The sequence below is a fragment of the Streptomyces sp. NPDC026092 genome (assembly GCF_040638605.1).
GTDB lineage: Bacteria > Actinomycetota > Actinomycetes > Streptomycetales > Streptomycetaceae > Streptomyces.
In genome coordinates, this window is the sequence record NZ_JBEZYN010000001.1 from 170462 (window position 1) to 225312 (window position 54851).

A 54851-nucleotide genomic window follows, 5' to 3' on the forward strand; every position below is an offset into this window, starting at 1 on the left:
ACAGCAGGTCGTCGAGGCCTGCCAGCATGCGGCGCGACACCTGGGGGTTGCCCGGGGCGCAGCCGCGGATCTCGGTGAAGCCGAGGTCGACCAGGTCCGTCCACCCCGGTACGTCCTGGACCAGCCGGAGCGCGTCCTTGCCGTCGCGGTGGTGGACCGCCCCCAGCGGGCGGTTCACCACGGCGGCCAGGAACTGGGTGATCCGGTCCAGTGCCTGTACGGCGGTCGTCGGGTCGTTCACGGCGGGGGAGAGGGCGCGCAGCCCGATGTCCGCCAGTTGGCGCAGCCCGAAGGCGAGGTCCTGGTGGAAGGTCCGCTCCACCCCCACCGAGACCGCCGCCCCGATCCGGCGCGGCACCCGGCCGCCGTGCACGGCGAGGAGCGGGGTCCCGGGCACCACGAAGTCCCCCATCCGGGGCAGCAGCCGCAGCACCACGCCGTGGCGCCGCGCGAGCCGCACGAGCAGGGCGACGTTCACGTCCCGCACGACCCCGGCGCGCCCCCGGTGCAGGACGTGCTCGGTCGCCTCGCCCAGGTCGCCGAGCTCGCCCTCGTACAGCGGCTGCTTCGCCAGGACGCCGAACGCCTCCCACGTGATGTGGTCCACCACGTGCCCCACCCGCATCAGCCGCAGGGTCGCGTTCACGTACGCCACGAAGAGCAGCAGGCTCAGCCCGACCATGAGCAGCGTCAGTACCGACTGCACCAGGGGCACCGTCGTGACGTACCGGGGATCGGCCTCGCTGTCGTACGAGGTGAGGACGAGCAGGGACAGCAGGAACGTGGCGAGGAAGACGGAGAACGTCGCCTTCGTGATCCGGCTCCGGATGAAGATCCGCACGACGCGGGGGCTGAACTGGCCGCTGGCCATCTGCACGGCGACGAGCGAGATGGAGAAGACCACACCGATGAAGGTCATCATCGCCGAGCTGATCGTGGTCACGATCGTCTTGGCGTCCTCGACGATCCCGATGAGCTCGGTGACCGCGCCGTAGTCCTGCTTGTCCTGCAGGAACCGGATGATCGCCTCGTCCAGCGCGGAGGAGACCAGCCACAGCACGAACACGGCCGCCATGCTCACGATCGGGGCGAACCAGAAGGTGTCCCGCAGATGCTCCCGCAGGGGCGACAGCATCCTGGGCCTGCGGTGCGTGGACCCACGGGGCTCGAAGAGATTGCTCACCCAGCGCAGGCTAGGCGCCGCGACCCACTACGCCACGCAGGCGTACGGCGACACTCTGTGCACCACCCGGGGCGACCCGGCGACGATCAAGGACTCGACTCCCGCCGCACCCCACTGACCACGGGAAACGTGGGTGAAAGGCACCTCAAACCCCTGGTAGAGTTATCCATGTCGCCGCGGGGAACACCCCAAAATGACAAACACCTAGTCCGGGTGGCGGAATGGCAGACGCGCTAGCTTGAGGTGCTAGTGCCCTTTATCGGGCGTGGGGGTTCAAGTCCCCCCTCGGACACACACCGGAACGGCCCCAGCCCAGCTGGGGCCGTTCTGCGTTTCCGCCCGTGGACGCGGTCCCCGATGCGGCCCCGAGGACCCCCACCTACCCTGAAGGCCCTGTCGCATCGTGCCGACCAACGGCGGAGGCGCCATGTCCGACGCGAACCCCTCCGAACAGCCGGACCGCCCGACCGGGCCTCCGTCGGGTCCCCTCGCGAGCGGGGCGCCGCGCCCGCCTCGCGGATCCCGGCGCTCACTCCTCGTGGCGCTGATCTGCGGCACCCTGATCGTCGTGGCCGTCGCGGTGATCGTCGCCCTCGTCGTCACCGACGGCGAGCGCGAAGCCGCGGGGACCCCCACAACGCCCACGGTGCCGGAATCGCCCTCGTCCCGGCCGACCCGCACCCAGGCCTCCGAGGCAGCAGACGCCGACGACGTGCACGCCTTCGGCGAGACCGAGCGTTACGCGGACGGTGTCGACGTCACCGTCTCGGCGCCGCAGCGGTTCACGCCCTCCGACGGCGCCGCCGGGCACACGGCCGGGAACCGGGCCGTGAAGCTCGAGGTCACCGTGCGCAACGGCTCCGAGGCGCGCGTGCCGCTGGTCGTGATCGTCCAGGGCAGGGACGCGCAGGGGCGAGAGGTGGAGCGGGTCTTCGACGACGCCAATGACCTGGGCGCCGGGCTCATGGGCACGCTCCTTCCAGGGCGGACGGCCGTCGGCACCTATGCGTTCGACGTGCCGGGCGGCTCCGACGGGACCCTGGACCTCGAAGTCACCGTCGGGGTCGACCGAGGCCCCGCCTTCTGGAGCGGGAAAGTGCCCTGATCAGCCCCCCACCGCGCCCCCGCCCCCTCACGCCTTCCGCGCCAGCACCAGCCGGCACCGTGGGCTCCCGTCGTCCCGACGCCCCAGCGAGTCGATCGCCCGGGTCTCCACCGTGAAGCCCGCCTGCATCAGGCGGTCGCGTACGTCCGCCAGGCGGAACGTGCGGTAGTACATGACGAAGGGCGGCCGCCAGACCGCGTTCCGGACGCGCATCGCCGTGTCGAAGCCCAGCAGGGTCCAGTACGCGCGGGAGCCGACGTGGGGTGGGGCCGGGAGGGGGAAGGCCAGGAGGCCGCCCGGGCGGAGGGAGGCGTGGGTCTGGCGGAAGAGGGTGATCTGGTCGCGGGGCAGGAAGTGGCCGAAGGCGCCGAAGCTGACCGCCAGGTCGAACGTCGGGGCGAAGGGGAGGGCCAGGACGTTCGCGCGGATCAAGGTGGCCTTGGGGTGGGCCCTGCGGGCCTCCTCCAGCATCCCCGCGCTGAAGTCGACGCCCGTGACCCGGCCCGCGCACAGCGAGCGGAGGACCGAGAGGCCCGCTCCCGTGCCGCAGCACACGTCGAGGCCCGTGTCGAAGGGGCCGACGGGACGCAGTGCGTCCGTCACCGCCGTGAGGACCAGGTCCGGCGTGCGGAACGGGGTCGCGTCGAACTTCCTCGCCAGCAGGTCGTACCCGTGCTCCACCGAGGAGAACGCCTGGACGGTCAGTTCACGTGCGGTCGGGCCCTGAGGGGTGAACATGCTCCGACATTACGCCGTCGCCCTGCGTGGGGATCAAGCTCCAGGACGGAGCCGTACCCGTCAGTTGGCAGGCCAGGAGGTAGAGGGGGATCGGGGGGGTGTACGGAGACGTGCCGTCCGGGTGGTGGATCAGTCGCGGGCGGCGGTCCGGGATCTCGGCGCCCGAGGCGTAGCAGGACGGCAGCGGCCAGCGCAGGTCCAGGTCGGAGCCGGCCGGGACCAGCCACCACCACCAGTCCGTGTCCGCGTAGACACAGCCCTTCGACGGCAGCCGGGAGAGGATGCGGAAGCCGTAGCGCGCCGGGACGCCGACCGCGTCGCAGCCCAGGGTGGTGCGGAAGCCCGGCGGGATGATCAGTGAGGTCGAGGCCCCGGTCGGCGCGCCGGCGGCCGTCCCCGAGCCCGCTCCCGCCCCGTCCGGCGTCCTGCGGGACCTCGGCGACAGAAGGGTCGCCATCGACCTCAGCACGTGTGCCCCATGCCGTGGGCCAGTTCGGCCCAGACGACCCGCGCCGTGCCGTGCCCCGTGCTGTCCGATCCCCACGCGCTGCTCAGCGCGTCCACGAGGAGCAGCCCCCGGCCGCGTTCCTCCTCGCCGCAGTCCCGGATCCGCGGGTCCGCCGCGCCGCCCTCGTCCCGTACCGCTATCCGCAACTGGTCCTCCCCCTCGCGCAGTTCGCAGACGACATGGCCGCTCGCGGTGTGCACCACCGCGTTGGTGACCAGCTCGGAGACGATCAGCGTGACCGTGTCGCGTATGTCGGGGGCGCAGCCCCAGAGGATCAGCCGCTCCTCCGCCAGTCTGCGGGCGCGCGAGACCGACGAGGTGCGGGCGGGGAGCTCGAAGGTGAACCGGCGGACGTCGTGGCGGAGAGTTTCGGTGCGTGGGCGCTGCTGCATGACGCGGGGGCTCATGAGACCTGAGGGAAGCGCGTTACCAGAAGCCACGACCGGTTCCTCACAACAGTGGGTAAGCAGTGCCGTACGCAACCTCCCGAGGCGTCGCGCGGCAGCAGCGCGTACTGGTTCACCGGAATACTTTGCTCCCGACGCGGACACTTGGCAAGTGGCACTCTGAAAAATGCAGAGTGCTGTGTTCTCTCTGGCCGTGTTCGTGGCACACTCAAGCGAAACAGTGCGTCGGGGAGGTCTGAGAGTGAGCGAGCCGCGGTCCGCCCCCACGGTGGGACAGGTCGTTCTCGGTAGACGTCTGCAGGATCTGCGCGAGCGGGCCGGCCTGAAGCGGGAGGAGGCCGCCAAGGTCCTCCGCGTCGCCCCGGCCACCATCCGCCGCATGGAGACCGCCGAAGTCGCGCTGAAGATCCCGTACGTACAGCTCCTGCTCCAGGCGTACGGCATCAACGACTCCGAGGCCGAGGCCTTCGTCGCCCTCGCCGAAGAGGCCAACCTGCCCGGCTGGTGGCAGCGGTTCCACGACGTGCTGCCCGGCTGGTTCTCCATGTACGTCAGCCTGGAGGGGGCCGCGAGCCTCATCCGGGCGTACGAACCCCAGTTCGTCCCCGGTCTGCTCCAGACCGAGGGGTACGCCCGCGCCATTCTGCGCAGCGGAGCGGTCGGCGCCAGCAGCGCCGAGGAGATCGAGCGTCATGTGGCCCTGCGGATGGAGCGCCAGTCCCTGCTGACCAGGGAGGACGCCCCGAAGTTCTGGGTGATCATGGACGAGACGGTCTTCCGCCGACCGGTCGGTGACGGGCCCGAGGTGATGCGCGACCAGCTCGACCGGCTGCTCGAAGCGTCCGAGCTGCCGAACGTCACCCTGCAAGTCGCGGAGTTCGCGTCCGGCCACCACCCCGGCACCTACGGACCGTTCGTCCTCTTCCGCTTCGCCGTGCCCGAACTCCCGGACATGGTCTACAGCGAGTACCTGACCGGCGCCGTCTATCTCGACGCGCGCCCCGAGGTGGCCTCCCACCTCGAGGTCATGGACCGCATGGCGGCTCAGGCCGCGACTGCACAACGCACGAAGGAGATCCTCCGGGGTCTCCGCAAGGAGCTGTGAATGGATCGCATATACAACGGCATGCCCGCCGCGGATCTCGGTGCCGAAGGCTGGCACAAGCCGTGGAGCGGCGGGAACGGGGGCAACTGCGTGGAGGCCATGAAGCTGGCCGACGGCAGAGTCGCCGTGCGACAGTCCGCAGACCCCGAGGGACCCGCGCTCATCTACACCCACGGCGAGATCGCCGCGTTCATCCAGGGAGCGAAATCCGGTCAGGCAGACTTTCTGCTCACCTGACCTCTTCCGTCGCACCCCTACCGTCGCGTAACTCTTGCTGCAGTGCCAGTAGTTCCACTCCCGGACCAGGAGCCCCCATGACCCAGGACCCCGCAGCCGTACGGATCGACACCAGCAAGCCGCACCCCGCGCGGATGTACGACTGGTTCCTGGGCGGCAAGGACAACTACCCGGTCGACGAGGAGATGGCCAAGCAGCTCCTCACCCTCGACGCCCGCGGCCGTGACATGGCGCGGGTCAACCGGGCCTTCATGCACCGCGCCATCCGCTGGCTCAGCGCCCACGGCGTACGCCAGTACCTGGACATCGGCACCGGCATCCCGACCGAGCCCAACCTGCACCAGATAGCCCAGCAGGCGGCGCCGGAGTCGCGGATCGTCTACTGCGACAACGACCCGATCGTCCTCGCGCACGCGGCCGCCCTGCTGCGCTCGACCCCGCAGGGGGCCACCGAGTACATCCAGGCGGACGCCCGCGACCCCGAGATCATTCTCGAAAGGGCCGGAAAGGTCCTTGACTTCGACCAGCCCATCGCCCTCTCGATGCTCGCGCTGCTGCACTTCGTCGGCGACGAGGACGGGGCGTACGACCTGGTCCGCAAGCTCGTCGACAAGCTGGCCCCGGGCAGCTACCTCGTCCTCTCGCACGTCACCGGGGACTTCGACCCGGAGGGCGCGGCCAAGGCCGTCGAGATGTACAAGGCCCGCGGGCTGACCCTGCGGCCGCGCTCGCGCGACGAGCTCGCCGCGTTCTTCGAGGGTCTGGAGCTCGTCGAGCCCGGGGTCTCGCTCACCGCCGAGTGGCACCCGGAGCTCGGCGAGGTCGTCCCGGTCCAGGGCGACGACCCGATCCCGGGCTGGGCGGCCGTCGGCCGCATCGCCTGACCGCGCCGGTCGAAGGCGTTCACGGAGTACGCGTCGAGGCCCGCGGACCCTTCCGGTCCGCGGGCCTCGCGCGTTCCGTCAGCTACCCGGCTTCACCAGCGTCACCAGGAACGACTTCGCCGGGCCCACGTTGCCGGCCGCGTCGATCGTGCGGTACTCGATCGTGTGCGTGCCGTAGTCCGGGGTGGCGTCGTCCCACGGCACCGCGCGGCTCCGGCCGAGCTTCCCGTAGACGAGGTCGTCGATAACGGTGCCGCTCGGCGAGAAGCGGAACGGCGCATCGGCATCGGTGGGCCAGCCGTAGTACGTGTACCAGCCGTCACCGTTCACCCGGAACTGGCGCACCACGGAACCCGGTTGGTCGTCCCGCGCCGCGAGGCCCATCGTGAACGGACCGTCGTAGACGTACTCGACGGGCCGGCCCGGTCGGTTCACCGTGCGCAGCGGAGTGGACAGTTCGTACGAGGCCGTGGCCGGCCGGGCGTCCACCGTCCACCTCAACTCGGCGTCCGTGCCCGCGATCCGGGCGGTCAGGGTGTGCGCCCCCGGGGTGAGCCGCAGTGTCCGCAGGTCCAGGTCCCGGTCGTTGCCCGGGTTCGCGGCCGGCCGGCCGTCGAGCCACCACCGGACGGCCGGGGCGGAGCGCGTCGGGTGGGTGGTGTCCGCGTGGACCACCGAGCGCGCGCCCACCGGGGCCGTCGTCGGGGTGTGGCCCGTGAACGCCGGCCCAGTGCCGTCGCCGGGCGTGGTCAGCGCGCGGTCCACGGTCCAGCTCACCGTGCGGGTCAGCGCCGCCGAGCCGCGTACCGCCGGGTCCCGCACGAACGGCGTCGGGTCGGTCACCGTCGCCGTCAGGGTGTGGGTGCCGGGGGAGAGGGGGAGGGCGCGCAGGTCGACCGTGCGGGCGTTGCCGGTCCTGAGCGTGCGGCCGTCGAGGCGCCAGACGACGTCGAGTTCACCGCCCAGCGGGTGCAGGGTGTCCACCCACACCGTCCGGTCCGCCCCGATCGGTGCCGAGTCGGGGGTGTGGTCCTGGACGAGGTTCACCTTCGCGGAGATCGCCCGGACCATCACCTCGCGCTCGACCTGGTCGAAGGCGTAGCCGAGGGTCTTCATGATCGAGTGCCGGCTGGGCCGCCAGACACCCGTGGTGCTGTACAGGCCGCCTTCGTGTCGCCCGATGACACCGCCCGCCTCGCTCGGTTCGCCCAGCCAGCGCCACCACTTGGCGCGCTGCTCGCGCATCTGAGCCTTGGTCAGCAGGGTGTGGTGGGCCGAGGCCGGCTCCGTACCCTCGTACGCGCCGCCCGCGACCCCGCGCGCGTAGTAGTCGTACTCGTCCTGGAGGCCGCCGAGCGAGTGGCCTATCTCGTGCGGGGTGATCAGCGAGGAGAGCGCGTTGCCGCCGGACGCCGTCGCGTAACTGCCGCCCGCGCCACCGTAGGTGTCGCTGTTCGCGAGGGCCACGATCTGCCGGTTGGCGGGGCTCGTGCCCGGGACGAGAGCGGCGAGCGCGGCGGCCTTCGTGCTGTCCACGGTCAGCAGCCGCTGGACACTCGCCGGGTTGCAGCCGCCCCAGAAGCCCATGTCCAGCGGGGTGTCGCGGCGGGGCGCGTCGAGGCCCGGGTCGCAGTCCACGCCCGACTCCGGCGAAGGGAGCTCCACCGCCCACACGTTGATGTACGAGCGGTACGAGGCGAACGGCTCGATGCTCCACAGCACACCCAGGTGCCTGTCGACGTCGGCCCGGAAGGCGGCCGTCTCCTCGGCGGTGTAGCCGTCGCCCATGACCACCAGGTTGAAGCGCTTCTCCGCGGGCCCGGTGAGTTGGACGGGGACGACGCGCGCGGCGGCGAGGGCCGGGTCGGCGGACTCGGCGACCGCCGGTCCCGCCGCCACCAGCCCGGCGGTCAGCAGACAGCCCGTGGTGAGACGGACGATCGCCCGTCGAAAACGTGTGCCAGGTGAGGTCATGGGGCGCGAGCGTAGGCCGCGCCCCTCGCTGCCGTAAAGATGTTCGCCGGACAGTCGTCCGGACGTTGATTCAGCGGCGCAGATACGCCAGTTCGGGATGCTCCGCCGTGTAGCCGTCGACCAGGCGTCGTGCCACCGAGACCGAGTCGACCAGCGGATGCAGCGCGAACGCCTTGACCGCCGTCGCCCGCTCGCCGCTCTCCGCCGCCGAGAGCACCTCGCGCTCGACCGCCTTCACCGCCGTCACCAGACCCACTGCGTGGTACGGCAGCGGTGCCACGGAGACCGGATGGGCGCCGGCCGCGTCCACGAAGCACGGCACCTCGATCACCGCGTCCGCGTCGAGCACCGAAAGGGTCGTGCCGTTACGGACGTTGAGGATGAGCGTGGCCCGCTCGTTGCGCGCGATCGCCCGCATCAGCGCCAGGGCCACCTTCTCGTACCCGCCCGACTCCAGGTCCTCCTCGTCCCGCTCCCCGACCCCGGCGGCCTCCCGGTTGGCGGCCATGTAGGTCGCCTCGCGGTCGGCGAGCGTACGGTGCCAGGCCGCCAGCGGAGGCGTGTCCGGCTTGCTCATCTGCGCGTAGAAACCGGCCTGTTGGTCGCGGAGGTACGCGCCCCGCGTCCGCTCGGCCTGCTGGTAGGCGCGGACGGCCTCGCGGTTGAAGTAGTAGTAGTGCAGGTACTCGTTGGGGATCGCGCCGAGCGAGCGCAGCCATTCGGGGCCGAAGAGCCGGCCCTCCTCGAAGGAGCCGAGCGTCTCCTCGTCCGCGAGCAGCCGCGGCAGCTCGTCCCGCCCGCCGACCCGCAGCCCCCGCAGCCAGCCGAGGTGGTTGAGGCCCACGTAGTCGATCCACGCCTCGGCCGGGTTCGCGCCCAGGATCCGGGCGACCCGGCGGCCGAGCCCGACGGGGGAGTCGCAGATGCCGACGACCCGGTCGCCGAGCACCCGGGACATCGCCTCCGTCACCAGGCCCGCCGGGTTGGTGAAGTTGATGACCCAGGCGTCCGGGGCGAGCGCGGCGACCCGCCGGGCGATGTGCGTCGCGACCGGCACCGTCCGCAGCCCGTACGCGATCCCGCCCGCGCCGACCGTCTCCTGACCGAGGACCCCTTCGGCGAGCGCGATCCGCTCGTCGGCGGCCCGGCCCTCCAGACCGCCGACCCGGATCGCCGAGAAGACGAAGTCCGCTCCGCGCAGCGCCTCGTCCAGATCCGTCGTCGCCGTCACCTCGGGGGCGTCCGGCACCCCCGCGCCCTGCTCCGCGAGGACCCGGGCGATCGCCGAGAGCCGGCCGCCGTCGAGGTCGTGGAGGGTCACCCGGGTGACCCGGCCCTCGGCGTGGTCGCCGAGCAGCGCGCCGTACACCAGCGGGACCCGGAATCCGCCGCCTCCGAGAATCGTCAGTTTCATGCTCGTACGCTACTCACCCGGCGGGCCCGGGCGGCCCACCGGGACGACGCGCCCGTCACCGCCCGAACGCGACCGCCACGGTGAGGAACACGGCGCCCACGCCGAACGCGAGGGCGAGGACCGTGACCTTGTACGCGACCGTGTCGAGCCGCGCCGTCTCCGGGCGCCCCGGCAGGTGCACCACCCGCACCCGGACTCCCTCCCGCGGGCTGCGGGGCGAGCCGCTCAGGTCGCTGGTGAACTCCCGGTGCGTGCCGTGTTCGTCGCGGAAGCCGACCACGGGGGAGTACACGCGACTGTTGCCCTCCCGGGAGGTGACCTCGTGACGCAGCGCCGCACCCTCGGAGCGGACTCCGGACCGCCGCATCCGCGTCTGCGTCCGCACCTCCCGCAGTCCGCCGGCCACACAGACCAGGCCCGCGAGGAGCAGGAGGATCTGCCAGGAGCTGTCCATGGAGCCACTCGCCTCTCGTCGCGCGTCGGTCCTCAGTCCGCAACGCGAAAGGGCGGGGTGGGGCGGTTCCGCCGAGCCGAGTCGCTCGTCACCCCACGTCGAGCGCGTTGCGCAGACCGAGCCGGAAACGCATCCGGTCGTGGCGCTTGAGCCCCTCCAGCTCCGGGGCGCGGAAGAGCGGCTCGACCGTGCAGCGCGCGGCCGTCGAGCCCGTACGGTCGAGCAGCGCGTTGACGGCCTGCCGGGCGGAGGCGTTGGCGCCCTCCATGGTGGCCAGGTCGATGTCGACGGCCACGTAGTCGCCGGCCAGATAGAAGTTCGGCACCCGCGTGGCGGCCTGCGGGCGGTTGTGGAAGGTGCCGACCGGGTGGACGAGGAGCTGGTCGTCGTTGGTCGGGTTCGGGGTGCCGAGGCCGTCCACGCCCGGGTCCAGGAACCAGGAGTGCAGGGAGCCGTCCTTCAGGACCGTACGGCCCGTGTCGTTGAAGCCGGCCTTCAGCTGCGCCCACACCTCGCGCGCCACTTCCGTACGGGTGCACTGCTTGGCCGTCTTGCCGTAGAGGATCCCGGGCCGGTCCCACTCCGAGATGTCCACCGACAGGCAGTCCACGACCGATCCGTCGCCGTAGTCGGCCGGGAAGTTCCGGGTCGGCCAGTGCTGCGCCTGCTGGATGCAGGTCAGGGACCAGGGGGAGTCGATCAGGTTGGCGTGCCCGGCGAGCAGCGGAGCCTTGTCGGTCAGATAGAACTGGATGCCCGTCATCCAGTCCGTCTCCAGACGGTCGCACCGGGTCAGCTGGGGATCGGCCGCCCGCAGCGCGGCGCCCCAGGTCCGGCGGGCGTGCTCCACCGGCAGGGCGGAGATGTAGTGATCGGCCGTGACCGACCTCCGTACGCCGTCCGGGTCCTCGATCACGGCGGCCGAGATCCGCCCGGCCGCCGCGTCGTACGCCATCTCGCGGACCGTCCAGCCGACCCGGAACTCCACGCCCAGACCGGTCAGATGGGTGACCCAGGGGTCGATCCACGCCTCGTTGGTCGGCAGGTCGAGGATCCGGTCGAGCGGTCCGTCGGCGCCGCGCCCGAGCGCGTTGAAGGCGAAGGCCTCGAGGAGGGTCGCGACCGTACGGGTGCTGGCCTCCTCGGCCTTGGTGGCCACGATGTTGCGGGTGAGCCCGACGGCGAGGATGCGCTGGTAGTCGTAGCTCATGCGGTCCGCGCGCAGGAACTCCCACCAGGGCGTGGCCTCCCAGGTGCCGTTCCGCCGCTCGTCGCAGCTGGTCAGGAAGACGAGGAAGCGGTTGACGAAGTACGCGGCCTCGTGGAGCGGGATGGACCGGGCGGTCTCCAGGAGCGCGGTCAGCGCGCGGCGGATCTCGTCGAGGGTGAGCTCGGCGGGCCGGTGACCGGGCCAGGGGAGCGGGATGCGCAGGTCCTCGCGGCCGGTGCGGGCGAAGGCCATCTCGGCCGGGGCGACGAGGTTGTCCCAGACGCCGTTGGCGTTCCCCGGGAAGGGGATGCGCCGCATCGTGTCGGGGAGGTTGTGGTAGATCCCGGGGATGAAGCGGAAGCCGTGCTCGGCGGGGAGCGCCCGCCGCCCGCCCCGAGCACTGTCCGGCACGTCCATCGAGCGGGCCTTGCCGCCGAGCGCCCGGCGCTCGTAGACGGTGACCCGGAAGCCGCGCTCGGCCAGTTCGTGGGCGGCGGTCAGACCCGCCACGCCACCGCCGAGCACGGCGACGGCAGGGGCCGCTGCCTGCTCGGCGCGGCCGGGCGTGGCGGCCGCGTGGGTCGGTACGGCTCCGACGCCGGCGGTGGCGGTGGCCGCGGTGACGGCGGCGGCCGTGCCGACGAAGGTGCGTCGCGAGGTGCCCGTACGGTTCATGCCCCAGCCCCTTTTGCTTACCGGCGGTAACAGTCACGTCCGGCGCAGGAGCATAAGGGCGTCCACCGGCCCCCGGAAGCGTCGTGCGGCCACCGCCCCGCACATGGCGCGATCCCGACCCCGCGCCCCGCACGACACAATGGGGGCCATGTCCCGCCGTAACGCCCGTAAGAGCCCCGCCCGTAAGACCGGGTCTGCCGCCACCGCCGTCTCCGCCGACTCGCCCTGCCCCTGCGGACTGCCCGCGTCGTACGGCGCGTGCTGCGGGCGCTTCCACGCGGGGCCCGCCACCGCGGCGCCCACCTGCGAGCTGCTCATGCGCTCCCGCTACAGCGCCTTCGTCGTCCGCGACTCCGCGTACCTGCTGCGCACCTGGGCACCGGAGACCCGCCCCGGCGAGGTCGACTTCGACCCGTCCATGCGCTGGGCGGGCCTGGAGATCCGGGAGACGACCGACGGCACGGCCTTCCACCAGTCCGGAACGGTCACCTTCGTCGCCCGCTACACCCACGGCGGCGAGGCCGGCTCGCTCCACGAGCGCAGCCGCTTCCGCCGCCACGAGGGCGCCTGGGTCTACGTCGACGGGGACTTCATCGACGAGGCGTGAGCCGCCCGCTGCTCACGAGGAGATCCCGACCTGCTCCCGCTTGCGCGGCAGCCCCTGCGCCAGGTCCTCCGCGATCAGCTTTTTCGCGATGGCGTCCGCCGCCGCCCGCAGCTCGGGGCCGCTCGGCCGGCCCCGCTCCTCCTCGACCCGGTCCTTCAGCCAGTCGCCCCACGCGCGTGTGATGACCTCGGCCTCGCGCTCGCCCGCCCGCGTGTGCGAGAGCAGGTTGCCGTCCCGGGTCAGGAACCCCTCGTCGACCATGCGCTGGAAGACCGGCAGCAGGACCTCCGGGGGGACCCGCCGTCCGGCGGAGATCAAGCCGAGACTGGCGTGCCCGACCGTGCGGGTGAAGAGTTCGACCTGCATCACCGCCCACGCGCCCGCCGTGTCGAGCCGGGTGTCGGAGTCGGCGACGATCCGGCGCGCGGTGTCCAGGTCGGTCTTCCGCAGGATCCTGCCGACGGAGAGTTCGAGGAGCTTGGCGGAGTCGCCCGATGAGGTGGGCGAGGCGAAGCCCTCGCCCATGTCGGGGGCCGAGGCGCGGGCGGTGTCCCTGAGCGGCACCTGCTTGAGGAAGAGCGCGACGACGAAACCGATCGCCGCGACCGGCACCGTCCAGAGGAAGACCGTGTGCAGGGTGTCCGCGTACGCCTGGACGATCGGCGCCGCCACGTCGTCCGGCAGCCCGTGGAGCCCGGCCGGACTCGTCGCGGCCGTGGCGATCTCGGACGCGGACAGGCCCGGCCCGGCGACCGCAGCCGCCTCGCCGACGCCCTGGGCCAGGTTGGGCTTGAGGGAGTTGGCGTAGATCGTGCCGAAGACCGCGGTGCCGAAGGAGCTGCCGAGCGTACGGAAGAAGGTGACGCCCGAGGTCGCGGTGCCGAGGTCGGCGTACTCCACCGTGTTCTGCACGGCGATGGTGAGCACCTGCATGCACAGACCGATGCCGGCGCCGAGCACGAACATGTACAGGGACTCCAGCCAGGCGTTGGTGTCCGTGTCCATCAGGGACAGCAGGAAGAGGCCGACGCCCATCACCAGACAGCCCACGATGGGGAAGATCCGGTACGTGCCGGTCTTGCTGACGGCGTTGCCGCTGTAGATCGAGGCGATCAGCAGACCGATGACCATGGGGAGGGTCCGGATGCCGGAGACGGTGGCCGAGTCGCCGTCGACGTACTGGAGGTAGGACGGCAGGAAGGTCAACGAGCCGAGCATCGCGAAGCCGACGACGAAGCTCAGCACGGAGCAGACGGTGAAGACCGGATTGGCGAACAGCCGCATGGGCAGCATCGGTTCCGCCGCGCGGGTCTCCACCCAGCAGAAGAGCGCGAGCGCGATGAGTCCGCCGACGAAGAGCCCGATGATGACGCCTGAACCCCAGGCGTACTCGTTCCCGCCCCAACTGGTGGCCAGGATCAGGGCGCTGGACCCGGCGGCGACCAGGGCGATGCCCGCGTAGTCGATGATCGGCTTGCTCGCCGAGCGTACGGAGGGGATGGTGCGGGCCGCCGCGATGACGACCAGGATCGCGATCGGGACGTTGACGTAGAACGCCCAGCGCCAGCTCAGATGGTCGGTGAAGAGCCCGCCGAGCAGCGGTCCGATCACGGTGGAGACGCCGAAGACCGCGCCGATCGCGCCCTGGTACTTGCCCCGGTCGCGCAGGGGGATGACATCGGCGATGAGCGCCATGGCGGTGACCATCAGGCCGCCGGCGCCGATGCCCTGCAGTCCGCGCCAGACGATCAGCAGCGTCATGTTGGTGGCGAGGCCGCAGAGGAAGGAGCCGGTGATGAAGACGATCGCCGAGATCTGGAAGATCACCTTGCGGCCGAAGAGGTCACCGAACTTGCCGACCAGAACGGTGGCGACCGTCTCCGCGAGCAGGTAGGAGGTGACCACCCACGACATGTGGGCGGCGCCGCCCAGGTCCGAGACGATCGTCGGGAGGGCGGTCCCCACGATCGTCTGGTCGAGCGCCGCGAGCAGCACACCGAGCATGATCGTGCCGAAGACGATGTTGCGGCGGCGGCTGTCGAGCACGGGTGGCGAGGCGGCCGGGGGCGCGGGTGCGGCGTCGCTGGTGGTGGTCACCTTCGCAGCCTCACACCGGGCGGCGTCACCCGCATGCGGGGAACACCCGAACCGGTGCGGTACCGGGGCGGCGCCCCGAACGGCCTAAAGGAAGCCGGGTTCCTGGCGCGGGCGGACCGGCAGCAGGGGGTGGTGCTTGGCCAGGATCTTGTTCGCCCGGGCGAGCGCGGAGAGCGCGTGCTCGCGGTCCGCCCGGTCCTCCGCGCAGAGCGGGCCCCGGAACCGCAGCACCTCGCGCGCCGCGCAGTCGGCGTCGACCTCCGCCTGCAGGACGTGCAGCGGCAGGCAGGACCCGATCATGGCGGCCACGCGGTCGGGAATCGGGACGGGTACGAGGGGCGAGGGCGAGGTGATCACGGGCCAGTCCTTGTGGGTACGGGGTTCGGGTGTGGGGTCTCCCTCCTCATACGTACAGGATCGGCTTCCCGGTTCGGAGACGGGGTTGTCTCCGCGGGGCAACGGCGGGGCCCTCGTTCGGCGGGGTGTGCGGACGTTCGCCGCCCGGTCCGGGAGTGCCGCCCGCCGCGCCCCGCGGTGTTCCCGCAGGTGCGCGCCGCGCGGGGCGATCTTCCTCGTCGAGCGGCCGGTCGACTCGCCCATTTGTTCGCCAAACCTGGGATCGGGCGTCCGCACGTGAATGTGAAGCATCTCACTCCCGAAAGGGCAGGCCCGGCGCTCCCGAAAGGGCGGCCGGGCGGAGCGGAATCACTCGGGTCCGGTCGTGCGCGAAAGGTTGAAATCTGGTTACGGGTGAGTAGGTTGACTGGGCGACAGGCCACCCGGAAGTCCCGCTCGTTCCCCGTCCGCACCCGCGAACAGGAGCCGCCATGGGCGTACGCAAGGACCTGAGGCAGGCAAGGAAGCGCCCCGACCTGATCGGGCGCTTCCCCGTGCGGCTCGTCCGGGAGGACGGCGTCGTCCGGGAGGCCCACACGCCCCTGCCGGCCGGGCCCGCGCCGTCCGGGACCCCCGCCGACATCCCCTTCGGCCACGCCGCCGAGGACCCCGGCGCGATCGTCATGCGCCGCCAGGAGCACGGGAACTGGCGACCCGTCACCGCCGCCGAGTTCGCCGGAGACGTCGTCGCCGTGGCGAAGGGGCTGATCGCGGCGGGCGTCGAACCCGGAGGGCGGGTCGGGCTCATGGCCCGTACCGGGTACGCGTGGGCCGTGCTCGACTTCGCCATCTGGTCGGCCGGCGGACAGACCGTCCCCGTCTACCCCACCTCCTCGCCCGACCAGGTCGCCTGGATCCTGCACGACTCCGGCACCCGGCATGTCGTCACCGAGTGCGCCGAACACACCGCCACCGTCGCCGAGGCCGCCGCCACGCTCCCCGAGCCGGTCCGCACCTGGCAGACCGACGCCGGCGGCCTGGCCGAACTCGCCGCCCTCGGCGCGGAGATCGCCGACGCCGTACCGGCCGAGCGTCGCGCCGGGCTCACCCCGGACACGGTCGCGACCCTCTGCTACACGTCCGGCACCACCGGCCGCCCCAAGGGCTGCGCCCTCACCCACGGCAACCTCCACGCCGAGGCGCGCGCCACGGTGGAGCTGCTGCACCCGGTCTTCCAGGCGATCACGGGCGAACCCGCCTCGACCCTCCTCTTCCTGCCCCTCGCCCACATCCTCGGACGCGTCATCCAGCTCGCCTGTCTGATGGCACGCATCGAGATCGGCCAGTTCCCCAGCATCAAGCCCGACGAACTCCGCCCCGAACTGCGCCGGTTCAGGCCCACGTTCGTCGTCGGCGTGCCGTACCTCTTCGAGAAGATCCACGACACCGGCCGCGCCACCGCAGAGAAGCTCGGCCGGGGCGCCTCCTTCGACCGTGCCGACTCCATAGCCGTGCGCTACGGCGAGGCCTCCCTGAGCCACGCCCTCGGCACGGGACCCCGCCCCGGCGCCGGCCTCACCGCCGCCCACGCCCTCTACGACCTGCTCGTCTACCGGCGGATCCGCAAGGAGCTCGGCGGGAACCTGCGGTACGCCATCAGCGGCGGCTCCCCGCTCGACAGCCGCCTCAGCCACTTCTTCTACGCCTCCGGGGTCCTCGTCTACGAGGGCTACGGCCTCACCGAGACGAGCGCGGCCGCCACCGTCACCCCGCCCCTGCGCCCACGGCCCGGCACCGTCGGCCGCCCGGTGCCCGGCACCGGCGTCCGGATCGCCGACGACGGCGAGGTGCTCCTCAAGGGCCCCATCGTCTTCACCGGGTACTGGAACAACCCCGAGGCCAGTCAGGAGGTGCTGCGGGACGGCTGGTTCGCCACCGGCGACCTGGGCGCCCTCGACGAGGACGGCTATCTCGTCATCACCGGCCGCAAGAAGGACATCCTGGTCACCTCAGGGGGCAAGAACGTCTCGCCCGCCGTCCTGGAGGACCGGCTGCGCAGCCGCCCGCCGGTCGGCCAGTGCCTGGTCGTCGGCGACAACCGCCCGTACATCGGGGCGCTCGTCACCCTCGACCCCGAGGCGATCCAGCACTGGCTGGCCGTACGGAAGCGGCCGGCGGACACCCCCGTGGCCGTGCTCGCCGAGGACCCGGAGCTGCTCGCCGACCTCCAGAAGGCCGTCGACCACGCCAACCGGGCCGTCTCGCGGGCGGAGTCGATCCGCCGGTTCCGGGTCGTCGCGGGGGAGTTCACCGAGGAGAGCGGGATGCTGACCCCGTCCCTCAAGGTCAAGCGGCACGCGGTCATGGCGGCGTACGGGAGGGAGATCGACGCGCTGTACGGCTAGGGCCTGTCCGGCGGACTACGCCAGCACCTCCGAGAGGTCGTACGAGACCGGCTCCTCGAGCTGCCCGTACCCGCAGGACTCCGGCGCCCGGTCCGGCCGCCACCGCTTGAACTGGGCCGTGTGCCGGAAGCGGTCGCCCTCCATGTGGTCGTACCCCACCTCGCAGACCCGCTCGGGCCGCAGCGCCACCCAGGACAGGTCCTTCTTCCCCGACCAGCGGCTCGGCGCGCCCGGCAGCCGGGCGCCCGCGTGCGCGGCCTCCTCGGCCCAGGCGGCCCACGGGTGCCCGTCGGGCGGGTCCATCCGCAGCGGCTCGAGCTCGGCGATCAGCTCCTCGCGCCGCTTGGCGGTGAAGGCCGCACAGACTCCGACGTGCTGGAGGGTGCCGCCGTCGTCGTACAGACCGAGGAGGAGTGAACCGACGACGGGACCGCTCTTGTGGAAGCGGTAGCCGGCCACCACCACATCGGCCGTCCGCTCGTGCTTGATCTTGTACATCAGCCGGGCGTCCGGCCGGTACGGCAGGTCGAGCGGCTTGGCGATGACCCCGTCGAGGCCCGCCCCTTCGTACTGCTCGAACCAGCGCGCCGCGACCTCCGGGTCGGTCGTCGCGGGCGCCAGGTGGACCGGGGCGTCGACGCCGCGCAGGATCTCCTCCAGGGCGGCCCGCCGGTCGGTCAGCGGGGTGTCGAGCAGCGAGTCGTCGTCGAGGGCGAGCAGGTCGAAGGCGATGAACCGGGCCGGGGTCGTCCCCGCCAGCATCCGCACACGCGAGTCGGCGGGATGGATGCGCTCGGAGAGCCGGTCGAAGTCGAGCCGCCCGTCGTGCTCGATCACGATCTCGCCGTCGACCACGCACCGCCGCGGCAGCCGGGGGAGCAGCGCCTCGACCAGCTCGGGGAAGTAGCGGGTCAGGGGCTTGCCCGTGCGGCTGCCGATGACCAGCTCGGAGCCGTCGCGGTGCACGATGGCGCGGAACCCGTCCCACTTGGCCTCGTACTGCATGCCCGGCGGAATCTTCTTCACGGACTTGGCCAGCATCGGCTTCACGGGCGGCATCACCGGGAGATCCATGGACTGATTGTCCGGTATGCGGGGAATGTCGGCGAGCCCTACGCTGACACGCATGGCGAGCAAGACGGCAGCGGTGGAACTGGAAGTCGGCGAGCGGACGGTACGCGTCTCCAATCCGGACAAGGTCTACTTCCCCGAACCCGGCTACACCAAGCTCGACATGGTCAGTTACTACCTGGCCGTCGGTGGCGGCATCACCCGCGCCCTGCGGGACCGCCCCACCACCCTGGAGCGCTACCCCGACGGGGTCACCGGCGAGTCCTTCTTCCAGAAGCGCGCCCCCAAGTACCTCCCCGAGTGGATCCCGACCGCGCACATCACCTTCCCCAGCGGGCGCTCCGCCGACGAGATGTGCCCGACCGAGCCCGCCGCCGTCCTCTGGGCGGCCAACCTCGGCGCGGTCACCTTCCACCCCTGGCCCGTACGGCGCGAGGACACCGACCACCCCGACGAGCTGCGCATCGACCTCGACCCCCAGCCCGGCACCGACTACGCCGACGCCGTACGCGCCGCCCACGAGCTGCGCGCCGTCCTGGACGAGCACGGGCTGCGGGGCTGGCCCAAGACCTCGGGCGGGCGCGGCCTGCACGTCTTCGTGCCGATCGAGCCGCAGTGGACCTTCACCCAGGTCCGGCGCGCGGCGATCGCCTGCGGCCGCGAGCTGGAGCGCCGGATGCCGGACCGGGTGACCATCAAGTGGTGGAAGGAGGAGCGCGGCGAGCGGATCTTCGTCGACTACAACCAGACCGCACGCGACCGCACGATCGCCTCCGCCTACTCCGTGCGCCCCCGCCCGCACGCCCCCGTCTCCGCCCCGCTGAACTGGGACGAGATCGACGACGCCGTGCCCCGGGACTTCGACATCAAGACCATGCCCGCCCGGTACGCGGAGGTCGGGGACGTCCACGCCGACATGGACGACCGCCGCTTCAGCCTGGAGAGCCTGCTCGAACTGGCCCGCCGCGACGAGGCGGAGCACGGGCTCGGCGACCTGCCGTACCCGCCGGAGTACCCGAAGATGCCGGGCGAACCGAAGCGGGTGCAGCCGAGCAGGGCGAAGAAGAGCGAGGACTGACCGGGGAGCCTCAGAAACCCGGTTGCGGGCCGCGCGGAAGGGCCTCATGACGGCCTCCGGCGGGGGTGCCGGCGCCCGTCCGCAGGGGGCCGCGTGTGGGGTGATCGGCCCTCGTGCACCCATGGCGTGGAGGGCCGTACAGCGCCTTCTCCGAGCCCTTGTAAACCCCTCCTGAGCTGGGCTTTCTTCGGGATCTCCCCTAGCGTTCAGCCATCGGGAAAGGGGTGCCGGATGGACCGGAACATTCGTGATGTCGAGGACGTTCTGAAGCTGCTCGACGGGCTCTTCGCGCCGGAGGCCGATCGCTGGACCGCCGACGCGGCAGGCTGGTGGGACGGCTTCTACGGCGACCGGTCCAAGGGGGTGCCGTTCTTCGTCGCCAAGCCGGACGAGAGCCTGGTCTCGTACGTGGAGCGCGGCCTGATCGCGCCCGGCCGGGCCCTCGACCTGGGGTGCGGCCCCGGGCGCAACGCCCTGTACCTGGCGTCCCTGGGCTTCGAGGTGGACGCGGTGGACCTCTCCGACGAGGCGATCGGCTGGGCGCGGGAGCGGGCACGGGAGGCAGGCGCGGAGGTGCGCTTCCACCACGGGGACGCGTTCGAACTGGCCGGCGGCGCGCTGACCGGTCCGTACGACCTGATCTTCGACTCGGGGTGCTTCCACCATCTGCCGCCGCACCGACGGATCAGCTATCTCGCGCTGCTCGACCGGCTGCTCGCGCCCGGCGGCCATCTGGCCCTGACCTGCTTCGCCTCCGGCGCGATGGGCTCGGAGCTGCCCGACGCCGCGTTCTACCGGGAGCGCGAGCCGGGCCTGCACGGCGGGCTCGCCTACACGCCGGAGTCCCTGCGCCGGATCTTCGGGGAGCTGACCGAGGTCGAACTGCGCCGTATGCGGGACGAGCCCGCCGACTCCCCGCACTTCGGCGAGGAGTTCCTGTGGACGGCGCTCTTCGCCCGGCCCTGAGCCGTGCCGGGACGCTCGGCGCGCCGCGTTGAACGAACGCGGCGCGTCCGCATTGATCGAACGTTGAGGGACCGTTTACGGCCGCGCGGCAACGTATCGGCCATGCAGACCGACACCACCGTGATGACCGACCCGACCGCCCCCGACCTGTCCTGGCAGGAGAACGCCCTCTGCGCGCAGGCCGGGCCGGAGTTCTTCTTCCCGGCCCCCGGCTCCTCGACCCGCGAGGCGAAGCAGCTGTGCGGGGCGTGCGAGGGCCGGGTGGCCTGCCTCCAGTACGCGCTGGAGAACGACGAGCGGTTCGGGGTGTGGGGCGGCCTCTCCGAGAAGGAGCGGGGCCGGCTGAAGAGCACCGGCGGCGCCCGCCGCCGGCTCGCTCACTGAGCCGACGGCCGACGCCGCCGAGGTTGAGGTCAGTCGCCGAGGCGGCGGGTCAGCCCGCCGCGCGGGCCGCCATCCGCGCCTTGCGCGCGGCCAGCTTCTCGTCGAACTTCGACGCCTCGCTGTCCAGACCGTTCATGTACATCCCCAGCTCCTCCTGGGCCTTCAGGCCCTCCGGGCCGAGACCGTCGATCTGGAGCACCTTGAGGAAGCGCAGCACGGGCTGCAGCACGTCGTCGTGGTGGATCCGCATGTTGTAGATCTCGCCGATCGCCATCTGCGCGGCCGCCCGCTCGAAGCCCGGCATGCCGTGTCCCGGCATCCGGAAGTTCACGACGACGTCCCGCACGGCCTGCATCGTCAGGTCCGGGGCGAGCTCGAAGGCCGCGCCCAGCAGGTTGCGGTAGAAGACCATGTGCAGGTTCTCGTCGGTGGCGATGCGCGCCAGCATCCGGTCGCAGACCGGGTCGCCCGACTGGTGGCCGGTGTTCCGGTGCGAGATACGGGTGGCCAGCTCCTGGAAGGCGACGTACGCGACCGAGTGCAGCATCGAGTGCCGGTTGTCGGACTCGAAGCCCTCGCTCATGTGCGCCATCCGGAACTGCTCCAGCTTGTCCGGGTCCACCGCGCGCGAGGCCAGGAGGTAGTCCCGCATCACGATGCCGTGGCGGCCCTCCTCGGCGGTCCAGCGGTGCACCCAGGTGCCCCAGGCGCCGTCGCGGCCGAAGAGCGAGGCGATCTCGTGGTGATAGCTGGGCAGGTTGTCCTCGGTGAGGAGGTTGACCACGAGGGCGATCTTGCCGACCTCGGTGACCTTGGACTGGGACGGGTCCCAGGCCTCGCCGTCCTCGAAGAAGCCCGGGAAGTTCCGGCCGTCGGACCACGGCACGTACTCGTGCGGCATCCAGTCCTTGGTGACCTTCAGGTGCCGGTTCAGCTCCTTCTCGACCACCTCTTCCAGCGCGTAGAGGAGCCGCGCGTCGGTCCACCCTGCCGAGCTGCCGAGGTGGGGAGAGGTGAGCGTCACGGGGAACTCCTGGGGACGGAGAGAGGGCATACGGAACTACCTACGGATTCGTAGGTTACGAGACCGTAGGTTAAGGCCCCGTAAGGCCCCGGCCAAGCCCGCTGCGGCGATGTCCGGTTACGTTCCGTTATGTGTGCAGCTGGTGGCGGCGTACCGAGAGGCAGGTCACGGATCCGGGCGCGTCGGAGGTGGCTCGATCATGGCTACTCAGAGCAGATGGTCGGCCTGCCCCGCCTTGACGGCCGAGATCAGCGCGCGCAGCGCCTCGACCGAGTCGCTCACGTACTCGCCGGGCGTCAGGGTCGACCCGATGTAGGCGCGGCCGGCGTCGTCGAGGCCGAAGCGGAAGCAGTTGGCGCCCTCGCTGCAGAAGGCCTCGTTCCAGGCGATCTTCTCGGGGGCGGAGGGGTCCACGACGTTCATACGGGTTCCTTCAGAGGTCCTGGGCGAGCGCGTGGATGAACGCGCGCGATTCCGGTTCGGGCAGGGCGAGTCCGCGCAGCCGCTCCAACAGCCCGCGATAGCGCCTGAGTTGCATGTCGGCGTCGAGGAGGGTCGAGCCGTGGGAGGAGTCCAGCTGTACGGTGTCGAGCTGTGGCACGGGCGCCGCCACATAGGTGAACGACTGTCCCGCGCCCGGGAAACCGCCGGCCGTGAAGGGGATGACCCGCACGGTGATGGTGTCCCGTTCCGAGCGGGCGAGAATGTACTCCAGTTGGGCCCTGGCCACCTTCGGGCCGCCGAACTGCATCCGCAGCGCGGCCTCGTGGATCACCGCCTCGTAGAGCGTGGGCCGGTCCCGGTCCAGGACCTCCTGGCGGCGCAGCCGCAGGGCCACCCGCGCCCGCAGATCGGGTCCTGGCAGCGGTGGGTCTGCGGTGTCGAAGACCGCCCTCGCGTGCTCCTCCGTCTGCAGGAGGCCGGGGATGTGCGTGGTGACGGCGGTGTGCAACTCCGAGGCATGGAACTCGAGTTCGGCGATGTCGAGCAGCCCGGGCGGCAGCAGCCCGCGGTGCTCCTCCCACCAGCCGCGGTCGCGCTCCTGGGCCGTCGCGGCGAGCAGGTCGACGAGGCCGGTGTCCGGGCAGCCGTAGTTGAAGGCGAGGGTGCGCACCCGCTCGGCGCTGATGCCGAAGCGGCCCGACTCGATGTTCGGGATACGGGTCCGGTCGACGCCCAGGAGGGCGGCGGCCTGCTGGGCCGACATCCCCGACTGTTCGCGCAGTTTGCGCAGCTCGTTCCCGAGGCGCTGCTGGCGCGCGGTCGGGGTGCTCCTGGGTGGCACGGCTCGTTCTCCCCTTCTGGCCGGCCAGGGCGGCCGACGTTTTGGCCGGAATGACACGACTACCCGCAAGTAGTAGCACCGTGCTCCGGTCGTGCGCTACGGTCGGTAGCGCCAGTCTCACGCGCGGCGACCGTACCTGTGTGTGAGCACCCCCACACGCACAGGAAATGTGAGCAACACGATGAAAGGCGCCCTGCGTTGCCTCCCGTCCGTCCTCGCGGCCGGGCCCATACCTCCTGCCACGGAGAACCTCAGCTACTCGATGGTCCTGCCCGGAGGTGCCTACTGCGCCGGACTGGCCCGGCAGGCCGTGCGGAGCCTGCTCGACCGGCACGGTCTGACCGAGCTCCGTGACACCGCCGTGCTCGCCGCCTCGGAACTGGTCGCCGCCGCCTACCGTTTCACCCCCGACCGGGAGATGATCCTGCGCGTCCGCTGGCAGTTCGAGGCCCTGCGGATCGTTCTCTACGACCAGCATCCAGCCCATTCCTCGGCCGACAAGGCCGAGGAGTGCCGCGACCGCCGCAGCCGCAGCATGTGGCTGCTGGCCGCGGCGGTCGACACGCAGGGCGGGGACTGGGGACTCGCCCCGGTGCTCACGCCCGGTGGCGGGACGAAGTCCTGGGCGTTACTCCACCGTTGAGTCCGTATGCCCAGCGCCGATCCCCTACTGAACCGTGGCCGCGATCTCCTTTGCGACCTCCTCCGCGCTCGTCGGCCGAAGCTCGCCGTCGAGCAGCAGCCAGCGGGTGATCCCCAGCGACTCCAGGAACGGCACGTCGTGGCTCGCCACGATCAACGCCCCTTCGTACGCCTCCAGGGCCGCCGTCAGCTTCCGTACCGACGCCATGTCCAGATTGTTCGTCGGCTCGTCCAGCATCAGCAGCTGAGGCGCCGGTTCGGCGAGCAGCAGCGCCGCGAGCGTCGCCCGGAAGCGCTCCCCTCCGGACAGCGTCCCGGCCGGCTGGTCCGCCCGCGCGCCCCGGAAGAGGAACCGGGCGAGGCGCGCCCTGATCGCGTTGCCCGTCGCCTCCGGCGCGAACCGGGCGACGTTCTCCACCACGCTCAACTCCTCGTCGAGGACGTCGAGTCGCTGCGGCAGGAACCGCAGCGGCACATGGGTCTCGACCTCGCCCGCCACCGGCGCGAGCTCCCCGGCGATCGTGCGCAACAGCGTCGTCTTGCCGGCCCCGTTGCGGCCCACGAGCGCGATCCGCTCGGGCCCGCGGAGCTCGAACCCGCCGCCCACCCGGGCGCCGTACCGCAGCTCCAGCTCGCGCAGTGTCAGCACCTCGCGGCCCGGATGGACCGTGGTGCGCGGCAGCTCGATCCTGATCTCGTCGTCGTCGCGCACCGCCTCCTCCGCCACGTCGAGCCGTTCGCGCGCCTCGGCCAGGCGATCGGCGTGCAGGGCGCTGTGCTTGCCCGCCGAGACCTGCGCCGCCGCCTTGCGGCCGTTGGCGACGATCTTCGGTACGACCTTGTTGTCGAAGCTCTTCCTGCCGTACCGCTTGCGGCGCGCCAACTTCATCTGCGCCTCGGACAGTTCGCGCTTCTGACGCTGCACATCGGCCTCGGCCACCCGGACCATCCGCTCGGCCGCCTCCTGTTCGGCGGCGAGTGCCTCCTCGTAGGCCGAGTAGGCGCCGCCGTACCAGGTGACCTCGCCGTCGTGCAGATCGGCGATCTGGTCGACCCGCTCCAGGAGTTGCCGGTCGTGGCTGACCACGACGAGCACTCCGGTCCAGGCGTCCACGGCCTCGTAGAGCCGGGTACGGGCGTACAGGTCGAGGTTGTTCGTCGGCTCGTCGAGCAGCAGGATGTCCGGCCGGGCGAGCAGCAGGGCCGCGAGCCGCAGCAGGACCGACTCGCCGCCGGACACCTCGCCGATGGTCCGGTCGAGGCCGATGTGGCCGAGACCGAGCTGGTCGAGCGTGGCACGGGCCCGCTCCTCCACGTCCCAGTCGTCGCCGACCGCGGCGAAGTGCTCCTCGGCCGGATCGCCCGCCTCGATGGCGTGCAGCGCGGCCCGGGTCGCGGCGATCCCGAGGGCCTGGTCGACCCGGAGCGCGGTGTCCAGGACCAGGTTCTGCGGGAGGTAGCCGACCTCGCCGACGGTACGGACCGTGCCGTCGGCAGGGGTCAGTTCACCGGCGACGAGCTTGAGGAGCGTCGACTTCCCCGAGCCGTTCAGGCCGATGAGCCCGGTACGGCCGGGGCCGACCGTGAGCTGGAAGTCGTCAAGGACCTGGGTGCCGTCCGGCCAGGAGAAGGACAGGGACGAGCAGGTGATGAACGTGGGATGGGTCGCCATGGTGGCCTCCCTGTTGCGAGAGCGTGGGCTGGGGCAACGGGTGAGACACCGGGGCGCGGGCAGGCGGAAATGCTCGTACGCCGAGGGCGAAGACGGCACACGCGGCGCTGCGTGAAGCAGCTCATGGGCACGCGCGGCACGGTGTCTCGCATCCTCAGACGAGCAACGGCCTTCTCCGATCGGGCGACAACAGGGCCAGGTCAGGACGGTACGCGCGGACGCCGAGCGGAGGCAACCGAATTAACGCGCGCGGGTGGATCGGACGGGGTGAACGGGCCGGAGGACCGCGCCGTCAGCCCTCCAGGAGCTGGGCCAGGTCCCCGTCCCAGTCCAGGTACTGGTGCTCGCGGCCGGCCGGCACGAGGTGCTGCGAGCGCTGGATGAAGTGCCGCAGCTCGGAGGTGCGGACGTGCACGACGGCGACGCCCTCGGGAGCGTGGAACTCGACGACGGTACGGTCGTATCCGTACGGGCGCACCCGGACGTCGCCGAGACCCGCCGGGCCGTCGACGCCCTGGACGAGGAGCTCGCGGGCGAACGCCCAGGAGACCTCGACACCCTCCAGGGTCGCGGGTGGCGGGAACGCCATGCTCACCGCGAAGGGGTCCTCGCGGTCGTACCGCAGTGTGGCGGGGACGGTTTCCATCCGGGGCGCGGATGCGACCAGACGGGCCTGAACGGCCTGCTCGATGACGGTGGACAAGGCCAGCTCCTGTCGCGCGGCTTCGGTTCCTGACGTCTCCCTGACACAAGGGAAGACGAACGATGGGGCAAGAACGTGCACTGGGGGGTCACGTGAGCTGTGTCACCGCCGCCCCCGTGCGTGAGGCGGTCTGGACGGGGTCACCGGGGTGGGCTAGCTTCCGGCGCCATGACGTCCAAGGGGAAGACGAGACGAATGATGTCGGTGGGGCTGAGCGGGCTGGCCCTCGCGGCGGCCCTGACGGTCCCGGCGTACGGCGCGTCGGACGGTGGCGGCTCCGGCGGTGCGTCGGGCGGCGCCCCGCACGCCGGGCCGTACGGTGCCGGCTGGCAGCTGACGGAGACCGGTACGGACGCCCGCTTCCGCGGCCTCGCGGCCGTCGACCGCAGGACCGCCTGGGCCGCGGGCTCGAAGGGGACCGTGCTGCGGACCACGGACGGCGGCCGGAGCTGGCGGAACGTCTCGCCGCCCGGGGCCGGGGAGCTGGAGCTGCGCGACGTCGAGGCCTTCGACGCCCGGCGCGCCGTGGTCCTCGCGATCGGGGAGGGGGAGGCCTCGCGGGTCCTGCGGACCGACGACGGCGGAGCCACCTGGACGGAGTCCTTCCGCAACACCGACCCGCGCGCCTTCTACGACTGCATCACCTTCTTCGACCAGCGCCACGGCCTCGCCATGAGCGACCCGGTCGACGGGAAGTACCGCATCCTCTCGACGCGGGACGGCGGCCGATCCTGGGCGGTGCTGCCCGACGCGGGGATGCCGGCCGCGCTGCCCGGAGAGGCCGGGTTCGCGGCGAGCGGCCAGTGCCTGGTCTCCTCCGGGCCGAGGGACGTCTGGCTGGCGACCGGCGGCGGCGCCACCGCGCGCGTGCTGCACTCCCGCGACCGGGGCCTGAACTGGACCGTCGCGGAATCCACGATCCCGGCGGGCGATCCGGCGCGCGGAGTCTTCGGACTCGCCTTCCGCGACCGCGCGCACGGCATCGCCGTCGGCGGCGACTACCGCGCGGGCCAGGCCTCGCCGCACGCGGCCGCGGTCACCGGCGACGGCGGACGCCGCTGGAAGGCCGCCTCGACCCCGCCGCCCGCGTACCGTTCGGGCGTCGCCTGGCTCCCGCACTCCCGGACCGCCGCGCTCGCGGTCGGCCCGACCGGCACGGACCTGACGACGGACGGCGGCCGCACCTGGCGGACCGTCGACACCGGCTCGTACGACACGGTCGACTGCACCCGGGACGGCGCCTGCTGGGCCTCCGGAGAGAAGGGCCGCATCGCCCGCCTGAACGGCCGATAGATCCTCAGGAAGGGAGCTGCTCGCGGTACGGGGCGAGGGCCTCGGCCGTCTTCGTCGCGTAGAACTCCGTGATCCGGTACGTGCACACGTTCTCGACGGTGAACGGGTCGGCCGCCACGATCTTCTCGATCTCCGCGCGGTCGACCCCGGCGGCGAGCACGATGCCGCCGTCGCGCGGGTTCTTGCGCCCGGAGGCGATGAAGACGCCGGCGGCGTACTGCGCGTCGAGCCACTCGACGTGCGCGTCGAGCAGCGCGTCGGCCCGCTCGACCGGGCCGGTGTAGGTCAATTCCAGTACGAACATGATCGGCAGGCTACCCGGGGCCCGGACGGCGGCGCGGAAACCGTTCGCCTGTCGGACGGGGGAGCGCCGTAGGGTGGCCGTCATCATGACGATCATCGACGTTCCCGAGGGCTGGCCCACCGACGAGGCGACGGCCCGCGCCGTGCAGGAGGAGCTGCGGGAGCGGCTCGTGCTCGACGAGCCGGGACCGGCGCCCGGCACGGGCCATGTCACGGGGCTCGACGTCGCCTACGACGACGAGCGCGACCTCGTCGCCGCCGCGGCCGTCGTCCTGGACGCCCGCACGCTCGACGTGGTGGAGGAGGCGACGGCGGTCGGCCGGGTGTCGTTCCCGTACGTGCCTGGGCTGCTCGCCTTCCGCGAGATACCGACCGTGCTCGCCGCGCTCGCCGGACTGACCGCGGACCCGGGGCTGCTCGTCTGCGACGGCTACGGTCTCGCCCACCCGCGCCGCTTCGGCCTCGCGAGCCACCTGGGCGTGCTGACAGGGCGCCCGTCGATCGGCGTCGCGAAGAACCCCTTCACCTTCGACCACGACCTGCCGGGCCCGGACCGGGGCGACTTCAGCCCGCTGCTCGCGTCCGGCGCATCGGGTGCATCGGGTGCATCGGGTACATCGCGTACGGAGGAGGTCGGCCGGGCCCTGCGCACGCAGGCCGGGGTGAAGCCCGTCTTCGTCTCCGTCGGCCACCGGGTCTCCCTGGACAACGCCTGCGCCCACACCCTGTTGCTCGCCCCGCGCTACCGCATCCCCGAGACGACCCGGCACGCCGACTCCCTCTGCCGCCGTGCTCTCCGTGCGGCCCTGTGGGCGGACGGGGTGGGGGATGAGTAGCGGGACTGAGTACGCGTACGGATGGCGGGACGTGATCACGCGCGGCAGGCTGGGGCCCATGACATCCCCCGTCTCCGCACCTCCGCGCACCGCCGGCCGTGGCATGCACACCCTGCTCGCCGGGGCCGGTCTTCTCGCCCTGGCCTGGGTCTGCGCCATGATCTACGTCGTCGTCGCGTGGGTGTCGGCATGATCGGCACGCTCCAGTGTGTGGTCCTGGACTGCACCGACGTCATGGAGCTCGCCGTCTTCTACCAGCAGGTCCTGGGCGGTGAGATCAACCGCCCCGACGGACAGTGGGCCCTCAACGAGGCCTGGGCGACCCTGCACGACGCCTCCGGCGCGCCGGTGCTCTGCTTCCAGGGCGTGGCCGACCACCGCCCGCCCGTCTGGGGAGCGCCCGAGCAGCAGTTCCACCTCGACGTCCGGGTCGCCGACCTGGAGACCGCCCACGACGCGGTGCTCGCGCTCGGGGCCTCGCTGCTCGACGACGGGGGCGGCGACCGGGCCTGGCGCACCTACGCCGACCCGGCCGGCCACCCCTTCTGTCTCGTACGCCACTAGGGCCCCTGGGAGGCGTCAGCCCTTGTACGCCACCCGGAAGCGGATGCCGGCCGCCCGCAGCCGGTCGAGCAGCGCGTCGCCCATCGCGACCGCCGTCGTGACCTGTCCCGAGGTCTTCGGCAGGCCGTCGTCCAGGGCGAGGCAGAGCGCCGACTCGGCAAGGATCTTCGCCGTCTCGCCGTACCCCGGGTCGCCGCCCGAGACCTCCGTGAAGACGCGCCGTCCGCCGCCCTCGCCGACGAAGCGCACGGTGAACCAGCTCCGTGCGCGCCGCTCCTCGCTCGGGCCCTGCCCGGCCTCGTAACGACTCATCAGCCAGCGCCGTACGGGGGCGAGTTGGGCCGCTGCAAGCCCTGAGCCGACCAGGGCGGAGCCGCCGATCGCCATCGGGAGCGTCTTGACGGAGGCGTAGTGCCGGTAGACGAAGTCGGGGCCGTACACGTCGAGCGCGCGGGCCGAACGGGCTACCACCTGGGCATCTATGGTAGGCAGCGGCAGCGCCCAAGTGCCGGTCTCCCGGCTGAAGCGCGGCCCGCCGATCGGGGAGCGCGCCCTGCGGCCCACCAACCGGGGCTCGTGCAGCCGCCGTTCGCGCGCGGCGCGCAGGGTCTCCCGGCCGCGCCCCATCGCCGTCAGGGCGGACGCGAACGTGCCGCCCGAGAAGATGGCGCCGACGCGCACGAAGCCGTCGATCCGCAGCGGGACGTCCTTGGGCAGCTGCTGGACGGTGAAGTAGGCGCCCAGGTCGTGCGGTACGGAGTCGAAGCCGCACGCGTGCACGATCCGCGCGCCGGTCTCCCGGGCGCGGGCGTCGTGGCGTACGTACATCCCGTCGACGAACTCCGGCTCGCCGGTGAGGTCCACGTAGTCCGTGCCGGCCTCCGCGCACGCCGCCACCAACTGCTCGCCGTACCAGATGTACGGGCCGACCGTGGTGGCCACCACCCGTGTGGACGTGGCCAGTTCGCGCAGGGACGCCGCGTCCGTGGAGTCCGCGACGACGAGCGGCAGCTCGGCGCAGCGGGGCCACCGCGCCGCGAGGCGCTCGCGCAGCGCGCTCAGCTTGGCGCGGCTGCGCCCGGCGAGCGCCCACCGGAACCCGGGCGGCGCGTGCTCGGCCAGATACTCCGCGGTGAGCTCGCCGACGAACCCCGTCGCCCCGAAGAGCACGACGTCGTACGCCCGCTCCGCCGTGTCCCGCTCCACACCGTTCCCGTTCTCCATACGGCCCTCGCCTTCCCCTGCGGCTTCCCCTGCTTCATCTGCGAGCGCGGAGCCTAGCGGTAGCTCCGGGGGGATCCGTCAGCGGTAGTCGTCCGGGTGGCCCTGCATCCAGGTGTTGATCCGGTCCCGGGTGGAGATCAGCAGGGTCTGGTGCTTCTTCAGGTTCGGGTACGTGGTGTCGCCCGCCAGGGTGGTCCGCAGCTTCTCGATCCAGGCGATCGGCTCGGGGAAGTGGCCCGGCCCCTTCGGGTCCGCCTTCATGGCGCGGTCGAGCCCGTCGAGCTCCTCGTGGACGCGGCCCAGGAAGTACGCGCAGTCGGTGGCGCAGCTGTCGTCGAGCGTGGCCTGCAGCCCGGCGAAGGCGTCCCGCACCAGCTCGGGACCGGGCGTGGGCTCCCCGTCGGTCGCCTCCGCCACGCCGGGGTCCGCGCTCGCTTCGGCGCCCGCGCCCCCGTCGGCTCCAGTGGCGACCGGCGAGGCGGTCGAGCCGGCCGTCGCGTCCGCCGCGGTGTCCTCTCCCGAGGTGGAACACGAGATGAGCAGGGCGGCGGCGAGCGGTACGGCGAGCAGGGCGGTCATTCCGCGTCGTGATGTGCGCATGACGGGACCCTATCCGGCGCCGATCGGGGCCCGGCAGGTTCCGCGGCGAAATTCCAAGCGCTTGCTCGGCCTGGGGTCTTGTGCGGAGTGGAACACGTTCCTAGCATCACCGGTGTTACATCATTGGTGTCACATAGCTGGGGGCTCGATGGCGGCGACGACGGCGACGCACCGCACCACCTCGAACGGGCCGCTCTCCGGGGTGCGCGTGGTGGAGCTGGCGGGGATCGGGCCCGGGCCGTTCGCGGCCATGCTCCTCGCGGACCTCGGCGCCGATGTCGTACGCGTCGACCGGCCGGGCGGCCCCGGGCTCGGCATCGACCCCGCGTACGACCTCACCAACCGCAACAAGCGCTCCGCCCTCGTCGACCTCAAGGCCGACGGCGGCCCCGCGACCGTCCTCGACCTGGTCGAGCGGGCCGACATCCTGATCGAGGGCTACCGGCCCGGCGTCGCCGAACGCCTCGGCGTCGGCCCCGACGCCTGCCTCGCCCGCAACCCGAGGCTCGTCTACGGCCGGATGACCGGCTGGGGCCAGGACGGCCCCCTCGCCGCGACCGCGGGACACGACATCGCGTACCTCGCGATCACCGGCACCCTCGGGATGATCGGCCCCGACCCGGAGGGCCCGCCCACCGTCCCCGCCAACCTCGTCGGCGACTACGCGGGCGGTTCGCTCTACCTCGTCGTCGGCGTCCTCGCCGCGCTCCAGCACGCCCGCGCGCACGGCGAGGGCCAGGTCGTCGACGCCGCCATCGTCGACGGCTCCGCGCACCTCGCCACCATGATCCACGGCATGCTCGCGGCAGGCGGTTGGCAGGACCGGCGCGGCGTCAACCTGCTGGACGGCGGCTGCCCCTTCTACGGCACCTATGAGACCTCCGACGGCGGACACATGGCCGTCGGCGCCCTGGAGCAGCAGTTCTACGACGAGTTCGTCCGGCTCCTCGGCATCGAGGACCTCGCCCCCGCCCGCCGCGACTTCGGCCGCTGGGACGAACTCCGTGCCGCCGTCGCCGACCGCTTCCGTACCCGTACGAGAGACGAGTGGACGGCCGTCTTCGCGGGCAGCGACGCCTGCGTCGCCCCCGTGCTCTCGCTGCGCGAGGCCCCCGCCCACCCGCACCTCGCCGCCCGCGCCACCTTCGTCGAGCACGGGGGCCTCACCCAGCCGGCCCCCGCGCCCCGCTTCTCCGCCACCCCCGGGACCGTCCGTACCGGCCCCGCGCTGCCCGGTGCCGACACCGACGAGATCGCCCGCGACTGGGCCGTCCCCTCCCTGAAAGGCCAGGAAGCATGAAGCGCCAGCTCTACACCGCCGACCACGAGGACTTCCGCGCCACCGTCCGTACCTTCCTCGCCAAGGAGGTGCTGCCCCACTACGAGCAGTGGGAGAAGGACGGCATCGTCGCGCGCGAGGCCTGGCTCGCCGCCGGGCGCCAGGGGCTGCTCGGCCTGGCGGTGGACGAGGAGTACGGAGGCGGCGGCAACCCCGACTTCCGCTACAGCGCCGTCCTCGCCGAGGAGTTCACCCGGGCGGGCGCGCCCGGCATCGCCCTCGGTCTGCACAACGACATCATCGGCCCGTACCTCACCTCACTCGCCACCGAGGAGCAGAAGCGCCGCTGGCTGCCCGGCTTCTGCACGGGCGAGCTGATCACGGCGATAGCGATGACCGAGCCGGGCGCCGGCTCCGACCTCCAGGGCATCCGGACGAGCGCCGAGGACCGGGGCGACCACTGGGTGCTCAACGGCTCCAAGACCTTCATCTCCAACGGGATCCTCGCCGACCTGGTGATCGTGGTCGCGAGGACGACGCCCGAGGGCGGGGCGCACGGGCTCTCGCTGCTGGTGGTCGAGCGGGGCATGGAGGGGTTCGAGCGCGGCCGGAACCTGGACAAGATCGGCCAGAAGTCCCAGGACACCGCCGAACTCTTCTTCCACGACGTCCGCGTCCCCAAGGAGAACCTCCTCGGCGAGCTGAACGGCGCCTTCGTCCACCTCATGACCAACCTCGCCCAGGAGCGGATGGCCATCGCCGTGGCCGGCATCGCCGCCGCCGAACACCTCCTGGAGATCACCACCCGGTACGTGAAGGAGCGGGAGGCCTTCGGGCGGCCGCTGGCCAAGCTCCAGCACATCCGCTTCGAGATCGCCGAGATGGCGACCGAGTGCGCCGTCACCCGTACGTTCCTCGACCGGTGCATCGTCGATCACTCGAACGGGGAACTCGATGCCGTCCACGCCTCGATGGCCAAGTGGTGGGCGACCGAGCTGCAGAAGCGCGTCGCCGACCGGTGCCTCCAACTGCACGGCGGGTACGGCTACATGGCCGAGTTCCCGGTCGCCAGGGCGTTCACGGACGGCCGTATCCAGACCATCTACGGCGGCACGACCGAGATCATGAAGGAGATCATCGGACGTTCCCTGCTGGGCTGACTTCCCCTCCACCCTCATCGCTGAATCGTTGAAAGGCTGCTCGTGAGCACCGAAGCGTACGTGTACGACGCGATCCGCACCCCGCGCGGTCGGGGCAAGGCCAATGGCGCCCTGCACGGCACCAAGCCCATCGACCTGGTCGTCGGACTCATCCACGAACTCCAGGGCCGCTTCCCCGGCCTCGACCCGGCCGCCATCGACGACATCGTCCTCGGTGTCGTCGGCCCGGTCGGCGACCAGGGCTCCGACATCGCCCGGATCGCCGCCATCGCCGCCGGCCTGCCCGACACCGTCGCAGGCGTCCAGGAGAACCGCTTCTGTGCCTCCGGCCTCGAAGCCGTCAACATGGCCGCGATGAAGGTCCGCTCGGGCTGGGAGGAGCTGGTCCTCGCCGGTGGCGTCGAGTCCATGTCGCGCGTCCCGATGGCCTCCGACGGCGGCGCCTGGTTCGCCGACCCGATGACCAACTTCGAGACCGGCTTCGTGCCCCAGGGCATCGGCGCCGACCTCATCGCCACTATCGAGGGCTTCTCGCGCCGCGACGTCGACGAGTACGCCGCGCTCTCCCAGGAGCGCGCCGCGGCCGCCTGGAAGGACGGCCGCTTCGACCGCTCCGTCGTCCCCGTCACGGACCGGCGCAGCGGCCTGGTCGTCCTCGACCGCGACGAGCACATGCGCCCGGGCACCACCGCCGACTCGCTCGCCGCCCTCAAGCCCTCCTTCGCCGGCATCGGCGACATGGGCGGCTTCGACGCGGTCGCGCTGCAGAAGTACCACTGGGTGGAGAAGATCGACCACGTCCACCACGCCGGCAACTCCTCCGGCATCGTCGACGGCGCCTCGCTCGTCGCCATCGGCTCCCGCGCCGTCGGCGAGCGGTACGGTCTGACGCCCCGCGCCCGGATCGTCGCCGCGGCCGTCTCCGGCTCCGAGCCGACCATCATGCTCACCGGACCCGCGCCCGCGACCCGCAAGGCGCTCGCCAAGGCCGGTCTGACCATGGACGACATCGACCTGGTCGAGATCAACGAGGCCTTCGCGGGTGTCGTGCTCCGCTTCGTCAAGGACATGGGCATCAGCCTGGACAAGGTCAACGTCAACGGCGGCGCGATCGCGCTCGGCCATCCGCTGGGCGCCACCGGCGCGATGATCCTCGGCACCGTCGTCGACGAGCTGGAGCGCCAGGACAAGCGCTACGGCCTGGTGACGCTGTGCGTCGGCGGCGGCATGGGCGTCGCCACCATCGTCGAGCGCGTCTGACCGTCCGTCCCACCAGCCTTACGGAGAAGCAGCAATGAGCAGCCAGAGCACCACCATCCGCTGGGAGCAGGACGAGACCGGCGTCGTCACCCTCGTCCTCGACGACCCCAACCAGTCCGCGAACACCATGAACCAGGCGTTCAAGGACTCCATCGCGGCCATCGCCGACCGCGCGGAGGCCGAGAAGGACTCCATCCGCGGCATCATCTACACCTCCGCCAAGAAGACCTTCTTCGCGGGCGGCGACCTCAAGGACATGGTCCGGCTCCGCCCGGAGGACGCCCGGCTCGCCTTCGACACCGGTACGGAGATCAAGCGCTCCCTGCGCCGCATCGAGACCCTCGGCAAGCCCGTCGTCGCCGCGATCAACGGCGCGGCCCTCGGCGGCGGTTACGAGATCGCCCTCGCCTCCCAGCACCGCGTCGCGCTCGACGCCCCCGGCTCCAAGATCGGCCTGCCCGAGGTCACCCTCGGCCTCCTCCCGGCGGGCGGCGGCGTCACCCGCACCGTACGCCTCATGGGCATCGCCGACGCCCTCCTGAAGGTCCTTCTCCAGGGCACCCAGTACTCCCCGCAGCGCGCCCTGGAGAACGGCCTGGTCCACGAGGTCGCGGCCACGCCCGAGGAGATGCTCGCCAAGGCGCGCGCCTTCATCGACGCGAACCCCGAGTCGCAGCAGCCCTGGGACGTCAAGGGGTACAAGATCCCCGGCGGAACGCCGTCGAACCCGCGGTTCGCCGCCAATCTGCCGGCCTTCCCCGCCAACCTGAAGAAGCAGCTGAACGGTGCGCCCTACCCGGCCCCGCGCAACATCCTGGCCTGCGCCGTCGAGGGCTCCCAGGTCGACTTCGAGACCGCGCTGACCATCGAGGCCCGCTACTTCACCGAGCTGGTCACCGGCCAGACGGCGAAGAACATGATCCAGGCCTTCTTCTTCGACCTCCAGGCCGTCAACTCCGGCGCCAACCGCCCCCAGGGGATCGAGCCGCGCCGCGTCCGCAAGGTCGCCGTCCTCGGTGCGGGCATGATGGGCGCCGGCATCGCCTACTCCTGCGCCCGCGCCGGCATCGACGTCGTCCTCAAGGACGTCTCGGCGGAGTCCGCGGCGAAGGGCAAGGCGTACTCGGAGAAGCTCTGCGCCAAGGCCGTCTCCCGGGGCCGTACGACCCAGGCGAAGGCGGACGAACTCCTCGCCCGCATCACCCCGACGGCCGACCCGGCCGACCTCGCGGGCTGCGACGCCGTGATCGAGGCCGTCTTCGAGGACACCGCGCTCAAGCACAAGGTCTTCGAGGAGATCCAGGACGTCGTCGAGCCGGACGCGCTGCTCTGCTCCAACACCTCGACGCTGCCGATCACCGTCCTCGCCGAGGGGGTCTCCCGCCCGGAGGACTTCATCGGCCTGCACTTCTTCTCCCCGGTCGACAAGATGCCGCTCGTGGAGATCATCAAGGGCGAGCGCACCGGCGACGAGGCACTGGCCCGCGCCTTCGACCTCGTACGGCAGATCAAGAAGACCCCGATCGTCGTCAACGACTCGCGCGGCTTCTTCACCTCGCGCGTGATCGGCCAGTTCATCAACGAGGGCGTGGCCATGGTCGGCGAGGGCGTCGAACCCGCCTCGATCGAGCAGGCGGCGGCGCAGGCCGGCTACCCGGCCAAGGTCCTCTCCCTGATGGACGAGCTGACCCTCACGCTGCCGCGCAAGATCCGCAACGAGACGCGGCGCGCGGTCGAGGAGGCCGGCGGCACGTGGGCCGGCCACCCCTCGGACGCGGTCATCGACCGGATGGTCGACGAGTTCGGCCGTACGGGACGCAGCGGCGGCGCGGGCTTCTACACGTACGACGAGACCGGCAAGCGCGTCGGCCTCTGGCCGGGGCTGCGCGAGCACTTCGGGCGCCCGGACGTGGAGATCCCGTTCGAGGACATGAAGGAGCGGATGCTCTTCTCCGAGGCGCTGGACTCGGTCCGCTGCCTGGAGGAGAACGTCCTGACCTCGGTCGCCGACGCCAACATCGGCTCCATCATGGGCATCGGCTTCCCGGCGTGGACCGGAGGCGTGCTCCAGTACATCAACGGCTACGAGGGCGGCCTGCCCGGCTTCGTGGCACGCGCGCGTGAACTGGCGGAGAAGTACGGCGACCGCTTCCAGCCGCCGGCGCTGCTGGTGGAGAAGGCGGAGCGGGGCGAGGTCTTCACGGACGCGTGACGCCTGACGTTGCTCGGCTCGGCTGAACGGCCCCGCCGCGTCACCCCTCGATCATCCGATCGAGGGGCCGCGGCGGGGCCGTTGCGCGCGTGGCCGGGCCGGGTGCGCCGGGGCCGCTTACGCTCGCAGCCGATCAAGGAGGTCGGATGCGGGTGAAGACCCTGCGCTGGTTCCGTGGCGCCCTGCTCGTCGTGCTCGGCCTGCTGGGTGCCGTCGGGCTCGTCGGGTGCGACCCCGACAAGCCCGACCCCGCGGATACCCCGTCCCCGTCCGACGCGGTGTCCACCCCGCTCACGTCCTCGCCGACCGCGCAGCCGGAGCCGGCGGACACGGGGGATCCGTACGTTCCGCCTCCACCGCCGCCACCGACGGGGACCGGAGAGGACAACGGCGACCCGACCTCCGCCCCGAGCTTCGAGGACGGAACGACTCCGCCCCCGCAGCCCCCGTCGCCCGATGAGCCCCCGGCACCGGTCGAACCGCCCGATCCCGACGGCACATGAGCGAGCCGCCCCCGGACGAGCCGTCCGAGGAGGGAAGCGCCGATCCGTACCGCGCCACCGCGCTTCTCAGGACGGTCGTAGCGCAAGGCACGTTCATCGCCGCGCTCCTGTTCTACCTGGGGGCGATGTACATGAGCACGTTCTACTCGTACTTCCGCATCTCCCTCAGCACCCTCGACCTGGGCTTCGGGGAGCTGGTGACGCAGAGTCTGCGGCTGCTGAAGCTGGAGGTGTTGGTGGCCGCCGGGCTGATCGTGCTGGTCGTGGCAGCGCCCTGGGCTCGGGCCCGGACGTCCGGGCCCGAGCCGACCCGAACGGCCGCCAAGGCCGAGGCCATGGCCGCCCGCCTGTCCGTGCCGGTCGTGGCCGTCGGTGTGGTGCTGCTGGCCCTGTGGAGGCAGATCCAGCCGTACGGCTGGATCGCCCCCCTCGTCATCGCGCAGCTCTCCCTGCCCACCGGGACGGTCAGGAAGGAGGTCCTGGCGAGCGGGCTGCGCCATCGCTACCGCTACACCGGGCTGCGGCTGCTCCTCGAGCGCGACGGGCGGTACTACGTCGTCCCCGTGGGGTGGAACGTGGAGCGCGACGCGATGTACATCATCCAGGAGAGCGACACCGTCTGGATCGGCCTGACCCCCGGCACCCTTCCGAAGCTGCTCGGCTAGTCGGCCTCCTCCGCCGCCGGCTCCTCCGTACCGAACGCCTCCCGCAACTCCTCCCGCAGGGACCGCTGGAACGCGGTCACCAGGGCCTGGATCACCATCGGCTGCATGTGCGCGGAGAGCGACTTCATCGCGGCGACGTGGTCCGGGTCCTCGGCGCTCTCGCGGTACGGGTTCCACACCTCGTCCCGGAAGAGCCGGGAGAGCTCGTGGGCGGCGGCGCGGGCGTGTTCGAGCAGGACCGTACGGGAGGCGAGGATCGTCTCGTGCGCGATGGGGACGTCGAGGAGCTCGACCCCGAGTCGCAGCAGCGTGGCGTCCAGCCGGAAGACCTCCGGGTCGGAGCCCTTGTCGAGGACGCCCATCGCGGCGAGCCGGTCGACGTCCGCGTCGGCGAGCGCCCGCCCGGCGCGCCGCTCCAGTTCGCGCCGGGTGATCTCCTCGGCGGACTCGGGCGCCCAGGAGGCGACGAGCGCGCGGTGGACGGCGAGGTCCCGTGCGCTGAGGTCGGGCGGCAGCTGGTGCAGATACCGTTCGATGGCCGCGAGCGTCATTCCCTGCCGCTGAAGCTCTTCGATCAGCGCCAGCCGGGAGAGGTGGTCGGCTCCGTAGCGCCCGACCCGGCGCGGCCCGATGACCGGCGGCGGCAACAGCCCCTTGGTGCTGTAGAACCGTACGGTCCGCACGGTCACACCCGCCCGCGCGGCCAGCTCGTCGACGGTGAACGTCGACGCCTGCTCCTCGGTCTCGGTACCCATCGGAGACGCCTCGCTTCCGGTGCCGTGCCGTTCCCCTACGCCATCGGTGCAACAGTATTGCTGTCTCACCGGTGTTGTAAAAGCGTCAGGCGGCTTTGCCAGTGGCGCGATGCCCCGTGCGCGGCGTCGGCAGGGTCCGTTCCAGCCTGGCCCGATGCCCGACCTCGATTTCCGGCGCGAGGATCTTCGTCGTCGCCGGAGGACCCGAGGGAGGGGATGTCTGGTCCGTCGGCTTCTCCCCGGCCTGGTGGTCGTCGAAGACCTGAGGCCGCCGGCGACGGCGTCCGTACGCCGTTGCCGTCGTCGCGTGTGGGTGAGCCCGGCATGCAGGTGGGGCGGTCCAGGGTGATCATCCGTACATGGCAGGCACTTCCACATCCTCCGGTCCGGGCGCCGGCGCGGGCTCAGGGGCTCCGCGCCAGAATCTCGCCCTGGCGGCGATGCTCTTCGCGGTGTCCATGACGTTCATCGATCAGACCATCGTGTCGATCGCCGCGCCGAACATCACCTCCGAGCTCGGTCTCTCCGCGTCCGGGATGCAGTGGGTCGTCAATGCCTATCTGCTCGCCCTCGCCGCGTTCTTCGCGCTCGGCGGGCGGCTCTCCGACCTCTTCGGACACCGGCGGATCATGCTGGTGGGCACCGTGCTCTTCGTCGTCTCGTCGGTGCTGTGCGGCTGCGTTCCCGACGACGACTTCGCGCAGACGTGGCTCATCGTCTTCCGTGCCACCCAGGGCCTGGGCGCCGCCCTGATGTTCCCGGCGGCACTGGCCGTCGTCATCGCCGTGTTCCCCGTCGAACGACGCGGCCGGGCGCTGGCCCTGTTCTTCGGTCTTTCCGGCGCCCTGACCGCCCTCGGCCCCCTGCTGGGCGGCTGGCTCACCCAATGGACCTGGCGGGCGATCTTCTGGGTCAACGTGCCGGTCGCCGTCATCGCGATCGTGCTCACGGTGATGGCCCGGATCCCCGAGAGCCGGCGTCGGGAACGCCTCGACGTCGTCGGAGCCGTACTCGTCGCCGCCGGCATGGGGCTGAGCGTGCTGGGGTTCCAGCAGGCCTCCGCCTGGGGCTGGAGCAGCGTCGCGACCTGGGTCTGCGTCGTCGGCGGTCTGGCGGTCCTGGTGCTGTTCTTCGCGTACGAGCGGCGGACCGTGCACCCGTTGATCAACTTCGACGTCTTCCGGGACCGGGCCTTCACCGTCGACAACCTGGTGCTGTTCTTCGCGATGCTCGCGTTCGTCCCGGTGTTCTTCTTCGCGTCCGTCTACGCCCAGGTGTCGCTGAGCGCCTCGGCCAACCAGGCCGCGCTGTACCTGCTGTACTTCTTCCTCGGCTTCGGCATCGCCTCGCAGTGGGGCGGCAAGATCCTCGACAAGCGCGGCGCCCGCCCGGCGATGAAGATCGGCTGTGCGCTGGGTGCGGTCGGCTTCTACCTCTGGGCCCAGAAGCTGACCGACCTGTCGATGCACGACCAGTGGCCGTACGCGGCCATGGCGGGCGCCGGCATCGGGTTCCTGCTGGCCCCCGCCTCCACCGACGCGGTCAACCGCTCCATCGGCGCCTCGTACGGCGAGGTCACCGGCATCACCCAGACCGTCCGCAACTACGCGGCAGCCATCGGCATGGCCGTGCTCGGCACCATCCTGACCCACGTCTCGACGGACCGGATCACCACGACGCTCCAGCAGCGCGGCCTGCCGCCCGCCGAGGCGGAAGAGACGGCCCGCCATGTCGCGGAGGCCGTCACGGGCCACCCGGACGGCCAGGCCCCCACCGGCGACGGCCCGGTGGCGAAGGCCCTCCAAGGCGCCGGAGACGCCATTCGCATGGACTTCGCCGAGGCCAACCAGTGGGTCTTCTACGCCATGGCGATCGCCCTGGCCATCGCCTTCGTGTGCGCCCTCGCCCACCCCGGCACCCGGGTCACCAAAGAACAGCCGGCACAGAACTGAGACTGTCAGTGGTGACTCGTACCTTTGGAGCATGCCGGGGACGGGGATCACGTACGTACGGGGGGACGCCAGCGCGCCGCATGGCAAGGGCGTCAAGATCATCGCGCATGTCTGCAACGACCTGGGCGGCTGGGGCAAGGGGTTCGTCCTCGCGCTGTCGCGGCGCTGGCCCGAACCGGAGAAGGCCTACCGCGCCTGGCACCGGGAACGGGCGCGGAACGACTTCGGGCTCGGGGCGGCCCAGTTCGTCCAGGTCGAGCCCTACGTGTGGGTGGCCAACCTGGTGGGGCAGCGCGGGATACGGACCGGGCGGAGCAGTGGTGTGCCCGTGCGGTACGAGGCCATTGACGCGGGGCTCGCGCGGCTTGCCGTGAAGGCGGAGGAGTTGGGGGCCTCCGTGCACATGCCGCGGATCGGGTGCGGGCTTGCGGGTGGGAAGTGGGTGCTGGTCGAGCCGTTGGTGGTGGAGCGGCTGGTCGCACGGGGGATCGGGGTCACCGTGTACGACTTCGAGGCGTAGGCGGCGGCCCGCGCGGAGCCTGGCGTGTACCTGCCGCTAGAGTCACATGCTTGTTCGACCACGGGGTTTGCTGACAGGGGAGGGTCATGTACACGGAACTCAGGGAGACGGCCACGGAGTTGGCCGCGGTCCTGTGGCGGGAGCACACCGTGTACCGGGAGCGCGGGGGCGGCGTCGTGATCCGGGGGGAACACGTGGAGCGCTGGATCAGCCTTGCTCCGACCGGCGGCAGGAACCAGGCGCGGCTGCGTGCCGGCCGCCTCCTGGACGGCGGCACCACGGCACCGGCCCGCTCGGAGATCGTGGTCGACCTCTCCGTCGGTACGACCGAACTGGCCGCGGTCTGCCGCCGCCTGCTCGCCGACGTCGCCGCCGCGGAGACCCGGCCGCCCAGGGCCCGTACCGAGCGCCCTGCCAAGAACAAGGGCAGAAGCAAGGACCAGGCCCCTCGGCCCCGGAAGAGACGTCACACCGGCCTGGCCTCGTGGGCGGTGCTGATATGCGTCGCCGGTGTCGTCGGACTGTGGGCCTACAGCACCTTCGGCGGGTAGGCACCGTGGCCGTCGTGGAGAGGCAGCGCAGCTACGGCGGGGTGATGGTGGGCCAGCTGCTGCTCGCCGTCGTCCTGTGCGCTCCCGGCCCCATCGGGCTCGTCGTCGGAGGTGTCGCCTGGAGCCACGGGGAGGACTGGGCCTGGATCGCGCTCGCCGCCGGACTGGCCGTCTCGGCACCCATCCCCTTCATGGCCCGCACGACCGCACGCAGGCAGTTCCCCCGGATCACCCGCCGGGACACGGCCAAGGAGGAGGACGTCGTCCCGTACGGCGAGCACACCTTCGTCCTGTGGGCGCCGGAGTCCCCGCGGGGCCACCCGCAGGCACGGCTGGAGCGGGCGGACGTCCTGGAGGCCTCGCTCGTGCGGTACAGCCCCGAGGGCGAGGCGACCTTCACGACCTACTCGGGCACGTACACCCCCGACGAGTTCACGCCCCTGGTCCGTCTGACGCTGCGGGTGCGCGACGAGGAAGGGCCCGACGGCGCCGGGGAGTTCGAGGTCACGGACGAGTGGCGGGTGCCCTCCGTCTGTCTGTCGGCGGTCACCGCGGGCCGCCTGGCCGTCCTCGTCGACCCGGCCGGCAAGGTCACCCCGCTCTGGCCGCGCAGCACCCTGCTGGCGGGCACCAGGACCGGCAGGGTCATCGACCTCGAAGGCCGGACGACGGACATCACCCGGTTCACCGGGCGCCAGTTGCGGCAGATGCGGATCTCCCGGGACGTCGGCGGCATCGCGATGGCCGGCGACACGATCGACCTCCGCCGCCTCGACGCGGCCACGGCGGCGCGCTACACCGCCGTCGCCGAATGGGCCCGAACGTCTCCCGAGGAGCGCGCACCGGTGACCGAGCCGGGCGAGGAGTCCCGGTGGATCGTGGACAGCCTCCCGGGCGATCCGGCGGCCTTCGGCTCCGTCAGCAGGCGCTGGTCGCGCCGCGGCGGAGTCCTGGTCCGCGGCCGGTTCCTCAAGATGAGCCCGACGGACACCTTCCAGGACCACGGGCCGGTCCTCGACACGGTGCTGCGCATCCAGCCCGCCGACGGCACACCCCCGTTCGACGCCGCCCGCCGGCTGACCGTCCCCCTGAACTACCTCGCGGTCCTGCACCGCACCAAGGACGTCGTCCTGTACACGAGCCCGAACGGCGGCGCGTACGTCGTCGACTGGTCCCGCACCAACCTCCTCGCCGGCACCACCGAGGCCACGGTCATCACCCCCGACGGCCGGGAGCTCCCCCTCGCGGGCCGCCCCGACGCGATCTGGGCCCTGATGAACCTGCTGGCCTCCCACGGCCTCTCGACCCTCACCCCCGTCCTGGATCTCCGCCGGCACCGGATGCGCGCGGTGGCCGGGGCGGTGATGGACGCGCTCGCCGCCCGGCCCTAGCACTGGGCGCGCACGACGTCAGAGGGCCTGCAGTCGGGCCCGCAGGAGGCAGAACGCGTTGCCTTCCGGGTCCTCCAGGACGTGCCAGCTCTCCTCGCCGGTCTGGCCGACGTCGGCGGGCCTGGCACCGAGGGCGAGCAGGCGCTCCAGTTCGGCGTCCTGGTCCCGGTCGGTGGCGTTGACGTCGAAGTGCATCCGGCGCGCCCCGGTCCTGGGCTCGCTGCTCGGGCTGAGGACGAGCGTGGGCCGCGCGCCGCCGGTTCCGGCGTCCGGCGGCCCGATCTCGATGCTGCCGTCGTCCTCACGGACGAGCTCGACGTAGCCGAGCACCTCGCTCCAGAACGCGGCGAGCCGCTCGGGGTCCGCGCACTCGATGACCAGCTCACTGATGCGGCATGCCATGCCGGCGAGTGTAGGGACGCCGGCCCGGGGCTCAAGGACGGCTCGTCCTCGAGCCCCGGGCCGGTCGGGCAAGCTCGGACCAGGTCAAACAAGGTCGGACCGGATCAGGTCAGTACGCCGTCACCGGGTAGTGGTCCGACAGGTTCGTGTACGTGTACTGCGTGCCCCAGCTGGAGACCGTCCAGGGCGCGCTCTGCTCCAGGACCACGTTGTTGGTCCAGTTCGCCGGGCGCGCGTTGCCGGAGCGGAAGAGGACGTAGTCGAGGTCCTCGCGCGGGTCGTCCGGGTAGCGGTAGGAGGCGATCGAGTTCAGCTCGGTGTCGAAGGAGTACGGGTGACCCGTGCGCGCGTCCGCGCCCACCAGGCCCGCGTCGGCGAGCATCGTGCCGTACTCGGCGGTCCGCGAGTCGACGTTCATGTCGCCGGCCACGACGACCTGCTCGTTCGCCGGGATGTTCTTGCCGTCGAGGAAGGCGTCCATCGCCTTGAACTGGCGGCTGCGCATCTGCGCCGCCTCGCCCGCCGAGCAGCCCGGGTCCGTGGACTGGGCGTGCGTGCCGACGACGTGGACCTTGGTGCCGTTCACGTTGAGGACGGTGTAGACGAAGCCCTTGTTCGAGTACCAGTCCGCGCCGCAGGCGTCCTTGTAGACGTACTGCTCCTTGCGGACGATCGGCCACTTGCTGAGGATCGTCACGCCGCCGTCCTCGGGCGTCGTGGCGGAGTACGCCCCGCTGGTCGCGTCCCAGCCGCTCTTGCTGCGGCCCATGACGGGCGTCTGGTACGGGTACTGGGCGGACGAGTTCGCCTTGAGCGCGTCCGAGGAGGAGTTGTCGAAGGCCTCCTGGATCACGACCACGTCCTGGCCCTGGTAGAAGGACGCGGCGGGTATCGCCTTGGCCCGGTGGTCCTGGCCCCAGTTGGGGTAGAGCGTCTTGCTGAACAGGAAGGCGTTGTACGTGAGCACCTTCAGCCGGGGCGTCTCGGCGGCGGAGGCGGCGGACGCTCCGGGGGCGGTCGCGGCGAGCGTGGCGGCGGCGAGCGCGCCGGACACGGCGGCGCCGAGGAATCTGCGGTGGAGCGGGGCGAGCGGGGACACAGGATCTCCCGATTCTGAGTGGGGGTTCGACCGGCGACGCACATGCAATCAGCCCTAGTTACCTTCCGGTAGCCGTTGGATGCCGGGAATCTTGCGGGCCCGGCACGAACATGCCAACTCTGCCGTCAACTCTCGTCCTGATGCCTGAATTGTCGCTTCTTGGACCAGGTAAGATGCGCGCATGACCCTCGCGCAGAATTCGACGATCTTCGACATGGACCTCGGTCCGCTCAACCCCGTCACGGCTGAGCTGATCCTTGGCGTGGTGCTGTTCGCCCTGACCTTCCTGATCCTGGCCAAGGGCATCCTGCCGAAGATCAACCGCACCCTCGCTCAGCGCGAGGACGCCATCGCGGGTGGCGAAGACCGCGCCGAAGGCCTTCGTGCCCAGGCCGCGGAGATCCGCGAGCAGTACGAGGCCGAGCTGGCCGAGGCGCGCCACGAGGCCGCCCGCATCCGTTCGCAGGCCACCGAGGAGGGCGCCGCCGCCATCGCCGCCGCCCGTGCCGAGGGCACCCGCGAGCGCGAGGCCATCCTCGCCGCCGGTACCGCCAGCATCGCCGCCGAGCGCGAGTCCGCCGAGCGCGAGCTCAACCAGGACGTCGAGGCCTGGGCCCGCGCCCTGGCCGGCCGCATCGTCGGCGAGCCGGTCGGCGCCGACCGCGCCTGACGCACAGCGCCGTACTGCACCACGCAGCACCGCACCACGTGATCGGGGCCGCGCCCCGGGCCGATGCCCGGGACGCGGCCCCGATTCTTTGCGCCCTTTGCCGGAAAGGCCCGGAACGGGGCAGGCTGAGTACGTGAGAGGAACCGCCCGCATGACCGCACCGCACCCGGCCGAGACGCCCCAGCCGCCGCCCGCCGGCGGTGTCCTCTGGAGCGTCGCCGGGGACGTCCGGGGGCTCCTCATGCTGCCCGCCGCCCTCGCCCTCCAGGTCGCCCACCCCGCCGTCGGCGCGGGCGTCGACGAGCACTCCGTCTTCCGCACCGACCCCTGGGGCCGGGGCGAGCGCTCCCTGCGCTCCGTACAGCTCTGGGTGTACGGCGGCGAGGCCGCGGCCGAGGAGGGGCGCCGGCTCCGCAGACTCCACCGGGACATCCAGGGCGTCGACGCCCACGGCCGCCGCTACCACGCGCTCACCCCGGCCCACTACTCCTGGGTGCACGCCACCGGCTTCCCCGTCTACCACCACGGCCTGCGCCTGCTGTACCGCCCGCTCACCGAGGCCCAGGAACGGCAGCTCTACGCCGAGTGGCTCCAGGTCGGCCGCATCCTCGGCATCCACGACCGGGACATGCCCCAGACGGTCGAGGAGTTCTGGCCGTACTTCCGCAAGAGGCTCGGCGAGCTGGAGGCCACCGCCGTCCTGCGCGAGCTGACCGCCGTCGACCAGCCCGTCCCGCCGCCCGACCGGGGCCCGCTGCCGCTGCGGCTGCTGCTCAGGCTCCTGTGGCCGGTGCTCCTTCCCCGCCTCGCCCGCTTCCGCGCCTTCGTCACCGTCGGCCTGATGCCCCCGGAAGCCCGCGAGGCCATCGGTCTGGAGTGGACCGACGAGCAGGAGCGCCGGCTCCGCCGCTTCGCCCGGGTCGTACGGGCCGTGGTGCCCGTACTCCCCGAACGGCTGCGCTACCTCCCCCTCGCCCGAAAAGCGCGCCAGGAGGCCCGGCGCCAAGCCGCGTCCGCCCTGCGCTAGCGCTCAGGGCGCCAGGCGCCCGCGCTTGATCACCTGCGCGTACCAGCGCGCGCTGTCCTTCGGCGTACGGCGCTGGCTCGCGAAGTCCACGTGCACGATCCCGAACCGCTTGCCGTAGCCGTACGCCCACTCGAAGTTGTCCAGGAGCGACCAGAGGAAGTACCCGCGCAGGTCGACACCGTCGGCGAGCGCGCGGTGGGCGGCCGCCAGGTGCGCGTCGAGGTACGCCACCCGCTCGGGGTCGTGGACCTGGCCCTCCGGGTCGGCGTAGTCGTCGTAGGCCGCGCCGTTCTCGGTGATCAGGAGCGGCACCCCGGGCAGCTCGTCCCGGAGCCGGACCAGCAGCTCGTACAGCCCGTCCGCGTCCACCGGCCAGTCCATCGCCGTACGCGGCCCCGGCGCGGGCTCGAACCGCACCCGGCCCGGCGCGCCGGGGTACGGCGACGGTGACTCCGAGACACCGGCGCCCACGATGGTGGGCGTGTAGTAGTTGATGCCGAGCGAGTCGATCGGGGTGGAGGTCACGTCCAGATCGCCGTCCCGGACGAAGGACCAGTCCGTGATCTCCGCCGTGTCCTCGACCAGGTCGGCCGGGAGGCGGCCGTGGAAGACCGGGTCGAGGAAGATCCGGTTGGCGACGGCGTCGATGCGGCGGGCCGCGTCCGCGTCCTCGGGGGAGGAGGACAGCGGCCTGATCGAGTGCAGGTTGAGGGTCAGCGAGAGCTCGGCCGAGGCGGGCACGGCCGCGCGCAGCGCCTGGGCGGCCAGGCCGTGGGCCAGGTTGAGGTGGTGGGCGGCGCGCAGCGCGGCCGCGTCGTCGGTACGGCCCGGGGCGTGCACCCCGGAGCCGTAACCGAGGAAGGCCGCGCACCAGGGCTCGTTGAGGGTCGTCCAGGTGGTGATCCGGTCGCCGAGCGCCTCGGCGGCGAGCCCCGCGTACTCGGCGAAGCGTTCCGCCGTCACCCGCTCCGGCCAGCCGCCCGCGTCCTCGAGCTCCTGGGGCAGGTCCCAGTGGTAGAGCGTGGCGACCGGCCGGATACCGGCGTCGAGCAGCTCGTCCGCCAGGCCCCGGTAGAAGTCGAGACCCTTCTGGACGGCCGGGCCGCGCCCGGTCGGCTGGACCCTGGACCAGGAGAGGGAGAAGCGGTAGTCGGTGAGGCCGAGGTCCTTCATCAGGGCCACGTCCTCACGGACCCGGTGGTAGTGGTCGGCGGCGATGTCACCGGTGTCGCCGTTGCGCACCTTGCCCGGCGTACGGCTGAAGGTGTCCCAGATGGACGGGGTGCGGCCGTCCTCGGTGGCGGCCCCCTCGATCTGGTAGGCGGCGGTGGCCGCGCCCCAGCGGAAGCCGTCAGGGAAGAGAGCGTTCATGGAGGGAGAACTCCTGTGAGAGGAAGAGGGTACGGTCGGCCACCTGCTCAGCCCTTGACGGCGCCCTGCATGATGCCGCCGACGATCTGCCGGCCGAGCAGGCCGAAGACGAGCAGCACGGGCAGCGTGCCGAGCAGGGTGCCGGCCATGATCACGGACTGGTCGTGGACATAGCCGCCGCCGAGCTGGCGGAGGGCGACCTGCACGGTCGGCTCCTGCGAGGACAGCGCGATGATCGGCCAGAAGAAGTCGTTCCAGGCGGCCATGAAGGTGAGCAGCCCCAGCACCGCCATGCCAGGCCGGGCCACGGGCACCACGATCGACCAGAAGATCCGCGCCGAGGACGCCCCGTCGACCCGGGCCGCCTCGATCAGCTCGTCGGGCAGCGACTGCACCAGGAACTGGCGCATGAAGAACACCCCGAAGGCCGAGACCAGACCGGGCAGGATCACGGACTGCAGCTGGTTCACCCAGCCCAGTTCGGCGATGAGCATGAAGAGCGGGATCACCCCGAGCTGCGGCGGGATCATCATCGTGCCGACGGTGATCGCGAGCAGCGCTCCCCGGCCCCGGAAGCGCAGCTTGGCGAAGGCGAACCCGGCCAGGGTGCAGCAGAGCACGGTGCCGACGGTGATGGAGCCGGAGACGATGAGCGAGTTGAACAGGGCCTTGCCGATGTCCGCCTCCTCCATCACCGCCTCGAAGTTGCGCATCAGGTTCGGCCCCGGCAGCAGCGTCGGCGGCACCTGCGCGAGGTCGGCGTTGGAACGGCTGGCGGCGACGATCGTCCAGTAGAACGGGAAGGCCGAGACGAGGACGGCGAGGATCAGGACGGCGTACGTGACCCGGCCCCCGCGCCCGGTACGGCCGGCGACACGGGTGGTCACGCGCGGCTCTCCTTCCGTGAACGGCGCCGCACGATCAGGGCGTTGACCCCGACGAGGACGAGAATGAGCAGGAACATCAGCCACGCGATGGCGGCGGCGCGGCCGAGATGGAAGAAGCCCCAGCCCTGTTCGTAGAGGTAGAGCCCGAGCGTCTGGTACTGGTGCGAGATGCCGCCCGAGATCGACCCCTCGAAGAGCAGGGGCTCACCGAAGAGCTGGGTCGCGCCGATCGTGGAGACGACGGTGGTGAAGACGATCGTGGGACGCAGTCCGGGCAGGGTGACGTGGAAGAACTGCCGCCAGCGCGAGGCCCCGTCCATCTCCGCCGCCTCGTACAGCTCGGAGGGGATGGACTGCATGCCCGCGAGGTAGATCAGCGCGTTGTAGCCGGTCCAGCGCCAGACGACGATCGAGGAGACCGCGATCTGCGAGGCGACCGTGTTGTTCTGCCAGTCGACGGGGTCGAAACCGACCAGCGAGAGCGCGTAGTTGACGAGTCCGTAGTCGTGCCCGAAGAGCTGGGCGAAGACGAGGGTGGCGGCGGCGACGGAGGTCGCGTAGGGCAGGAGCATCGCCGTACGGAAGAACGTCCGGCCACGGAGCTTGTAGTTGAGCAGATGGGCGAGGCCGAGCGCCATGGCGAGCTGCGGGACGGTGGACAGGACCCCGATGGTGAACGTGTTGCGGAGCGCGGTCCAGAAGAACTCGTCGGTGAGCAGCGCCGTGTAGTTGCCGAAGCCGCGCCACTCCATGTCGCCGGGGGTCTGCAGTTCGACCCGGTAGAGGGAGACGAACGCGGTGTAGAGCAGCGGGAAGAGGCCGAAGGCCGCGAACAGGGTGAAGAACGGGGCGATGTAGGCGTAGGGGACGAGCGCGGACCGTCTGCGGCGGCGCGCCGGTCCGGCGGGCCGGGCCGACGGCGGGACGGGTGCCGCCGTCGGCCCGGAGGCGGTCAGGGTCACGGTGCGGCCCTTCGGGTCGGATGAGCGGGTGCGATTCCTGCGGGTACGGAGGGGTGGGGGCGGTGGGCCGGGAGCCGGGCCGCCGCCGGGGTGCTGGAACCCCGGGCGCGGCGCCGGCCGCCTGGAGGCCGGAAGCCCGGCCCCCACCCCCGCGCGTCATCCGACCGCGTTCTCGACACCCTTCTGGGCGTTGGACCACGCCTTCTCGGGCGAGGTGCCCTTGCGCTCGACCTCGCTCAGCGCGTTGGTGATCTGGTCGGCGACGTTCTTGTCGTGGACCCCGAGCACCTGCACCGGGGCGGCCTTGGCCGCGTCGCCGAAGATCTGCCCGATCGGGGCGCCGGAGAAGTACGGGTCCGTCGCCGTCGCGACCTTGGAGATGGCGCCGGTCGAGGACGGGAAGTTGCCCTGCTTCGTGAAGAGCGTGGCCTGCTGCTCGGGGGCGGTGAGCCACTTGATCAGCTCGTACGCCTCCTTCTTGTGCTTCGCCGCGCGCGGTACGGAGAGGTACGAACCGCCCCAGTTCCCGGCGCCGCCGGGCAGCTTGGCGATGTCCCACTTGCCCTTGCCCGCGTCACCGGCCTGGCCCTTGATGTAGCCGAGCATCCACGCGGGGCAGGGGAGCGTCGCGAAGGAGCCGGTGGAGAAGGCCTGGTTCCACTGCGGGGACCACTGGTCCAGCTTGGCGCTCAGCCCGTCCTGCGCGGCCTTCGTCGAGGCGTCCCAGGCGGACTTCACGGCGGGGCTCTCGGCGTAGATGAGCTTCCCGGACGCGTCGTAGTACCGCTCCTTCTCCTGGCCGATCATGACCGCGTACAAGCTGCCGACGCTGTCCACCCAGGCGCTCTTGGCCGGGGCCTTGGCCTTGTACTGCTTGCCGAGCTCCAGATAGCCGTCCCAGGTGGCCCACTTCTGAGCCAACTCGGTGCGGTCCGTGGGGAGTCCGGCCTGCTTGAAGAGGTCGGTGCGGTAGCACATGGCCTCCGGGCCGACGTCCGTGCCGAGGCCGAGGACCTTGCCGTCCTTGGTGGTCGCGGCGGACCACTTGGCGTCGGCGAACTCGCCCTTCAGCGCGTCCGCGCCGTACTTCGTCAGGTCCTCGAACTTGTCGGCCTGCTGCTGGGTGACGGAGGCGATCCGGCCGACCTCGATGCCCTGGACATCGGCGAGCCCGCCCCCGCCGGCCAGCCGGGTCTGGAGCGACTTCCAGTAGTCCTGCTCGTCCTCGGTGTCGCTCTGCTTGATCGTCACATTGGGGTGGAGCTTCTCGTACGCGGCGTAGAGCCCGGCCTCCTTGTAGCCGAACGAGCCGAAGAGGTCGACGGTGATCGTGACCTTTCCGCCCGCGCCGTCGGACGTGTCGTCGGATCCACCGGATCCGCAGGCGGCGAGCAGGGCCCCGGTGAGGACGACCGCGCCGATCCGTACGGCTGTGGTCCGTACGGCGGTCGTTCTGGCGGCTCGGGCAGGGGTGCGCATGGGAAGCCTCCGTCTTGAGAGCGCTCTCAGGAATGCGTCTGGAGCGTGCCTCCCAGGCCAGGTTCCCGTCAAGAGTCGAACGCGTAACAGCTCAGCCTACGCCGTGACTTGTCCGCGCTCTTCAGGAGCCGTACACCGCGAGATCCGACGGGCCGGAAGGCTCAGGCGGAGGCGCGGCGGACCAGTTCGGTGGTGGTGATCACGGGCTCGGGCACGCCCGTACCGTCGAGGGTGCCCATGAGCAGCCGTACCATCAACCGGCCCATGCCCTCGATGTCCTGACGGACCGTCGTGAGCGGCGGATCGGTCGCCTCGGCCACCTGGAGCATGTCGTCGAAGCCGACGAGCGCCACGTCGTCCGGGACGCGCCGGCCGTGTTCGCGCAGCACGCGCAGCGCGCCCGAGGCCATCAGGTCGTTGGCGGCGAAGACGGCGTCCAGATCGGGGCGCCGGCGCAGGAGTTCGGCCATCGCGCGCGCGCCGCTCTCCTCCGTGAACGCCCCCTCGGCCACCAGCTCCGGTCCGGATTCCGGCAGTTCGTCACGGTATCCGGCGAGCCGGTCGAGCGACGAGGTCTGGTCTCCGGGGCCGGTGATGTGCGCGATGCTGCGGCGCCCGAGCGCGCGCAGATGGCGCACGGCGTCCCGGGCCCCGCCCCGGTTGTCGCAGTCGACGTACGGCACCGTGGGGTCGCCGACGGCCGTCCAGCCGGGGCGTCCGCCGAAGACAGTCGGCACCTGGGCGCGCCGGACGATCTCCGGGAGCTTGTCGTCGGTGTGCAGCGAGAAGGCGAGCGCCCCGTCGACGTGCCCGCCGCCGAGGTACCGCGCGATCCGCTCGTGGTCGCCCGGACCCTCCAGCCAGAGCAGGACCAACTGTGCGTCGTGGGCGGTCAGTTCGCGGCTGATTCCGCGTACCTGCTGCTCGAAGAACGGGTCGGAGAAGATCCGGAACTCGGGCTCGGCGATGATCACGGCGACGGCCCCGTTGCGCCGGGTCACGAGGCTCCGTGCGGCGTGGTTGGGGACGTAGCCGAGCTCGGCGACGGCCTCGCGCACCTTCTCCGCGAGCGCCTCGCGGACCCCGGCGCCGCCGTTGACGACCCGGGAGACCGTCGCCCGGGACACCCCGGCGCGCTCGGCCACGGCTTCCAGGGTCGGGCGCGTCCCGGACGTCGTTTCGCTCAAAGCTGGCTCCCCACGGGCACGATGCTGCGACGGTGCTGACAGCGTCGAGGGTAACCCCTGGTGGAGCGGGCGAGGGAGGAGATCGAAAGCGCTCTCAGACGGGCGGGGATCAGGCAGACGGGGATCAGGCCGGCTGGTCCGAGCCGGGCCGCGCTCATGCGGGCCGGCTCAGCGCGCGTCGCAGCACGTCCACGTCCGGCAGTGCGCGGTGGCGGTGGTGGGCCGCCGCGACCTCGGCGAGCGCGGGGCGGCCGAGCTCCCGGTACGCGACGGCCAGCAGCTCGCTCGCGTACGCCTCGTGCTCCGCCCGGCCGTACGACGCGCGGTGCAGGTCCCGCCCGAGCACCAGCGCCTCCGCCGGATCCCCGGACACCGCCCGCCGAAGCGCCTCGTCGCGCGCCGCACGGGCCGCATCGGCGTCGTCGAGGAGGTCCTCCATGAAGGTGCCGAAGCGATGGACGTCGGCCGCGCCGTGCGGCGGACGGTCGAGGACCGTCGCCCCGGTAACCAGAGCCCCCGCGCCGTCCATGGTCGTGATCCGAGCGGTGTCGACGGGCGGCCGCCGGTACACGTACGCCTCGGAGTAGGCGAGTCCCGTCTCCGTGCGCTCCCCGGTCTCGAAGCCGGTCAGGACCGCCCGCAGCCGCCCCAGGTCGGTGAGGCGGGCGAGCTCCGCCTCGTCCCCGTCGGCCGCGTAGTCGGCGAGGTCGCGCTCCGCCCCCTCGATCCGGGCCCGTACGGCCTCCAGCGGGGTGCGGTGGCACCGCTCGATCCCGTCGCCGTCGTTGGTGTAGTACGAGGCGACTCCGTCGCACAAGCGTCCGTCGTCCGACCAGAGCCCGAAGTGCAGGCCGTCGGTGCCACCGTGCAGGAACGTGAGGAACTCCGGCGGATCGCGGTAGTACCGCCCGTGTACCCGGATGTCGAGACCTTCGCGGGGGAGCGCCGACGGGTCCGCGAAGAGGTCCATCACGCCGTACGGCGCGAGCCCCAGGTCCCTCAGCGCCCGCTGCTCGACGGGTCCGAGCGCGGCGAGGAAGTCGGCGAACCGGAAGAAGGAGTCCGGCAGCTCGAGCCCCCACTCCGCGCCGACCCGCCGCGCGACGGCCTCCCGCACCTCCGGGTCCCCGTACCGCTCCGTCTCCACTGCCACCGCCCGCTCCCGCCTGCCGTTCCGTACGGCCGGTGAGCCTACTCGCGGCACACGGACGCGCCCCGCGCCCACCCCTGGGGGCGGCGCGGGGCGCGTACGCGACGGCTCAGTGACCGCCGTGGCCCTCGGGGCCGCCGTGCTCGTGGATCGTGTTCGTCTCCGCGATCTTCTTCCAGGACTTCGGCTGCACGGGCTTCGCAGACGCGGCAGGCGCACCGGGAGCGGCCGCCGTCGAACGCGCCGTCCCGGCCGAGATCCCCGAATCGCCCGCCGTCGACGCGGCCGGCTTCACCGGCTCGTACAGCCAGGTGTCGAAGAGCGCGGCCAGCGGCTTGCCCGAGATCCGCTCCGCGTACTTCACGAAGTCCTTGACCTTGGCGTTGCCGTACGCGAACTCCGTCGGCCAGCCCTTCAGGATCGCGAAGAAGTCCTCGTCGCCGATCTCGTTGCGCAGCGCCTGGAGCGCCAGCGCGCCCCGGTCGTAGACGGCGATGTGGAACTGGTTGTCCGGCCCCGGGTCGCCCGGCGCGACCGTCCAGAACGGGTCCTCGGCGGTACGGGTCTGGTAGACGTAGTCCGCCAGCTCCTGCGCCGTGCCCTCGCCCTCCTTCTCCGACCAGAGCCACTGGCTGTAGCGGGCGAAGCCTTCGTTGACCCAGATGTCCTTCCACCGGTCGACCGAGACGCTGTCGCCGTACCACTGGTGGGCCAACTCGTGGACGACCACGGACACGTTCGCCCCGTTGGAGAACTGGCGCGGGCTGTAGAACGGCCGGGTCTGCGTCTCCAGGGCGTAGCCGCTGGTCACGTTGGGGACGTAGCCGCCGAGCGCGTTGAACGGGTAAGGACCGAAGACCTCCTCCAGCCACTCCGCGACCTCGGCCGTCCGCTCGATCGAGGCACGGGCCGCGCCCGCGTTGTCGCCGAGGTCCTTGCTGTACGCGTTGAGGACCGGGAGGCCCTTCGCGGTCTTGTCCGTGGTGATGTCGAACTTGCCCACCGCGAGCGTGGCCAGATAAGTCGCCTGGGGCTTGTTGGAGCGCCAGTTGAAGCGGGTCCAGCCGAGCCGCGAGGACTGCGACTGGAGCACGCCGTTGCTGATGGCCTGCGTGCCGTCCGGCACGGAGACCGAGACGTCGAAGGTCGCCTTGTCCAGGGGGTGGTCGTTGGACGGGAACCACCAGGCGGCCGAGTCCGGCTCCTGGGCGGCCACACCGCCGTCCGGCGTGCGGTGCCAGGCGGTCCATCCGCCGATCTTCACCTCGGAGGGCTTGCCCGCGTACCGCACGACGACCGAGATCGTCCGGTTCTTCTCCAGCGGGGCCGCCGGGGTGATCTCCAGCTCCTGCTCGCCGCTGGTGGTGAACCGGGCCTTCTTGCCG

General features: G+C 71.7%; 54 protein-coding genes, 1 tRNA gene and 1 pseudogene (2 of these 56 running past the window's edge). 27 read left to right on the plus strand and 29 right to left on the minus strand.

All coding sequences use genetic code 11. The features are described 5' to 3' along the window. A protein-coding gene (locus AB0F56_RS00750; protein WP_362003188.1) for a DUF2254 domain-containing protein crosses the window boundary here: on the minus strand, positions 1 to 1135 show its 5' portion. It extends 134 nt beyond the left edge of the window; the window shows 1135 of its 1269 coding nt (coding positions 1–1135); the start codon lies at positions 1133 to 1135; the stop codon falls past the left edge of the window. 255 nt (positions 1136 to 1390) lie between these two features. Between AB0F56_RS00750 and AB0F56_RS00755 the strand changes: the two genes are divergently transcribed. Together AB0F56_RS00755 and AB0F56_RS00760 are read left to right on the plus strand one after the other, a co-directional pair. Continuing rightward, a tRNA-Leu gene (locus AB0F56_RS00755) sits at positions 1391 to 1475 on the plus strand. A 135-nt stretch (positions 1476 to 1610) separates the two neighbouring features. Then, the gene (locus AB0F56_RS00760) at positions 1611 to 2288 is read left to right on the plus strand and encodes a DUF4352 domain-containing protein (RefSeq protein ID WP_362002565.1); all 678 of its coding nucleotides are present in this window, start codon (positions 1611 to 1613) and stop codon (positions 2286 to 2288) included. A gap of 27 nt (positions 2289 to 2315) precedes the next feature. Here AB0F56_RS00760 and AB0F56_RS00765 read toward each other — a convergent pair whose 3' ends face one another. The 3 genes from AB0F56_RS00765 to AB0F56_RS00775 are packed head-to-tail and all read right to left on the minus strand — an operon-like array spanning position 2316 to position 3941. After that, a complete protein-coding gene (locus AB0F56_RS00765) occupies positions 2316 to 3026 on the minus strand; it encodes a methyltransferase domain-containing protein (protein ID WP_362002567.1) in 711 nt (236 codons plus the stop codon). Beyond that, entirely contained in the window at positions 2995 to 3483 is a 489-nt protein-coding gene (locus AB0F56_RS00770) for a hypothetical protein (RefSeq protein WP_362002568.1), read from the minus strand. Before AB0F56_RS00770 ends, AB0F56_RS00765 begins: the two co-directional genes overlap by 32 nt. A gap of 5 nt (positions 3484 to 3488) precedes the next feature. Then, a complete protein-coding gene (locus AB0F56_RS00775) occupies positions 3489 to 3941 on the minus strand; it encodes an ATP-binding protein (RefSeq protein ID WP_362002570.1) in 453 nt (150 codons plus the stop codon). Positions 3942 to 4182: 241 nt separating this feature from the next. On the opposite strand from AB0F56_RS00775, the gene AB0F56_RS00780 reads away from it, so the two are divergent. From AB0F56_RS00780 to AB0F56_RS00790, 3 genes are all read left to right on the plus strand, one after another. Then, complete coding sequence (locus AB0F56_RS00780; protein WP_362002572.1) at positions 4183 to 5046, plus strand: helix-turn-helix transcriptional regulator; 864 nt, start codon at positions 4183 to 4185, stop codon at positions 5044 to 5046. Next, positions 5047 to 5283 carry a DUF397 domain-containing protein gene (locus AB0F56_RS00785; RefSeq protein ID WP_137992288.1) on the plus strand — a complete coding sequence of 79 codons (237 nt, stop codon included), beginning with the start codon at positions 5047 to 5049 and terminating at the stop codon, positions 5281 to 5283. It abuts the gene before it with no gap. Between the two features lie 77 nt (positions 5284 to 5360). Then, on the plus strand, positions 5361 to 6167 hold the full coding sequence (locus AB0F56_RS00790; protein ID WP_362002574.1) for an SAM-dependent methyltransferase: 807 nt from the start codon (positions 5361 to 5363) through the stop codon (positions 6165 to 6167). Between the two features lie 78 nt (positions 6168 to 6245). Here the strand turns inward: AB0F56_RS00790 and AB0F56_RS00795 are convergent, their stop codons facing one another. From AB0F56_RS00795 to AB0F56_RS00810, 4 genes are all read right to left on the minus strand, one after another. Beyond that, positions 6246 to 8141: a M64 family metallopeptidase gene (locus AB0F56_RS00795; RefSeq protein WP_362002576.1), complete on the minus strand. Its 1896-nt coding sequence runs from the start codon at positions 8139 to 8141 to the stop codon at positions 6246 to 6248. Between the two features lie 70 nt (positions 8142 to 8211). Continuing rightward, positions 8212 to 9555, minus strand: coding sequence for a 6-phospho-beta-glucosidase (locus tag AB0F56_RS00800; RefSeq protein WP_362002578.1), 1344 nt, complete (start codon positions 9553 to 9555; stop codon positions 8212 to 8214). Between the two features lie 55 nt (positions 9556 to 9610). Then, positions 9611 to 10009, minus strand: coding sequence for a DUF3592 domain-containing protein (locus AB0F56_RS00805; protein ID WP_362002580.1), 399 nt, complete (start codon positions 10007 to 10009; stop codon positions 9611 to 9613). An 88-nt stretch (positions 10010 to 10097) separates the two neighbouring features. Further along, entirely contained in the window at positions 10098 to 11894 is a 1797-nt protein-coding gene (locus AB0F56_RS00810; protein ID WP_362002581.1) for an FAD-dependent oxidoreductase, read from the minus strand. A gap of 148 nt (positions 11895 to 12042) precedes the next feature. Here AB0F56_RS00810 and AB0F56_RS00815 point away from each other — a divergent pair, with 148 nt between their 5' ends. Continuing rightward, entirely contained in the window at positions 12043 to 12501 is a 459-nt protein-coding gene (locus AB0F56_RS00815) for a YchJ family metal-binding protein (RefSeq protein WP_362002583.1), read from the plus strand. A 12-nt stretch (positions 12502 to 12513) separates the two neighbouring features. Here AB0F56_RS00815 and AB0F56_RS00820 read toward each other — a convergent pair. Both AB0F56_RS00820 and AB0F56_RS00825 read right to left on the minus strand, forming a co-directional pair. Next, positions 12514 to 14604, minus strand: a pseudogene (locus AB0F56_RS00820) (MDR family MFS transporter); the annotation flags it as partial. A gap of 78 nt (positions 14605 to 14682) precedes the next feature. After that, positions 14683 to 14952, minus strand: coding sequence for a hypothetical protein (locus AB0F56_RS00825; protein ID WP_362003190.1), 270 nt, complete (start codon positions 14950 to 14952; stop codon positions 14683 to 14685). 473 nt (positions 14953 to 15425) lie between these two features. On the opposite strand from AB0F56_RS00825, the gene AB0F56_RS00830 reads away from it, so the two are divergent. Next, complete coding sequence (locus AB0F56_RS00830) at positions 15426 to 17339, plus strand: AMP-dependent synthetase/ligase (protein WP_362002585.1); 1914 nt, start codon at positions 15426 to 15428, stop codon at positions 17337 to 17339. Between the two features lie 15 nt (positions 17340 to 17354). On the opposite strand, the gene AB0F56_RS00835 is transcribed toward AB0F56_RS00830, so the two are convergent. Further along, positions 17355 to 18413 (minus strand): ATP-dependent DNA ligase, encoded by a 1059-nt coding sequence (locus tag AB0F56_RS00835; RefSeq protein ID WP_362002586.1) that lies wholly within the window; start codon positions 18411 to 18413, stop codon positions 17355 to 17357. Positions 18414 to 18465: 52 nt separating this feature from the next. On the opposite strand from AB0F56_RS00835, the gene ligD reads away from it, so the two are divergent. The 3 genes from ligD to AB0F56_RS00850 all read left to right on the plus strand — a co-directional run bounded on the left by ligD (position 18466) and on the right by AB0F56_RS00850 (position 20838). Beyond that, positions 18466 to 19488 carry a non-homologous end-joining DNA ligase gene (gene ligD / locus AB0F56_RS00840; protein ID WP_362002588.1) on the plus strand — a complete coding sequence of 341 codons (1023 nt, stop codon included), beginning with the start codon at positions 18466 to 18468 and terminating at the stop codon, positions 19486 to 19488. A gap of 231 nt (positions 19489 to 19719) precedes the next feature. After that, positions 19720 to 20454: a class I SAM-dependent methyltransferase gene (locus tag AB0F56_RS00845; protein WP_362002590.1), complete on the plus strand. Its 735-nt coding sequence runs from the start codon at positions 19720 to 19722 to the stop codon at positions 20452 to 20454. A 102-nt stretch (positions 20455 to 20556) separates the two neighbouring features. Then, positions 20557 to 20838 (plus strand): WhiB family transcriptional regulator, encoded by a 282-nt coding sequence (locus AB0F56_RS00850; protein WP_362002592.1) that lies wholly within the window; start codon positions 20557 to 20559, stop codon positions 20836 to 20838. Between the two features lie 49 nt (positions 20839 to 20887). Here the strand turns inward: AB0F56_RS00850 and AB0F56_RS00855 are convergent, their stop codons facing one another. From AB0F56_RS00855 to AB0F56_RS00865, 3 genes are all read right to left on the minus strand, one after another. Continuing rightward, complete coding sequence (locus AB0F56_RS00855) at positions 20888 to 21862, minus strand: acyl-ACP desaturase (RefSeq protein ID WP_362002594.1); 975 nt, start codon at positions 21860 to 21862, stop codon at positions 20888 to 20890. 207 nt (positions 21863 to 22069) lie between these two features. After that, on the minus strand, positions 22070 to 22285 hold the full coding sequence (locus AB0F56_RS00860; RefSeq protein ID WP_362002596.1) for a hypothetical protein: 216 nt from the start codon (positions 22283 to 22285) through the stop codon (positions 22070 to 22072). A gap of 10 nt (positions 22286 to 22295) precedes the next feature. Continuing rightward, positions 22296 to 23147, minus strand: a complete 852-nt coding sequence (locus AB0F56_RS00865) for a helix-turn-helix transcriptional regulator (protein ID WP_362002598.1) — start codon at positions 23145 to 23147, stop codon at positions 22296 to 22298. 169 nt (positions 23148 to 23316) lie between these two features. On the opposite strand from AB0F56_RS00865, the gene AB0F56_RS00870 reads away from it, so the two are divergent. Continuing rightward, positions 23317 to 23790, plus strand: coding sequence for an ATP-binding protein (locus tag AB0F56_RS00870; RefSeq protein WP_362002600.1), 474 nt, complete (start codon positions 23317 to 23319; stop codon positions 23788 to 23790). Between the two features lie 24 nt (positions 23791 to 23814). On the opposite strand, the gene AB0F56_RS00875 is transcribed toward AB0F56_RS00870, so the two are convergent. Further along, a complete protein-coding gene (locus AB0F56_RS00875; RefSeq protein ID WP_362002601.1) occupies positions 23815 to 25461 on the minus strand; it encodes an ABC-F family ATP-binding cassette domain-containing protein in 1647 nt (548 codons plus the stop codon). Between the two features lie 292 nt (positions 25462 to 25753). Next, on the minus strand, positions 25754 to 26164 hold the full coding sequence (locus tag AB0F56_RS00880; protein ID WP_362002603.1) for an SsgA family sporulation/cell division regulator: 411 nt from the start codon (positions 26162 to 26164) through the stop codon (positions 25754 to 25756). Positions 26165 to 26332: 168 nt separating this feature from the next. Between AB0F56_RS00880 and AB0F56_RS00885 the strand changes: the two genes are divergently transcribed. Beyond that, entirely contained in the window at positions 26333 to 27457 is a 1125-nt protein-coding gene (locus AB0F56_RS00885) for an oxidoreductase (protein WP_362002605.1), read from the plus strand. Between the two features lie 4 nt (positions 27458 to 27461). On the opposite strand, the gene AB0F56_RS00890 is transcribed toward AB0F56_RS00885, so the two are convergent. Further along, entirely contained in the window at positions 27462 to 27761 is a 300-nt protein-coding gene (locus AB0F56_RS00890; protein ID WP_362002607.1) for a YciI family protein, read from the minus strand. An 85-nt stretch (positions 27762 to 27846) separates the two neighbouring features. Here AB0F56_RS00890 and AB0F56_RS00895 point away from each other — a divergent pair, with 85 nt between their 5' ends. Genes AB0F56_RS00895 through AB0F56_RS00905 form a run of 3 tightly spaced genes read left to right on the plus strand, consistent with a single transcriptional unit; the run spans position 27847 to position 29160 of the window. Next, complete coding sequence (locus AB0F56_RS00895) at positions 27847 to 28596, plus strand: endonuclease V (RefSeq protein ID WP_362002609.1); 750 nt, start codon at positions 27847 to 27849, stop codon at positions 28594 to 28596. Between the two features lie 58 nt (positions 28597 to 28654). Further along, a complete protein-coding gene (locus tag AB0F56_RS00900) occupies positions 28655 to 28789 on the plus strand; it encodes a hypothetical protein (RefSeq protein ID WP_362002611.1) in 135 nt (44 codons plus the stop codon). Beyond that, positions 28786 to 29160, plus strand: coding sequence for a VOC family protein (locus tag AB0F56_RS00905; protein WP_362002613.1), 375 nt, complete (start codon positions 28786 to 28788; stop codon positions 29158 to 29160). Before AB0F56_RS00900 ends, AB0F56_RS00905 begins: the two co-directional genes overlap by 4 nt. Positions 29161 to 29175: 15 nt before the next feature. Here AB0F56_RS00905 and AB0F56_RS00910 read toward each other — a convergent pair whose 3' ends face one another. Further along, positions 29176 to 30384, minus strand: a complete 1209-nt coding sequence (locus tag AB0F56_RS00910; protein ID WP_362002615.1) for a saccharopine dehydrogenase NADP-binding domain-containing protein — start codon at positions 30382 to 30384, stop codon at positions 29176 to 29178. A 78-nt stretch (positions 30385 to 30462) separates the two neighbouring features. Continuing rightward, complete coding sequence (locus tag AB0F56_RS00915) at positions 30463 to 30984, minus strand: hypothetical protein (RefSeq protein ID WP_362002617.1); 522 nt, start codon at positions 30982 to 30984, stop codon at positions 30463 to 30465. Positions 30985 to 31132: 148 nt separating this feature from the next. On the opposite strand from AB0F56_RS00915, the gene AB0F56_RS00920 reads away from it, so the two are divergent. From AB0F56_RS00920 to AB0F56_RS00945, 6 genes are all read left to right on the plus strand, one after another. Next, the gene (locus tag AB0F56_RS00920) at positions 31133 to 32284 is read left to right on the plus strand and encodes a CaiB/BaiF CoA-transferase family protein (RefSeq protein WP_362002619.1); all 1152 of its coding nucleotides are present in this window, start codon (positions 31133 to 31135) and stop codon (positions 32282 to 32284) included. After that, entirely contained in the window at positions 32281 to 33423 is a 1143-nt protein-coding gene (locus AB0F56_RS00925) for an acyl-CoA dehydrogenase family protein (RefSeq protein WP_362002621.1), read from the plus strand. Before AB0F56_RS00920 ends, AB0F56_RS00925 begins: the two co-directional genes overlap by 4 nt. A 42-nt stretch (positions 33424 to 33465) precedes the next feature. Further along, entirely contained in the window at positions 33466 to 34683 is a 1218-nt protein-coding gene (locus AB0F56_RS00930; protein ID WP_362002622.1) for an acetyl-CoA C-acetyltransferase, read from the plus strand. Positions 34684 to 34717: 34 nt separating this feature from the next. Then, positions 34718 to 36895: a 3-hydroxyacyl-CoA dehydrogenase NAD-binding domain-containing protein gene (locus AB0F56_RS00935; RefSeq protein ID WP_362002624.1), complete on the plus strand. Its 2178-nt coding sequence runs from the start codon at positions 34718 to 34720 to the stop codon at positions 36893 to 36895. A gap of 146 nt (positions 36896 to 37041) precedes the next feature. Continuing rightward, the gene (locus AB0F56_RS00940) at positions 37042 to 37398 is read left to right on the plus strand and encodes a hypothetical protein (protein ID WP_362002626.1); all 357 of its coding nucleotides are present in this window, start codon (positions 37042 to 37044) and stop codon (positions 37396 to 37398) included. Next, positions 37395 to 38063 (plus strand): hypothetical protein, encoded by a 669-nt coding sequence (locus tag AB0F56_RS00945; protein WP_362002628.1) that lies wholly within the window; start codon positions 37395 to 37397, stop codon positions 38061 to 38063. Before AB0F56_RS00940 ends, AB0F56_RS00945 begins: the two co-directional genes overlap by 4 nt. On the opposite strand, the gene AB0F56_RS00950 is transcribed toward AB0F56_RS00945, so the two are convergent. Next, positions 38060 to 38818, minus strand: a complete 759-nt coding sequence (locus tag AB0F56_RS00950) for a MerR family transcriptional regulator (RefSeq protein ID WP_362002630.1) — start codon at positions 38816 to 38818, stop codon at positions 38060 to 38062. The genes AB0F56_RS00945 and AB0F56_RS00950 overlap by 4 nt on opposite strands. 359 nt (positions 38819 to 39177) lie before the next feature. Between AB0F56_RS00950 and AB0F56_RS00955 the strand changes: the two genes are divergently transcribed. The 4 genes from AB0F56_RS00955 (at position 39178) to AB0F56_RS00970 (ending at position 43232) form a co-directional block, all read left to right on the plus strand. Beyond that, positions 39178 to 40770, plus strand: coding sequence for an MFS transporter (locus tag AB0F56_RS00955; RefSeq protein WP_362002632.1), 1593 nt, complete (start codon positions 39178 to 39180; stop codon positions 40768 to 40770). Positions 40771 to 40801: 31 nt separating this feature from the next. After that, positions 40802 to 41290 (plus strand): macro domain-containing protein, encoded by a 489-nt coding sequence (locus tag AB0F56_RS00960; protein ID WP_362002634.1) that lies wholly within the window; start codon positions 40802 to 40804, stop codon positions 41288 to 41290. Between the two features lie 86 nt (positions 41291 to 41376). Then, entirely contained in the window at positions 41377 to 41841 is a 465-nt protein-coding gene (locus AB0F56_RS00965) for a hypothetical protein (RefSeq protein ID WP_362002636.1), read from the plus strand. Positions 41842 to 41855: 14 nt separating this feature from the next. Continuing rightward, entirely contained in the window at positions 41856 to 43232 is a 1377-nt protein-coding gene (locus AB0F56_RS00970) for a hypothetical protein (RefSeq protein ID WP_362002637.1), read from the plus strand. A gap of 18 nt (positions 43233 to 43250) precedes the next feature. Here AB0F56_RS00970 and AB0F56_RS00975 read toward each other — a convergent pair whose 3' ends face one another. Together AB0F56_RS00975 and sph are read right to left on the minus strand one after the other, a co-directional pair. After that, entirely contained in the window at positions 43251 to 43634 is a 384-nt protein-coding gene (locus AB0F56_RS00975) for a VOC family protein (protein WP_362002639.1), read from the minus strand. A gap of 109 nt (positions 43635 to 43743) precedes the next feature. Next, positions 43744 to 44733, minus strand: a complete 990-nt coding sequence (gene sph, locus AB0F56_RS00980) for a sphingomyelin phosphodiesterase (RefSeq protein ID WP_362002640.1) — start codon at positions 44731 to 44733, stop codon at positions 43744 to 43746. A 181-nt stretch (positions 44734 to 44914) separates the two neighbouring features. On the opposite strand from sph, the gene AB0F56_RS00985 reads away from it, so the two are divergent. Beyond that, entirely contained in the window at positions 44915 to 45403 is a 489-nt protein-coding gene (locus AB0F56_RS00985) for a hypothetical protein (protein WP_362002642.1), read from the plus strand. A 151-nt stretch (positions 45404 to 45554) separates the two neighbouring features. Next, entirely contained in the window at positions 45555 to 46430 is an 876-nt protein-coding gene (locus AB0F56_RS00990) for an oxygenase MpaB family protein (RefSeq protein WP_362002644.1), read from the plus strand. 3 nt (positions 46431 to 46433) lie between these two features. On the opposite strand, the gene AB0F56_RS00995 is transcribed toward AB0F56_RS00990, so the two are convergent. The 7 genes from AB0F56_RS00995 to AB0F56_RS01025 form a co-directional block, all read right to left on the minus strand. Next, positions 46434 to 47801 carry a GH1 family beta-glucosidase gene (locus AB0F56_RS00995; RefSeq protein WP_362002646.1) on the minus strand — a complete coding sequence of 456 codons (1368 nt, stop codon included), beginning with the start codon at positions 47799 to 47801 and terminating at the stop codon, positions 46434 to 46436. A 47-nt stretch (positions 47802 to 47848) separates the two neighbouring features. Further along, positions 47849 to 48688, minus strand: coding sequence for a carbohydrate ABC transporter permease (locus tag AB0F56_RS01000; protein WP_362002647.1), 840 nt, complete (start codon positions 48686 to 48688; stop codon positions 47849 to 47851). Next, positions 48685 to 49542 carry a sugar ABC transporter permease gene (locus AB0F56_RS01005; RefSeq protein WP_362003191.1) on the minus strand — a complete coding sequence of 286 codons (858 nt, stop codon included), beginning with the start codon at positions 49540 to 49542 and terminating at the stop codon, positions 48685 to 48687. The genes AB0F56_RS01000 and AB0F56_RS01005 overlap by 4 nt, the downstream gene beginning before the upstream one ends. A gap of 264 nt (positions 49543 to 49806) precedes the next feature. After that, positions 49807 to 51129 (minus strand): extracellular solute-binding protein, encoded by a 1323-nt coding sequence (locus tag AB0F56_RS01010; protein ID WP_362002649.1) that lies wholly within the window; start codon positions 51127 to 51129, stop codon positions 49807 to 49809. A 161-nt stretch (positions 51130 to 51290) separates the two neighbouring features. After that, on the minus strand, positions 51291 to 52316 hold the full coding sequence (locus AB0F56_RS01015; RefSeq protein WP_362002650.1) for a LacI family DNA-binding transcriptional regulator: 1026 nt from the start codon (positions 52314 to 52316) through the stop codon (positions 51291 to 51293). A 154-nt stretch (positions 52317 to 52470) separates the two neighbouring features. Further along, entirely contained in the window at positions 52471 to 53469 is a 999-nt protein-coding gene (locus AB0F56_RS01020) for a hypothetical protein (RefSeq protein ID WP_362002652.1), read from the minus strand. A 106-nt stretch (positions 53470 to 53575) separates the two neighbouring features. Then, positions 53576 to 54851: the 3' portion of a M1 family metallopeptidase gene (locus AB0F56_RS01025; protein ID WP_362002654.1), read on the minus strand. Its footprint extends 284 nt past the window's final position; only the last 1276 of its 1560 coding nucleotides appear in the window; the start codon falls outside the window, past its right edge — the gene reads right to left on this strand; the stop codon is at positions 53576 to 53578.

What these genes read in the sequence shown, in the direction of transcription:
- AB0F56_RS00890 (WP_362002607.1), bottom strand. Translation starts at nt 27,761, where the DNA reads ATGTTCGTACTGGAATTGACCTACACCGGCCCGGTCGAGCGGGCCGAC.
- AB0F56_RS00925 (WP_362002621.1), top strand. Translation starts at nt 32,281, where the DNA reads ATGAAGCGCCAGCTCTACACCGCCGACCACGAGGACTTCCGCGCCACC.
- AB0F56_RS00950 (WP_362002630.1), bottom strand. Translation starts at nt 38,818, where the DNA reads ATGGGTACCGAGACCGAGGAGCAGGCGTCGACGTTCACCGTCGACGAG.
- AB0F56_RS00795 (WP_362002576.1), bottom strand. Translation starts at nt 8,141, where the DNA reads ATGACCTCACCTGGCACACGTTTTCGACGGGCGATCGTCCGTCTCACC.
- AB0F56_RS00885 (WP_362002605.1), top strand. Translation starts at nt 26,333, where the DNA reads ATGACGTCCAAGGGGAAGACGAGACGAATGATGTCGGTGGGGCTGAGC.
- AB0F56_RS00955 (WP_362002632.1), top strand. Translation starts at nt 39,178, where the DNA reads ATGGCAGGCACTTCCACATCCTCCGGTCCGGGCGCCGGCGCGGGCTCA.
- AB0F56_RS00790 (WP_362002574.1), top strand. Translation starts at nt 5,361, where the DNA reads ATGACCCAGGACCCCGCAGCCGTACGGATCGACACCAGCAAGCCGCAC.
- AB0F56_RS00800 (WP_362002578.1), bottom strand. Translation starts at nt 9,555, where the DNA reads ATGAAACTGACGATTCTCGGAGGCGGCGGATTCCGGGTCCCGCTGGTG.
- AB0F56_RS00965 (WP_362002636.1), top strand. Translation starts at nt 41,377, where the DNA reads ATGTACACGGAACTCAGGGAGACGGCCACGGAGTTGGCCGCGGTCCTG.
- AB0F56_RS00875 (WP_362002601.1), bottom strand. Translation starts at nt 25,461, where the DNA reads ATGGCGACCCATCCCACGTTCATCACCTGCTCGTCCCTGTCCTTCTCC.
- AB0F56_RS00935 (WP_362002624.1), top strand. Translation starts at nt 34,718, where the DNA reads ATGAGCAGCCAGAGCACCACCATCCGCTGGGAGCAGGACGAGACCGGC.
- AB0F56_RS00770 (WP_362002568.1), bottom strand. Translation starts at nt 3,483, where the DNA reads ATGGCGACCCTTCTGTCGCCGAGGTCCCGCAGGACGCCGGACGGGGCG.
- AB0F56_RS00785 (WP_137992288.1), top strand. Translation starts at nt 5,047, where the DNA reads ATGGATCGCATATACAACGGCATGCCCGCCGCGGATCTCGGTGCCGAA.
- AB0F56_RS00920 (WP_362002619.1), top strand. Translation starts at nt 31,133, where the DNA reads ATGGCGGCGACGACGGCGACGCACCGCACCACCTCGAACGGGCCGCTC.
- AB0F56_RS00915 (WP_362002617.1), bottom strand. Translation starts at nt 30,984, where the DNA reads ATGCGCACATCACGACGCGGAATGACCGCCCTGCTCGCCGTACCGCTC.
- AB0F56_RS00860 (WP_362002596.1), bottom strand. Translation starts at nt 22,285, where the DNA reads ATGAACGTCGTGGACCCCTCCGCCCCCGAGAAGATCGCCTGGAACGAG.
- AB0F56_RS00945 (WP_362002628.1), top strand. Translation starts at nt 37,395, where the DNA reads ATGAGCGAGCCGCCCCCGGACGAGCCGTCCGAGGAGGGAAGCGCCGAT.
- AB0F56_RS00760 (WP_362002565.1), top strand. Translation starts at nt 1,611, where the DNA reads ATGTCCGACGCGAACCCCTCCGAACAGCCGGACCGCCCGACCGGGCCT.
- AB0F56_RS00975 (WP_362002639.1), bottom strand. Translation starts at nt 43,634, where the DNA reads ATGGCATGCCGCATCAGTGAGCTGGTCATCGAGTGCGCGGACCCCGAG.
- AB0F56_RS00850 (WP_362002592.1), top strand. Translation starts at nt 20,557, where the DNA reads ATGCAGACCGACACCACCGTGATGACCGACCCGACCGCCCCCGACCTG.
- AB0F56_RS01010 (WP_362002649.1), bottom strand. Translation starts at nt 51,129, where the DNA reads ATGCGCACCCCTGCCCGAGCCGCCAGAACGACCGCCGTACGGACCACA.
- AB0F56_RS00905 (WP_362002613.1), top strand. Translation starts at nt 28,786, where the DNA reads ATGATCGGCACGCTCCAGTGTGTGGTCCTGGACTGCACCGACGTCATG.
- AB0F56_RS00810 (WP_362002581.1), bottom strand. Translation starts at nt 11,894, where the DNA reads ATGAACCGTACGGGCACCTCGCGACGCACCTTCGTCGGCACGGCCGCC.
- AB0F56_RS00765 (WP_362002567.1), bottom strand. Translation starts at nt 3,026, where the DNA reads ATGTTCACCCCTCAGGGCCCGACCGCACGTGAACTGACCGTCCAGGCG.
- AB0F56_RS00960 (WP_362002634.1), top strand. Translation starts at nt 40,802, where the DNA reads ATGCCGGGGACGGGGATCACGTACGTACGGGGGGACGCCAGCGCGCCG.
- AB0F56_RS00775 (WP_362002570.1), bottom strand. Translation starts at nt 3,941, where the DNA reads ATGAGCCCCCGCGTCATGCAGCAGCGCCCACGCACCGAAACTCTCCGC.
- AB0F56_RS00900 (WP_362002611.1), top strand. Translation starts at nt 28,655, where the DNA reads ATGACATCCCCCGTCTCCGCACCTCCGCGCACCGCCGGCCGTGGCATG.
- ligD (WP_362002588.1), top strand. Translation starts at nt 18,466, where the DNA reads ATGGCGAGCAAGACGGCAGCGGTGGAACTGGAAGTCGGCGAGCGGACG.
- AB0F56_RS00985 (WP_362002642.1), top strand. Translation starts at nt 44,915, where the DNA reads ATGACCCTCGCGCAGAATTCGACGATCTTCGACATGGACCTCGGTCCG.
- AB0F56_RS00940 (WP_362002626.1), top strand. Translation starts at nt 37,042, where the DNA reads ATGCGGGTGAAGACCCTGCGCTGGTTCCGTGGCGCCCTGCTCGTCGTG.
- AB0F56_RS00830 (WP_362002585.1), top strand. Translation starts at nt 15,426, where the DNA reads ATGGGCGTACGCAAGGACCTGAGGCAGGCAAGGAAGCGCCCCGACCTG.
- AB0F56_RS00995 (WP_362002646.1), bottom strand. Translation starts at nt 47,801, where the DNA reads ATGAACGCTCTCTTCCCTGACGGCTTCCGCTGGGGCGCGGCCACCGCC.
- AB0F56_RS00805 (WP_362002580.1), bottom strand. Translation starts at nt 10,009, where the DNA reads ATGGACAGCTCCTGGCAGATCCTCCTGCTCCTCGCGGGCCTGGTCTGT.
- AB0F56_RS00910 (WP_362002615.1), bottom strand. Translation starts at nt 30,384, where the DNA reads ATGGAGAACGGGAACGGTGTGGAGCGGGACACGGCGGAGCGGGCGTAC.
- AB0F56_RS00895 (WP_362002609.1), top strand. Translation starts at nt 27,847, where the DNA reads ATGACGATCATCGACGTTCCCGAGGGCTGGCCCACCGACGAGGCGACG.
- AB0F56_RS00815 (WP_362002583.1), top strand. Translation starts at nt 12,043, where the DNA reads ATGTCCCGCCGTAACGCCCGTAAGAGCCCCGCCCGTAAGACCGGGTCT.
- AB0F56_RS00845 (WP_362002590.1), top strand. Translation starts at nt 19,720, where the DNA reads ATGGACCGGAACATTCGTGATGTCGAGGACGTTCTGAAGCTGCTCGAC.
- AB0F56_RS00990 (WP_362002644.1), top strand. Translation starts at nt 45,555, where the DNA reads ATGACCGCACCGCACCCGGCCGAGACGCCCCAGCCGCCGCCCGCCGGC.
- AB0F56_RS00835 (WP_362002586.1), bottom strand. Translation starts at nt 18,413, where the DNA reads ATGGATCTCCCGGTGATGCCGCCCGTGAAGCCGATGCTGGCCAAGTCC.